Origin of the sequence: Streptomyces sp. NPDC050988 (assembly GCF_044456225.1) — a bacterium.
GTDB lineage: Bacteria > Actinomycetota > Actinomycetes > Streptomycetales > Streptomycetaceae > Streptomyces.
This window is the reverse complement of record NZ_JBITFQ010000037.1, coordinates 57672-103352: the sequence shown is the minus strand read 5'-3', so window position 1 is coordinate 103352 and position 45681 is coordinate 57672. Positions and strand designations below refer to the sequence as shown.

General features: G+C 70.7%; 32 protein-coding genes and 2 pseudogenes (1 of these 34 cut by a window edge). 18 read left to right on the top strand and 16 right to left on the bottom strand.

The window, feature by feature from the left end; all coding sequences use genetic code 11:
• Together ACIBEI_RS43460 and ACIBEI_RS43455 are read right to left on the bottom strand one after the other, a co-directional pair.
• A partial coding sequence (locus ACIBEI_RS43460; protein WP_398896497.1) for a maltotransferase domain-containing protein occupies positions 1 to 2267 on the bottom strand: 2267 nt, incomplete at its 3' end.
• Between the two features lie 238 nt (positions 2268 to 2505).
• Entirely contained in the window at positions 2506 to 3705 is a 1200-nt protein-coding gene (locus ACIBEI_RS43455) for a S8 family peptidase (RefSeq protein WP_398896496.1), read from the bottom strand.
• A 570-nt stretch (positions 3706 to 4275) separates the two neighbouring features.
• On the opposite strand from ACIBEI_RS43455, the gene ACIBEI_RS43450 reads away from it, so the two are divergent.
• Entirely contained in the window at positions 4276 to 6894 is a 2619-nt protein-coding gene (locus ACIBEI_RS43450) for a glycosyltransferase family 1 protein (RefSeq protein WP_398896494.1), read from the top strand.
• Between the two features lie 395 nt (positions 6895 to 7289).
• Here the strand turns inward: ACIBEI_RS43450 and ACIBEI_RS43445 are convergent, their stop codons facing one another.
• The 8 genes from ACIBEI_RS43445 to ACIBEI_RS43410 all read right to left on the bottom strand — a co-directional run bounded on the left by ACIBEI_RS43445 (position 7290) and on the right by ACIBEI_RS43410 (position 20313).
• A complete protein-coding gene (locus ACIBEI_RS43445) occupies positions 7290 to 7601 on the bottom strand; it encodes a hypothetical protein (protein ID WP_398896493.1) in 312 nt (103 codons plus the stop codon).
• An 85-nt stretch (positions 7602 to 7686) separates the two neighbouring features.
• Positions 7687 to 8199, bottom strand: coding sequence for a DUF1990 family protein (locus ACIBEI_RS43440; RefSeq protein ID WP_398896492.1), 513 nt, complete (start codon positions 8197 to 8199; stop codon positions 7687 to 7689).
• Positions 8200 to 8272: 73 nt separating this feature from the next.
• The gene (locus tag ACIBEI_RS43435; RefSeq protein WP_398896491.1) at positions 8273 to 9925 is read right to left on the bottom strand and encodes a M4 family metallopeptidase; all 1653 of its coding nucleotides are present in this window, start codon (positions 9923 to 9925) and stop codon (positions 8273 to 8275) included.
• 356 nt (positions 9926 to 10281) lie between these two features.
• On the bottom strand, positions 10282 to 12321 hold the full coding sequence (locus tag ACIBEI_RS43430) for a M4 family metallopeptidase (RefSeq protein WP_398896490.1): 2040 nt from the start codon (positions 12319 to 12321) through the stop codon (positions 10282 to 10284).
• Between the two features lie 399 nt (positions 12322 to 12720).
• Positions 12721 to 14493, bottom strand: a complete 1773-nt coding sequence (locus tag ACIBEI_RS43425; RefSeq protein ID WP_398896489.1) for an ABC transporter ATP-binding protein — start codon at positions 14491 to 14493, stop codon at positions 12721 to 12723.
• Complete coding sequence (locus ACIBEI_RS43420; RefSeq protein ID WP_398896487.1) at positions 14490 to 16325, bottom strand: ABC transporter transmembrane domain-containing protein; 1836 nt, start codon at positions 16323 to 16325, stop codon at positions 14490 to 14492. The genes ACIBEI_RS43425 and ACIBEI_RS43420 overlap by 4 nt, the downstream gene beginning before the upstream one ends.
• A gap of 56 nt (positions 16326 to 16381) precedes the next feature.
• On the bottom strand, positions 16382 to 18238 hold the full coding sequence (locus ACIBEI_RS43415) for an ABC transporter ATP-binding protein (protein ID WP_398896486.1): 1857 nt from the start codon (positions 18236 to 18238) through the stop codon (positions 16382 to 16384).
• Positions 18235 to 20313: an ABC transporter ATP-binding protein gene (locus tag ACIBEI_RS43410; protein ID WP_398896484.1), complete on the bottom strand. Its 2079-nt coding sequence runs from the start codon at positions 20311 to 20313 to the stop codon at positions 18235 to 18237. The genes ACIBEI_RS43415 and ACIBEI_RS43410 overlap by 4 nt, the downstream gene beginning before the upstream one ends.
• A gap of 248 nt (positions 20314 to 20561) precedes the next feature.
• Here ACIBEI_RS43410 and ACIBEI_RS43405 point away from each other — a divergent pair, with 248 nt between their 5' ends.
• The 4 genes from ACIBEI_RS43405 to ACIBEI_RS43390 all read left to right on the top strand — a co-directional run bounded on the left by ACIBEI_RS43405 (position 20562) and on the right by ACIBEI_RS43390 (position 24306).
• Positions 20562 to 21524, top strand: a complete 963-nt coding sequence (locus ACIBEI_RS43405; protein WP_398896482.1) for an ABC transporter ATP-binding protein — start codon at positions 20562 to 20564, stop codon at positions 21522 to 21524.
• Between the two features lie 86 nt (positions 21525 to 21610).
• Positions 21611 to 22345: an ABC transporter permease gene (locus ACIBEI_RS43400; protein ID WP_398896509.1), complete on the top strand. Its 735-nt coding sequence runs from the start codon at positions 21611 to 21613 to the stop codon at positions 22343 to 22345.
• A gap of 25 nt (positions 22346 to 22370) precedes the next feature.
• Entirely contained in the window at positions 22371 to 23624 is a 1254-nt protein-coding gene (locus ACIBEI_RS43395) for a sensor histidine kinase (protein ID WP_398896480.1), read from the top strand.
• A 28-nt stretch (positions 23625 to 23652) separates the two neighbouring features.
• The gene (locus tag ACIBEI_RS43390; protein ID WP_398896508.1) at positions 23653 to 24306 is read left to right on the top strand and encodes a response regulator; all 654 of its coding nucleotides are present in this window, start codon (positions 23653 to 23655) and stop codon (positions 24304 to 24306) included.
• Between the two features lie 198 nt (positions 24307 to 24504).
• On the opposite strand, the gene glgX is transcribed toward ACIBEI_RS43390, so the two are convergent.
• On the bottom strand, positions 24505 to 26811 hold the full coding sequence (gene glgX / locus ACIBEI_RS43385) for a glycogen debranching protein GlgX (RefSeq protein ID WP_398896478.1): 2307 nt from the start codon (positions 26809 to 26811) through the stop codon (positions 24505 to 24507).
• Positions 26812 to 27013: 202 nt separating this feature from the next.
• Between glgX and ACIBEI_RS43380 the strand changes: the two genes are divergently transcribed.
• From ACIBEI_RS43380 to ACIBEI_RS43350, 7 genes and pseudogenes are all read left to right on the top strand, one after another.
• On the top strand, positions 27014 to 28246 hold the full coding sequence (locus ACIBEI_RS43380; RefSeq protein WP_398896476.1) for an Ig-like domain-containing protein: 1233 nt from the start codon (positions 27014 to 27016) through the stop codon (positions 28244 to 28246).
• A gap of 235 nt (positions 28247 to 28481) precedes the next feature.
• The gene (locus ACIBEI_RS43375) at positions 28482 to 29729 is read left to right on the top strand and encodes an Ig-like domain-containing protein (protein ID WP_398896475.1); all 1248 of its coding nucleotides are present in this window, start codon (positions 28482 to 28484) and stop codon (positions 29727 to 29729) included.
• Between the two features lie 190 nt (positions 29730 to 29919).
• Positions 29920 to 30687 carry an enoyl-CoA hydratase/isomerase family protein gene (locus ACIBEI_RS43370; RefSeq protein ID WP_398896474.1) on the top strand — a complete coding sequence of 256 codons (768 nt, stop codon included), beginning with the start codon at positions 29920 to 29922 and terminating at the stop codon, positions 30685 to 30687.
• A 330-nt stretch (positions 30688 to 31017) separates the two neighbouring features.
• Entirely contained in the window at positions 31018 to 31626 is a 609-nt protein-coding gene (locus ACIBEI_RS43365; RefSeq protein WP_398896506.1) for an ATP-binding protein, read from the top strand.
• Between the two features lie 393 nt (positions 31627 to 32019).
• A pseudogene (locus tag ACIBEI_RS43360) lies at positions 32020 to 32289 on the top strand (polysaccharide deacetylase family protein); the annotation flags it as partial.
• A 26-nt stretch (positions 32290 to 32315) separates the two neighbouring features.
• Positions 32316 to 33575 (top strand): YncE family protein, encoded by a 1260-nt coding sequence (locus tag ACIBEI_RS43355; RefSeq protein WP_398896473.1) that lies wholly within the window; start codon positions 32316 to 32318, stop codon positions 33573 to 33575.
• Between the two features lie 87 nt (positions 33576 to 33662).
• Positions 33663 to 34310, top strand: a complete 648-nt coding sequence (locus ACIBEI_RS43350) for an ADP-ribosyltransferase (protein ID WP_398896471.1) — start codon at positions 33663 to 33665, stop codon at positions 34308 to 34310.
• Between the two features lie 39 nt (positions 34311 to 34349).
• Here ACIBEI_RS43350 and ACIBEI_RS43345 read toward each other — a convergent pair whose 3' ends face one another.
• Positions 34350 to 34988: a GNAT family N-acetyltransferase gene (locus tag ACIBEI_RS43345; RefSeq protein ID WP_398896504.1), complete on the bottom strand. Its 639-nt coding sequence runs from the start codon at positions 34986 to 34988 to the stop codon at positions 34350 to 34352.
• Between the two features lie 65 nt (positions 34989 to 35053).
• On the opposite strand from ACIBEI_RS43345, the pseudogene ACIBEI_RS43340 reads away from it, so the two are divergent.
• From ACIBEI_RS43340 to ACIBEI_RS43330, 3 genes and pseudogenes are all read left to right on the top strand, one after another.
• A pseudogene (locus ACIBEI_RS43340) lies at positions 35054 to 35798 on the top strand (MerR family transcriptional regulator).
• A 42-nt stretch (positions 35799 to 35840) separates the two neighbouring features.
• Entirely contained in the window at positions 35841 to 36053 is a 213-nt protein-coding gene (locus ACIBEI_RS43335) for an EF-hand domain-containing protein (RefSeq protein ID WP_362075349.1), read from the top strand.
• Positions 36054 to 36263: 210 nt separating this feature from the next.
• A complete protein-coding gene (locus tag ACIBEI_RS43330) occupies positions 36264 to 36935 on the top strand; it encodes an NADPH-dependent F420 reductase (RefSeq protein ID WP_398896502.1) in 672 nt (223 codons plus the stop codon).
• Between the two features lie 30 nt (positions 36936 to 36965).
• Here the strand turns inward: ACIBEI_RS43330 and ACIBEI_RS43325 are convergent, their stop codons facing one another.
• The 4 genes from ACIBEI_RS43325 to ACIBEI_RS43310 all read right to left on the bottom strand — a co-directional run bounded on the left by ACIBEI_RS43325 (position 36966) and on the right by ACIBEI_RS43310 (position 41784).
• The gene (locus tag ACIBEI_RS43325; protein WP_398896469.1) at positions 36966 to 37508 is read right to left on the bottom strand and encodes an MOSC domain-containing protein; all 543 of its coding nucleotides are present in this window, start codon (positions 37506 to 37508) and stop codon (positions 36966 to 36968) included.
• A 10-nt stretch (positions 37509 to 37518) separates the two neighbouring features.
• On the bottom strand, positions 37519 to 38073 hold the full coding sequence (locus ACIBEI_RS43320; RefSeq protein WP_398896467.1) for a glycoside hydrolase family 25 protein: 555 nt from the start codon (positions 38071 to 38073) through the stop codon (positions 37519 to 37521).
• A 142-nt stretch (positions 38074 to 38215) separates the two neighbouring features.
• Positions 38216 to 39112, bottom strand: a complete 897-nt coding sequence (locus ACIBEI_RS43315) for a LacI family DNA-binding transcriptional regulator (protein WP_398896465.1) — start codon at positions 39110 to 39112, stop codon at positions 38216 to 38218.
• Positions 39113 to 39120: 8 nt separating this feature from the next.
• Positions 39121 to 41784 (bottom strand): SpoIIE family protein phosphatase, encoded by a 2664-nt coding sequence (locus ACIBEI_RS43310; RefSeq protein WP_398896464.1) that lies wholly within the window; start codon positions 41782 to 41784, stop codon positions 39121 to 39123.
• 257 nt (positions 41785 to 42041) lie between these two features.
• Between ACIBEI_RS43310 and ACIBEI_RS43305 the strand changes: the two genes are divergently transcribed.
• The 3 genes in view from ACIBEI_RS43305 to ACIBEI_RS43295 are tightly spaced (at most 33 nt apart) and all read left to right on the top strand, a layout consistent with a single transcriptional unit that may run on beyond the window.
• Positions 42042 to 44129, top strand: coding sequence for a glycoside hydrolase family 127 protein (locus ACIBEI_RS43305; protein ID WP_398896462.1), 2088 nt, complete (start codon positions 42042 to 42044; stop codon positions 44127 to 44129).
• A 33-nt stretch (positions 44130 to 44162) separates the two neighbouring features.
• Positions 44163 to 45431: an ABC transporter substrate-binding protein gene (locus ACIBEI_RS43300; RefSeq protein WP_398896460.1), complete on the top strand. Its 1269-nt coding sequence runs from the start codon at positions 44163 to 44165 to the stop codon at positions 45429 to 45431.
• A protein-coding gene (locus tag ACIBEI_RS43295) for a carbohydrate ABC transporter permease (RefSeq protein ID WP_398896458.1) crosses the window boundary here: on the top strand, positions 45428 to 45681 show its start. 706 nt of this gene lie beyond the right edge of the window; only the first 254 of its 960 coding nucleotides appear in the window; it begins with the start codon at positions 45428 to 45430; its stop codon lies beyond the right edge, outside the window. The genes ACIBEI_RS43300 and ACIBEI_RS43295 overlap by 4 nt, the downstream gene beginning before the upstream one ends.

Sequence of the window (45681 nt, the reverse complement as noted above, 5' to 3'; positions counted from 1 at the left end):
TCGCGCACCGGCATCGACTCGTGCCAGTCGAGGCCGAGTCGTGGCATGTCCAACGAGACCGTGGCCTCCTGGGTGTGGTGAGGGTCGAGGTTCACGACCACCAGAACCGTGTTCGATCCGCGTGCGTCTGCGACAGATTTCGAGTACGCGATCACCGCCTCTTTGTCCGCCTGGTGGAAGTGCAGGTCGCGCAGTTGCCTCAGGGCCGGACTGCGGCGCCTGACCGCGTTGAGTTCGGCAATCAGAGGGGCGATGCTACGACCCTCGCGCTCCGCCGACTCCCAGTCTCGCGGACGCAGTTGGTACTTCTCCGAGTCCAGGTATTCTTCGCTCCCGTCCCGCACCGGGACGTTCTCGCACAGCTCGAATCCGCTGTAGACACCCCAGGCCGGCGACAGTGTCGCGGCGAGCACGGCCCGCAGTTCGAAGGCGGGCCGGCCGCCCTGCTGAAGGAATTCGTGCAGGATGTCCGGGGTGTTGGCGAAGAAGTTGGGCCGCATATAGGCGGCCGCCTCGCCCGACAGTTCGGTGAGGTACTCGGTCAGTTCTTCCTTGGTGTTGCGCCAGGTGAAATACGTGTACGACTGCTGGAAACCGATCGCGCCGAGCGTGTGCATCATCGCCGGGCGGGTGAACGCCTCGGCCAGGAAGATGACATCGGGGTCGGTGCGGTTGATGTCCGCGATCACCTGCTCCCAGAAGATGACCGGTTTTGTATGGGGGTTGTCCACGCGGAAGATCCGCACCCCGTGGCTCATCCAGAACCGCAGAACCCTGAGCGTCTCCTGGATCAGGCCGGGCATGTCCTTGTCGAAGGCGATCGGATAGATGTCCTGGTACTTCTTCGGCGGATTCTCCGCGTACGCGATCGTGCCGTCCGAGCGGTGGTGGAACCACTCCGGGTGCTTCTCCACCCACGGGTGGTCCGGTGAGCACTGGAGGGCGAAGTCCAGGGCGATCTCCATGCCCAGGCTCTCGGCCCGCCGTACGAAGGCGTCGAAGTCGTCGATCGTGCCGAGGTCGGGGTGGACGGCGTCGTGCCCGCCCTCCGGCGAGCCGATTGCCCAGGGGACCCCGACGTCGTGCAGGGACGCGTCGAGCGTGTTGTTGGGGCCCTTGCGGAAGGTCGTGCCGATGGGGTGGATCGGTGGCAGGTACACCACGTCGAAGCCCATCGCGGCGATCGCGGGCAGCCGTCGCGCGGCGGTCCGGAAGGTGCCGGAGACCGGCGGCTTGTCGGGTTCCACCACCGCGCCCTCCGAGCGCGGGAAGAACTCGTACCAGGACCCGTACAACGCCCGCTCCCGCTCCACCAGGAGGGTCAGCCGCTCGGCGGACGAGACCAGTTCGCGCAGGGGGTGGCGCGCCAGGACGTGGTCCACGTCGGGCGTGAGCGCGGCGGCGAGGCGGGCCGCGGCGGGCCGGTCGGTGTCGCGCAGGGCCTCCACGGCCGCGAGGATCGCGTCACGGCGGCCCTTGCTCTTCGGCACGCCGGTCGCGGCACGCTCGTACAGCAGCGCGCCCTCCTCCAGGACCAGCTCGGTGTCCATGCCCGCCGGGATCTTGATCTGCGCGTGGTGGCGCCAGGTGGTGATCGGGTCGCCCCAGGCCTCCACGGTGTAGGTCCAGCGGCCCGGCGTCGGTACGGAGACGGTGGCGCCCCAGCGGTCGGTGCCGGGGGCCAGTTCGCGCAGCGGGGTCCAGGGGCCCGAGCGGCCGTCAGGATCCCGCAGGACGACGTTCGCGGCGACCGCGTCGTGCCCCTCGCGGAAGACCGTCGCGGAGATCTCGAAGGGCTCGCCCACCACGGCCTTGGCGGGGCGGCGCCCGCCCTGCACGAGGGGGCGCACGTCCAGCACGGGGATGCGCCCGATCAGAGGGCCGCTTCCCGGGACGGGGGCTGGGACGGGGGCTGGGGCGGGGGTGAGGCGGGTGGTGCTCTTCCGGGTGGTCGTCGACGGCCGCGACTGCTTGGACGACTTGGACGGCTTCTTCGACTCCGACGGTTTCGCCGACTCTGCCGGGTGCGCGGATTCTGCCGGTTTCACCGACTCCTCCTGGTTCACCGGCTCCTCCTGCTTCGCAGGCTCGGCGGGTTTCGCCGACTGTGCAGGCTTGGGGGCCTTGGGAGTCTTGGCCGGTTTGGCGGCCGGCTCGACGGCCCTTGCCTTCGGCGGCTGTGGCCGGTCGGTCTTCTCTCCCTGGTCGGGGGGTTCGGTGGTGCCGGGCGTCGGGGGTGGTGACGGCTGGTGGTGCATGGCGGGCATGACCGCTCCTGTCCGCGTCAACGTGGGTGGGCGGATGAGGGTGTGGGGAGGTTGGTCCTGCTGGGCGTACCGGTGGAGCCTTCCCACTCTTTTCGGGTGGGCAATCCGGCACTTTGTTAACTACTCGCGCGTATGTCTACACACAAGACCGGCCTCGTCCGATGAGAATCCGCCAAGGATCCGTAAAGGATCGGTTGGGGATTCGCGGGACGAGGCCGGTCGGTGAATGCGCAAATACTTAGGGGTTGTCGACTTGCAGGAGCTTGTTCGGTGAGCCGAGCCCGGCGTTGGACATCTTCCCGGAAGCGGCCTGCTCGACAAGAGCCTTGCTGACATCGGCGGGTGTCGCCCAGGCGTGGTCGGCCAGATGGAGCGCGGCCGCACCTGCCGCGTGGGGCGACGCCATCGACGTACCGGAGAAGGTCGCCCTGCCCGTGTCGCTCGCGTTGGAGGCTGAGGTGACGTCCACGCCGGGGGCGAACAGATCGAGTCGCGCGCCCCAGTTGGAGAAGTCCGCCCTCGCGTCCTTCTTGTCGCTCGCGCCGACCGTGATCGCCTCCTTGACACGGGCCGGTGAGTAGAGGCTCGCGGGGAGGCCGTCGTTGCCCGCCGCGACCGCGTAGGTGACCCCGGACGCGATGGAGTTGCGGACCGCGGCGTCCAGTTGCGGGTCCGCGAGCCCGCCCAGGCTCATATTGGCGACGGCCGGCTTCTGGGCGTTCTTGGTCACCCAGTCGATGCCCGCGATGACCTGCGAGAGCGTGCCGGCTCCGTTGTCGTCGAGGACGCGGACGGCGACGACCTTCGCCTGTTTCGCGACGCCGTACGTCGTGCCCGCGATCGTGCCCGCCACGTGCGTGCCGTGGCCCTGGCCGTCCTGGGCGACGGCGTCGTTGTCGACGAAGTCCCAGCCGTTGCTCGCCCGGCCGCCGAAGTCCTTGTGGGTGATGCGTACGCCGGTGTCGATGACGTACGCCGTCACGCCCTGGCCCGCGGACTCCGGCCAGGTGTAGCTGCTGTCCAGCGGCAGGTCCTGCTGGTCGATGCGGTCGAGGCCCCACGGCGGGTCCGGCTGCCGGTGCTCGACGGCCACGGTGGCGTCCCGCGAGACCGAGGCCACACGGGAGTCGGCGGCCAGGCGCTTGGCCTGCCCCTCGTTCACCTTCACCGCATAGCCGTTGAGCGCGGTGCTGTAGGTGTGGCTTATTTTCGCTCCGTACTTGGTGGCGACGGCCTTGCCCGCCTTCGACGGAGCCCTCGTTCCCCCTTCGAGCGTCACTATGTAGCTGCCGCTGACGGAAGCCGCTCCGCCCGTGCCGGATATCTGCCCCTCGGGGGCGGCGTGTGCGGGCAGGGTGATGGCCGAAAGCACCGCGGCCGTCATGACCGCGGTCAGGCCTCCCGCCCAGTGCAGCCGCCGCTCGCGCGTCACTGCCATGGTGTGAGTTCCCCTCCTCGACTCGGCGTGCTCCGGCCGGTGGTGCGCGCGGGCCCGGTGGGGCTCTGGCAGGCCTCGCAAGTCCCTGTACGGGTCCTGCGAGGCCGTGGCCGGATCGCCACTTGGCAGCCTCTCGTGCGGTGTGAAGCGCCACAAGGTCGCCCGACGGGGCGGAATCGGCCATATCGCCCGTGGCGGACATGTAAAGGTTGCGGCGATTTCCGGCCCTTCCGCGGGGGGCGCGGGGCCGTGCCGCCGAAGGCTCCACCACGCGGGCGTGATCAGTGACGATCGGCCCCCGGTCGCAGTACCGCTCACCCCGCGGAGCACTTCGCGCCGTAGTTGCGGAGGCACCCTCGCCGCTACCGTCATGGGTGACAAAGTGCGCACAGCGACGTGCGTCCGCCAGATCGCCCTGATGCGCTGGATCTCCCTGATCCGCCGAGTCATCGAAACGCCGAGCCATCGAAACGCCGAGCCATCGCAACGTCCAGCCATCGCAACGCCTACGCCCAGCCATAGCAACGCCGATACGCCGTCCTGGTACGTCCTCCGTGAAGGTGGAAGCTCGTGAAGGCCATCCGCAGATTCACCGTGCGTCCCGTACTCCCCGAAGCCCTTCACCCCCTCAGCGATCTGGCGCGCAATCTGCGCTGGTCCTGGCACGCCGAGACCCGTGACCTCTTCCAGTCCGTGGACCCCGAGCACTGGGCCGCCTCCGAATGCGATCCCGTACGCCTCCTCGGGAGCGTCTCGCCCGAGCGGCTGGCCGAACTGGCCGAGGACCGGCGCTTCCTGCGGCGACTCGCCGCGGTCGCCGACGACCTCAAGGACTATGTGGGCGGGGACCGCTGGTACCAGTCCCAGACCTCCGAACTCCCCGCCGCCATCGCCTATTTCTCACCCGAGTTCGGCATCACGGCCGCGCTGCCGCAGTACTCCGGCGGCCTCGGCATCCTCGCCGGGGACCATCTCAAGGCGGCCAGCGACCTCGGCGTACCCCTGATCGGCGTCGGACTCCTCTACCGGCACGGCTACTTCCGGCAGTCCCTGTCCCGGGACGGCTGGCAGCAGGAGCACTATCCGGTCCTGGACCCGAACGAACTGCCCGTCTCCCTGCTGCGCGAGCCCGACGGCACCCCCTCGCAGGTGTCCCTGGCCCTCCCCGGCGGGAGGTCCCTCCACGCCCGTGTCTGGCTGGCCCAGGTCGGCCGGGTCCCGCTGCTGATGCTCGACTCGGACATAGAGGAGAACGACCTCGGCGAACGGGGCGTGACGGACCGGCTCTACGGCGGCGGCAGCGAGCACCGGCTGCTCCAGGAGATGCTGCTCGGCATCGGCGGGGTGCGTGCCGTGCGTACGTACTGTCGGCTGACGGGGCACGCGCAGCCCGAGGTGTTCCATACGAACGAGGGGCACGCGGGATTTCTTGGCCTGGAACGAATTCACGAACTGTCTTATGAGGACCTGGATTTCGACGCCTCCCTCGAAGCCGTCCGGGCCGGCACGGTCTTCACGACCCACACCCCCGTGCCCGCCGGAATCGACCGCTTCGACCGGGAACTGGTGGCCCGGCACTTCGGCCCCGACGCGGAACTCCCGCGCATTGACGTCGAACGCATTCTGCAATTGGGAATGGAGACATATCCGGGCGGCGAACCGAACCTCTTCAACATGGCGGTGATGGGCCTGAGGCTGGGCCAACGCGCCAACGGGGTCTCATTGCTGCACGGACAGGTCAGCCGGGAGATGTTCTCCGGGCTCTGGCCGGGCTTCGACCCGGACGAGGTTCCGATCACCTCCGTCACGAACGGCGTGCACGCGCCGACCTGGGTGGCCCCCGAGGTCTTCCGTCTCGGCGCCCGCCAGATCGGTGCGCAGCGCACCGAGGACGCGATGACGGTCGGCGCCTCGGACCGCTGGGACGCCGTCGCCGAGATCCCCGACCAGGACATCTACGACCTGCGCCGCGTGCTGCGCGAGCAGCTGGTGACGGAGGTACGGGAACGGCTGCACGCGTCCTGGCGGCAGCGCGGCGCGGGCACGGCCGAACTGGGCTGGATCGATGGCGTGCTGGACCCGGACGTCCTGACGATCGGCTTCGCGCGCAGGGTCCCCTCCTACAAGCGCCTGACGCTGATGCTGAGGGACCGGGACCGCCTGATGGACCTGCTGCTGCACCCCGAGCGGCCGATCCAGATCGTGGTGGCGGGCAAGGCGCACCCGGCGGACGACGGCGGCAAGCGCCTGGTTCAGGAGCTGGTCCGTTTCGCGGACGACCCGCGCGTACGCCACCGGATCGTCTTCCTCCCCGACTACGGCATGGCGATGGCGCAGAAGCTGTATCCCGGCTGCGACATCTGGCTGAACAACCCGCTCCGCCCCCTGGAGGCGTGCGGTACATCGGGGATGAAGGCGGCGCTGAACGGCTGCCTCAACCTCTCGGTCCTGGACGGCTGGTGGGACGAGTGGTTCCAGCCGGACTTCGGCTGGGCGATCCCGACGGCGGACGGCACGGCGGTGGACGACGACCGCCGGGACGAGCTGGAGGCGTCGGCGCTCTACGAGTTGCTGGAACAGCGGGTGGCCCCGCGCTTCTACGAGCGCGGCCAGGCCGGCCTGCCCGACCGCTGGATCGAGATGGTCCGCCAGACCCTGACCCACCTGGGCCCGAAGGTCCTGGCCGGCCGCATGGTCCGCGAGTACGTGGAACGCCTCTACACCCCGGCGGCCCATGCCCACCGCGCCATGTCCCCTTCCGCGGCAAGGGAGTTGGCGGTGTGGAAGTCTCGCGTCCGCGGGGCCTGGCCGCACGTCACGGTCGACCACGTGGAGACCTCGGCCGGGACTCCGACGGCCGAACTCGGCACGACACTCTCCCTGCGCGTCCGCGTCGGCCTGGGCGACCTGGCCCCCGACGACGTCGAGGTCCAGGCAGTCTCGGGCCGCGTCGACTCGGAGGACGGCATCACGGACGGCACGTCCGCCCCACTGAAACCGGCGGGCGGCCCAGACCTGGAAGGCCGCTGGCTCTACGAGGGCCCCCTGTCCCTGGACCGGACGGGTCCCTTCGGCTACACGGTCCGCATCCTGCCTACGCATCGACTGTTGGCGTCGAGTGCGGAGTTGGGGCTGGTGGTGGTTCCTTCGGAGGAGTTGGGGGAGGGGGCGGGGGTTTTGATGCGGTGAAGTCGCCTGCGCTCAGGGCCGCTTGAGGCGCGGAGGAGGGGTCGGGGGATCCTCGCGCCTCGGTGATCGGAGCTGGTCCAGGGTTGTCGCTCGGGTCCGGCGAGCCAGGGGCAGGGGTGCCGCGGACCCGGTCGGTGATCGACGGGGGTTGGGTCAGTGGTGAGCGGTGCGCGGCGTGCCATGAAGGCTGTTGTGCTGGTGATCGGCACGACAGTTGTGCTGTCGGCGTGCAGTGGGCCGGGGGACGGGGAGTCGAAGTCCTCCGCCGGTGGTCAAGGGCCGCTCACCAAGGCCTAGTTGACCGACGCGCTGCCCGAGGGCGTCGACCTGCCGGGTTTCAGCGCGGAGCGGCAGAGTCTTCCACTGTTGGAGGCCAAGGATGTTGTGACGACAGGTCAGGCGGCCTGTCGTCCCCTCGCGGACATGATGAGCGTGCGTCCCCGGCTTCCCCGGAGGGCCATGGTCTGGGCGACGATCGAGGCGGAGGGTTCCCCGGCGTCGGCCCCGCCCGGGACTCTGACTCTGACGAGCCACGACGGCGACACCGCCGCGCAGTGGATGACCGGGCTGAAGAGAGCCGTCGCCACCTGCACCCGGTTCACCGCCACGTCGAAGCGCGGCTGGGCGTACGACTTCAGCGCCGCCTCCGTTCCCCCGCCGCCTTCGAAGAACGGCGAGCCGCGGCCCGTGCCGGAATCCGTCGCCATCGCGCAGGAGAAGAGAAATCCGCACCGCGGCGGAGTAGGCAAACGCCCCTGCAGATGTCCGCTTCGGCGGAATCGGTCGCCCCCACTACCTCAGAAAGTCGCCCTTCGGGTCCTCGCACATCTTCCGCAACACCACCCCGCACCGCCGTGCGTAAGCATGCTGCAACCCCCGCGTAGCCGCCCCGCCCGCCTTCGCGTACCACTTCGCCGGGCGGCTGAAGGCCGTTATCGTCAGCCAGACCGTGCCGTCGCCCGTGCGGTCGACGATGAAGGCTTCCTCGCCGGATTCGGGGTGGCCGGGGAGGGTGCCGTAGGCCCAGCCGGCTCGGCGGGGTTCGTCGATTGTCCAGACGATGCGGCAGGGGGCCTGGAGCAGGCCCAGGCCGACCGTGACGTCCACGCCGGGGGCCGCCTGCGGGGCGTCCGTTGTGATCTTGACGCCCACCGCTCTGTGGAGGTCCCAGGTCAGGACCGCCTGGGACGCGGATTTGAAGACCTCCTGGCCCTCGCCGACGCGGCTGCGGACGTGCAGGGGATGGAAGCCGGGTGGGCACCGGCCGTCGCGGGTCGCGCCCACGTCCTCGTACGTGTAGGGCATGGGAACCAAGAGTAGGGCGGTACCCGGGAATGCCTTCGTTCCGGGTACCGCCCACGCCTCAACTATTGGACAGTCAGGCCACGTTCACCGCGGACCAGGCCGCCGCGACCGCCTTGTACTCCGCGCTGGCCGTGCCGCCGTACAGCGCCGACGCCGCGCTCAGTGTCGCCGTACGGGCGCCCGCGTACTTCGTCGTGGACGTCATGTACTCGGTGAGCGCCTTGTACCAGATCTTGACCGCCTTGTCGCGGCCGATGCCGGTGACCGTCGAGCCGTTGGAGGTCGGGGAGTTGTAGCTGACGCCGTTGATGGTCTTGGCGCCGCTGCCCTCCGAGAGGAGGTAGAAGAAGTGGTTCGCCGGGCCCGAGGAGTAGTGGACGTCGATGCCGCCCAGGCTGGACGACCAGCTGTCCTTGGACGCGCCGTCCTTGCTCGGCTGGTCCATGTAGCGCAGCGGGGTGCCGTTGCCCCTGATGTCGATCTTCTCGCCGACGAGGTAGTCGCCGACGTCGGACGCGTTGGCCGCGTAGAACTCGACCGCCGTGCCGAAGATGTCGGAGGTCGCCTCGTTCAGGCCGCCGGACTCGCCGCTGTAGACCAGGCCCGCCGTGTTGGAGGTGACGCCGTGCGTCATCTCGTGGCCCGCCACGTCGATCGAGGTCAGCGGCTTGGCGTTGCCCGAGCCGTCGCCGTACGTCATGCAGAAGCAGCTGTCGCTCCAGAAGGCGTTGACGTACGCGTTCCCGTAGTGGACGCGGGAGTAGGCGGCGACGCCGTTGTTCTTGATGCCGTTGCGGCCGAGCACGTTCTTGTAGAAGTCCCAGGTGACCTGGGCGCCGTAGTGCGCGTCCACGGCGGCGGTCTGGGTGTTCGAGGCCGCGCCCGTGCCCCAGGTGTCGTCCGCGTCGGTGAAGAGGGTGCCGGTGCCGGACGTACCCCGGTTGAGGTTGTACGTCTTGTGGGCGCCGCGGCCGGTGTCGTTCAGCTGGTACGTCGAGCCCGAGAGCGAGGTGCCGATGGTGACCTTGCCGGCGTACTGGCTGTTGCCGGTGCCGGTCTGGATCGCCTCCCACTCGTACAGCTTCTTGCCCGTCTGCGCGTCGGTGATGACGTGCAGCTGCTGCGGGGTGCCGTCGTGCTGGAAGCCGCCGACGACCGTCTCGTAGGCCAGGGCCGGCTTGCCGTCGGCCGCCCAGACGACCTTGCGGGGCGCCTTGTCGGCCGCGGACTTCGTGCTGCCCTCGGCCTTCGCCGCCTTCAACGCCTGCTTCTCGGCGGTGGACTTGGCGATGTCCGGGGTGACGTCGGAGACCTTGATGGCGGCCTTGGTCGCCTTGGTCACGCCCTGGGTCTTGCCGGCCTTGGTCTCGTGGATCACCAAGTCGCCGCCGAGGACCGGGAGTCCGTCGTACGTGCGCTCGTACCGGGTGTGCGTCGTGCCGTCGGCGTCCTTGACGACGTCTCTGACGACCAGCTTCTCCTTGGCGCCGAGACCTATCTCGTCGGCCGTGTCCGCCGTGGCGGCGTCGGCCTTCTGGATGAGGCTCGTACGGGCTGCCGCGGTCAGCTGGACCGGGGCCGCGGCGAGGGTCGTCCCGCCGGACTGCTCGGCCGGGGACTGGGCGGAGGCACCGGTGGTCAGACCGGTGGTGAGCAGGGCTCCGGCCGCCACTGCGGTGGCGATGGCCAGAGTGGTGCGCTTGTGACGCGCGTAGAGGGGGGTCACACAAGCTCCTTCGTGGGGGGTGTCCGACTGGCATGGGGGACCGGTCGGGCGGTTGTGAAGTTGCGGTGCGGGTGTGCCGTAAGCGGTGATGCGAGGTGAACGTTGCCAGTTGAGTCGCGTACATGTCAGCGGGGCGAATAAAGGTTGGCCGGAAATCGTCCGCTGCCCGAAGATCCGCGTACGGATTGCGGACTTGAACGCCAGCAAAGGCCTGGTAAAGGGCGGGGAAGGCCGTCGCAAGGCGGTGGTAATGGCGTGGCAAAGAAGGTGCCGCCCCGGGGAGCCGGATCCCCGGGGCAGCGCCCTGTGCGTGTGGGCCTGGGTGAGCTTGTGTGGCCGGTGCTCACCCGGATCGGTTACGCCTGCGGGAAGGTGATCTTCCAGCCATTGATCCTGCCGGTGTCCTGCGCCGCCTGGTCCTGGACCCTCAACTGCCAGGTGCCGTTGGCGAGTTCGGAGGACGCGTTCACCGTGTACGGCTCGGTGACGTTGTCCGCCGAGTCCGAGGAGCTGAAGGGCTTGAGGCGGTAGCTCGTGCCGTCCGGTGCCACCAGGTCGACCACCAGGTCACCGCGCCACGTGTGCGTGATGTTCGGGGTGACGACCAGGTTGGTGGGAGCGTTTCCGGCCTGGCCGGTGACCGCGATCGACGACGTCACCGCCGCTCCGTTGTCCGGAATCGCTACGGCCGTCGTGCTCTCGAACGACGTGCCGCCGCCCCCGCCGCCACCGGGCCGGGCGCCGACGTTGATGCCGGCCCACGCGTTCTGCACCGCCGTGTACTCGGCGCTCGTGGTGCCGTACAGCTCACCCGCGACCGCGAGCGTGCCGGTGCGGGCCGCCGCGTAGTTGGTCGTCGAGGTGAACTTCGTGGTGAGCGCCTTGAACCAGATCAGCGCGGCCTTCTCCCGGCCGATCCCGGTCACCGGCAGACCGTCGGAGGTCGGCGAGTCGTACGCGACGCCGTTGACGGTCTTGGCGCCGCTGCCCTCCGAGAGGAGGTAGAAGAAGTGGTTCGCCGGGCCCGAGGAGTAGTGGACGTCGATCGAGCCGATGCCCGAGTACCAACTGTCCTTGGACGCGCCGTCCTTGCTCGGCTTGTCCATGTAACGCAGCGGCGTCCCGTTGCCGTTGATGTCGATCTTCTCGCCGACCAGGTAGTCGCCGACGTCCTGGGTGTTGCCGGCGTAGAACTCGACGGCCGCCGCGAAGATGTCGGAGGTCGCCTCGTTCAGGCCGCCCGACTCACCGCTGTAGACCAGGCCGGCCGTGTTGGAGGTGACGCCGTGCGTCATCTCGTGCGCGGCCACGTCGATCGACGTGAGCGGCTTGGCGTTGCCCGAGCCGTCGCCGTACGTCATGCAGAAGCAGGAGTCCTGCCAGAAGGCGTTGACGTAGTTGTTGCCGTAGTGGACGCGGGAGTACGCGCCGACCCCGTCACCGCGGATACCGCTGCGGCCCTGCACGTTCTTGTAGTAGTCCCACGTCAGCGCGGCCCCGTAGTGGGCGTCCGCGCCCGCCGTCTCCAGGTTCGACGCCGCTCCGTTGCCCCACACGTCGTCGGCGCCCGAGAAGAGCGTGCCCGTGCCCGACGTACCGCGGTTGAGGTTGTTCGTCCTGTGGTTGCCGCGCGTCGTGTCCGTGAGGTTGTACGTCGACCCGGACTGGGCGCTGCCGAGGGTCACCGAACCGCTGTACTGGGTGTTGCCCGTGCCGGTCTCGACGGCCTGGTACTCGTAGAGCTTCTTGCCGGTGGCCGCGTCCGTGATGACGTGCAGTTCGTTCGGGGTGCCGTCGTGCTGCAGACCGCCCACGACCGTCTCGTACGCGAGGCTCGGCGTGCCGTCGGCCGCCCAGATCACCTTGCGCGCGCCGTCCGCCTCGGTCTTCTTCGAGCCCTCCGCCGAGGCGGCCTTCAGGGCCTGCTTCTCGGCCACGGCGGGCTTCACCGCCGCGCTGGTGGTGATGCCCTTGAGCTGGGCCTTCACCGCGCGCGTAACGCCTTCGGTCTTCCCCGACTTGGCGGTGTCGACCACCAAGTCGCCGCCGAGGACCGGGAGTCCGGCGTACGTGCGCTCGTAGCGCGTGTGGACCGTACCGTCCGCGTCCTTGACGACGTCACGGACGACGAGCTTCTCCTGGGCGCCCAGGCCGAGTTCCTTCGCGGTGTCCGCCTTCGCCGAGTCGGCGTCACGGATCAGCGCCGCGCGCTGGGCGGGGGAGAGCTTGACGGACAGGGACCCCTTGTCGAGCTTGCCCGGGGCGGGTTCGGTGTCGGCGGTGGCGGCGCCCGTCTGGACGGCCGCGGCGAGCAGGGCGGCGACGGCGACGAGCGCGCCGGCGGCGGCCTTGCGCCGGGTGGAACGGGAGGCGAACGCGGAACGGGAGTTACCCACGGTCTGAGAAGTGCCTGCGGTGTGGGAGGTGCGTCTGTGGGAGGTGCGTCTCAACACGGACTCCTTCTGCGTGGCCGCGGATCGCGGATCGCGCGGCCAGGGGGGACCGGACGGTTGGGATCCGTCCGGGCAGAACAAGGCGGAACGCGGAACCACTTGCATGGGCACGTGCGGGCGTGCGTGGGGGTCCACCACGGCACAGCGGTTCTTGTGGGGTTGCTGTGGAGTGGTCGTGGGAAGAGTGGCAGCAGATGGCGCTCTCTGTCAGGTGCGCATCAAGAAGTTGGCTGGAAAAGGTCCGTTGTCCGGGTGGTCATGTTCGGTATACGGACTCTTTGCCGGGCGGACGGCCCAGGCGGGCTAGGGCTCACGCGGGCTCAGGCCCCCGCAGGACCAGGCTCATGAAGGCCGTTGGTCGGGAAGCCCCGGGCGCTCCCCGTGCCACGAGTGCCACAGGGACGCGTACGCGCCGTCGGCGGCCACCAGGCTGTCGTGGGTGCCCAGTTCGGTCAGGCGGCCGACCTCCATCACGGCGACCCGGTCCGCGTCGTGGGCGGTGTGCAGGCGGTGGGCGATGGCGATGACGGTGCGGCCTTCGAGGACGGCGGCGAGCGCGCGCTCGGTGTGGCGTGCGGTCGCCGGATCCAGGAGTGCCGTGGCCTCGTCGAGGATCAGGGTGTGGGGGTCTGCCAACACGACTCGGGCCAGGGCCAGTTGCTGGGCCCGGGAGCCGTCCGCCCGGTGGGGGCTGTCGGGTCCCAGCTCCGTGTCGAGGCCGTCCGGCAGCTCCTGGACCCAGTCGTCGGCGCCGACCGCCGCGAGGGCCGCCCACAACTCGGGGTCACCGGCGGACGGTTCGGCGATGAGGAGGTTGTCGCGGACCGTGCCGAGGAAGATGTGGTGCTCCTGGGTGACGAGCACGACCTGCCGCCGCAGCTGCTCCGGGTCGAGGTCGACGATCGGCACCCCGCCCACCGTCACCGAGCCGGAGCGCGGCGCGTCGATGCCCGCCAGCAGCCGGCTCAGGGTGGTCTTCCCGGCGCCGGAGGGCCCGACCACGGCCAGCCGCTCCCCGGGCCGAACGGTCAGGTCCACCCCGCGCAGGACCTCGCCCCCGCGGTCGTACGAGTAGCGCACGTCCGTCACGTCGATCCGGTCGTCCGCCGGGGCCGGGGATCCGGACGGCACGGCCCGCGGCGCCCGGCCGAGGCCCTCCACGCGGGCGAACGAGGCGCTGCTGGCCTGCAGTTGCTCGACCCGCATCAGGACCTGGTCCAGCGGTGATTCCAGCTGGCGCAGATACAGGGTCGCAGCGACCACCGCGCCCAGGCTCACCGTGCCCCGCTCGTGCAGGGCTCCACCGACCAGCAGCACGACCGCCACGGGGAGCACGAACGAGATCTCCACCGTCACGAAGAACACGGTCCGCAGATACAGCGTGTACAACCGGGTGCGCCGGGACGTCTCCAGGGCGTCCCGGCTCGCGGCGATCCGCCGCCGCTGGAGTCCGAACGCCTCGACCGTGCGCCCGCCGGACGCGGTCGCCGTGAGGATCTCGGCGACCTCCGACGTGGCGGCCCCCTCGGCGAGATAGCCGGTGCGCGCCCGGCGCAGATACCAGCGCAGCGCCAGCCAGATGCCCGCCTGGGCGAGCACCGCGCAGGCGCCGAGCAGCGGGTCGAGCGCGAAGACCGCGCCGAGGAGGAACAGACACTGGACCGACGAGATCAGCAGCTCGGGACCTGCGTCGCGCAGGGTCGTGCCCACCGCCGAGACGTCCGCGGTGCCCCGGGCCGTCAGATCGCCCGTGCCCGCCCGCTCCACGACCGAGGCGGGCAGGGTCAGCGTCCGCTCGACGAACTCCTCGCGCACCCGCGCCAGCGTCCGCTCCCCGAACCGGTACCCCACGTACCGGGCGCCGCGCGCCAGCAGCAACTGCCCCAGCGCGCACACCAGGATGACCAGTGCGAGGCGGTCCACGACGGCCACGCCGCCACCGGCCCGGACCTCGTCGATGATGCGGCCGAGCAGCCACGGACCGACCAGACCGGCAGCGGCGGCCAGCGCGTTCAGCACGAGCACGACGGCGAAGGCGCGGCCGTCCGCGCGGATCAGCCGGCCCGCGGCCCTGCGTACGTCGGCCGGTTCGGCGACCGGCAGCTGCGCGGTCATCGCACGGCCTCCTCTGCGTCCAGATCCGATGCCGTGGCCGGACCCGATGCCGCATCCAGGTCCGACTCGTCGGCGTCCGTGTGGTCCACGCCGCCCACGCAGCCCACACCGTCCGTGTCATCCGTGTCATCCGTGTCGTCCGCGTCGCGGGCCACCAGCGCGCGGTATCCCGGCTCCCCGTCGAGGAGCTCCTGATGGCCGCCGACGGCCGCGACCTTGCCGTCGACCAGGTAGTACACGGTGTCCACCTGGTCGAGGACGAGCGGCGAGGTGCTGGTCACCACGGTCGTACGGCCCGAGCGCGCCGCGCGCAGCCGGGCGGCGACGGCCGCCTCGGTGTGCGCGTCCAGCGCCGAGGTGGGCTCGACCGCGAGCAGCACCTCGGGGTCGGCGAGCAGCGCCCGCACCAGACGTACGCGCTGCCGCTGCCCTCCGGAAAGACTGCGGCCCTGCGCGTCGACGGCCGAGTCGAGCCCGTCCGGGAGCCCGAGCACGACGTCGTCCGCCACGGCCGCACGCACCGCCCCGGCGACGGTCTCCTCGTCGGGGTCCCCGCGGCCGGAGACCAGGTCGCGCAGGGTGCCCGCGAACAGGTCGGCCTCGTTGTCCGCGACCAGGATGCGCGCCCGGACCTGTGGCAGGGCGATCGCGTCGAGGCGTACGCCGCCCCAGGTCGCCGCCGACGCGGTGTACCTCCCGAGCCGGTCGACCACGGCGGCGGACTCCGCCGGACGGGCGCCGACCAGCGCGGTCAGCCTGCCGGGCGCCACCCGCACACCGGACCGCGGATCGTGCAGCACGGAGGGCTCGGCCAGCGCGTCCAGGGAGGCGCGGCCCGTCTCCATCGGCTCCAGGGACAGGAACCGTACGACGCGCCGGGCGGCCACCACGCCCCGGCTGAGCTGGTAGCCGCACTCGACGAAGAAGGCCACCGGCGCCACCAGGACCGCGACATAGCCGTACACGGACACCAACTCGCCGATCGTGATGGACCCTTGAGCGGCGAGCCGGGCCGCCAGCCACGTCACGACGGCCAGGAACACCGTCGGCAGCCCGACGCCGAGCGCCTGGATCCAGCTCGTGACCGACCCGACCCGGTACCCCTGCACCCGCAGCCGCTGCGAGTCACGGCGGAAGGCGTCGGCGAACAGCCCTTTGCCACCAAGGCCGTTGAGGACCCGCAGCCCGCCCGCGAGGTCGCCGATCCGCGCCGTCAGCACACTCTGCCGCTCGCGGTACTCCGTCTCCACGCCCCGCAGCCGCCCCATCAGCGGACCGACGAGTACGACTGTCACCGGCACCCCGAGCAGCACCACCGCGGCCAGCGGCAGCGAGATCGACAGCAGCAGTCCGGCCACGACGGCGTAGGCGACGGCCGCGCCGACACCCGGGCCGACCACTGTCAGGGACTGGCTGATCGTCTGCACGTCACCGACGCCGATGGTGACGACCTCCCCGGCCGCCGTCCGGCGCGACAGCGTGGCACCCAGCCTGGTCGCCTGACCGACCACGAGCTTGACCGACCGGAAGTTGGCGTCCATCCGGAGCCTGGTCATCGTGCGGTGCCGCATGATGCTCAGCCAGGAGTTGAACACCTCAAGGCACAGCAGCGCGGCGGACCAGCCGGCCAGCGCCGCCCGGTCGCCCGGTTCGAGGCCGTCGTCGATCGCGCGCGATAGCAGATACGGCGCCAGCGCCCTGAGCACCATCCAGACGGTGCCAAGCAGCGCCCCCGCTGCGGCCCGGCCCGGCTGCCTGGCGACCAGCCACCAGAGATACCGCGCGCCACCGCGACAGTCGGGTGTCCCGGGATCCTCGTACGCGTCGACCATTCGGCCCCTCTTTTGTTGTGCTCGGTCTGCCTCCGGGGCGCCAAAGCCCGTGTCCGCTAGACCAGGCTGTCCCGCCACGCCTGATGCAGGTCCGCGAACCTGCCCGTGTCCGCGACGAGTTGGGCGGGGCTGCCGTCCTCGACGATGCGGCCGTGCTCCATGACCAGCACCCGGTCGGCGATCTCGACGGTCGACAGCCGGTGGGCGATGACGACCGCCGTCCGGCCGCGCAGGACCGTGTCCATCGCGCGCTGGACCGCCCGCTCGCCCGGCACGTCCAGCGAACTGGTGGCCTCGTCCAGGATCAGGACCGCCGGATCGGCGAGCAACGCCCGCGCGAACGCCACTAGTTGACGCTGACCGGCCGAGATACGGCCGCCCCTCTTGCGTACGTCCGTGTCGTAGCCGTCCGGCAGGGCGCTGATGAAGTCGTGGGCGCCGATGGCCTTCGCGGCGCGCTCGATGTCCTCGCGGGAGGCGTCCGGCCGGCCAATGGCGATGTTCTCGGCGACCGTGCCGGAGAAGAGGAAGGCCTCCTGCGTCACCATCACCACCCCGCGGCGCAGTTCGGGCACCGACAGCTCACGCAGGTCGACGCCGTCGAGAAGGACCCGGCCGTCCGTGGGGTCGTAGAAGCGCGCCAGGAGCTTCGCGAGCGTCGACTTGCCCGCGCCCGTGGAGCCGACCACGGCGACGGTCTGGCCCGCCGGGAGGGTCAGCGAGAAGGCCGGGAGCACCTCGCCGCCGGTGCGGTACGCGAAGCGGACGTCGGCGAACTCGACCTGGCGGCCCGGGTGTTCGGAGGCCAGCTCCGGAAGCGCACGTGCCCGTACGGGCTCCGGCACCGAGGGGACCTGGGCCAGCAGTCCCGCGATCTTCTCCAGTGACGCGGCTGCCGACTGGTACGAGTTGAGGAACATGCCGAGCCGGTCTATCGGGTCGTACAGCCGGCGCAGATACAGCACCGCGGCGGCCAGCACGCCCAGCGCCAGCGAGCCCGACGCCACCCGGTAGGCGCCCCACAGCACGATCCCCGCGACCGCCGTGTTGGCGACGAGCCGGGAGCCGATGACATAGCGGGCCATCTCCAGGATGGCGTCGCCGTTGACGCGCTCGTGGCGGCTGTTGAGTACGTGGAAGTCGGCGTCGTTGACGGCCTCGCGGCGGAACGCGCGCACCGGCCGGATGCCGTTCATCGTCTCCGCGAACTTCACGATGACGGCGGCGATGGCGGTCGAGCGGACGCTGTAGATCCGTCCGGCGCGGCGTCGGTAGAGCCGGATGAGGAGGTACAGCGGCACGAACGAGGCCACGGCGACCGCCCCGAGGCCCAGGTCGAGCCAGAGCAGCAGCGCCGAGATGTAGACGAACGACAGGATGACGGTGATGAGTTCCTGGAGGCCCTCGCTGAGCAGCTCGCGCAGGGACTCGACGTCCGTCGTGGAGCGCGAGATGAGCCGGCCCGAGGTGTAGCGCTCGTGGAAGTCGACGCTGAGCGCCTGCGCGTGCCGGAAGATCCTGCCGCGCAGGTCGAGCAGGACGTCCTGGTTGACGCGGGCGGAGGTCAGGACGAAGCCGTACTGGAGCGTGCCGGCCGCCACCGACGCCAGGACGTAGGCGACCGCCACGGCGATCAGCGGACCGTGGTCGTCGCCGCGGAAGGCCGGTACGGCACGGTCGATGGCGTACGCCACGAGCAGCGGGCCCGCCTGCACGGCCGCCTGCTGGAGCAGCAGCAGGACCGAGGCGAGGACGACGCGGGCCTTCATAGGCGCGAGCAGGGAGCGCAGGAGGGCGGCCGTCGCGCGCGGGGGAGCGGGCAGGGAGTCGCGGTCGAAGGGGTCACCGTGCTTGGGCGGAGGTGCCGGCCGGTCCTCTTCGTCGGTCGGCGCGGTGGTCGTGGGCGCCGTCATCGCTTGTCTCCCTCGAACGTCGCTGTCGTCGCTGTCGTCGCTGTCGTCGTCGCTGTCGCCGTCTCTTGTGTCGTCTCTCTCGTCTCTGCCGTCCCGGACATCAGCCAGGCGTACTCCGCGCTCGTACGCAGCAGTTCGTGGTGCGTGCCGACGGCGGTGATGCGGCCCTCGGAGAGCAGGGCCACCCGGTCGGCGAGCATGACCGTGGACGGGCGGTGGGCCACGACGAGGGCGGTCGTATCGGCGAGGACGCGGCGCAGGGCCGCCTCGACCAGGGCCTCCGTGTGCACGTCCAGGGCCGACAGGGGGTCGTCCAGGACGAGGAAGCGGGGTCTGCCGACCACGGCCCGGGCCAGGGCGAGGCGTTGGCGCTGGCCGCCGGAGAGGCTGAGGCCCTGCTCGCCGACCTGGGTGTCCGTGTCCTGGGGGAGCGCGTGGACGAAGTCCGCCTGCGCGACGGCCAGGGCGCGGTTCAGCTCGGTCTCGCCGGCGTGGGCGTCGGCGCCCATGAGGACGTTCTCCCCGACGCTCGCCGAGAAGAGGGTCGGCTCCTCGAAGGCGACCGCCACGAGTGCGCGCAGCGTTTCCCGGGGCATCTCGGTGATGTCCTGGCCGTCCAGGGTGATCCGGCCCGCCGTGACCTCGTGCAGCCGGGGGACGAGCGCGGTGAGCGTCGTCTTCCCGGTGCCGGTGCCGCCGACGAGGGCCATGGTCTCGCCGGGGCGGATGTGGAGGTCGATGCGGTCGAGTACGGGAGCGGAGCCGGCCGGGGCGTCCGGGTAACGGAACTGGACGGCGTGGAAACGGAGTCCGCCGGTGGCGGAGCCCGTGGCTGAGCCGGAGCCGATGCCGGAGCCCGTGGCTGAGCTGGTGCCGGTGCCGGAGCCTGTGGCTGAGCCGGAGCCGGAGCCCGTGGCTGAGCCGGTGCCCGCGGCCGCGCCCTTCTTCGCCTCCGCCTCCGCCTCCGCCTCCGCCCCCGCCCCCGCCTCCGCCTTCGCGGCCACGGCGTGCCGAGGCGGGACGGCCGGGCCGGACCCGGACTCCGGTTCCGCGTCCATCACCTCGAAGTACCGCTCCGTCGCGGTCGCCGCCTCCTGGCTCATCGCCAGCAGGAAGCCGATCGACTCGATGGGCCAGCGCAGCGCGAGAGCCGTGGACAGGAAGGCGACCAGCGTGCCGGTGGACAGCTCGCCGTCGGCCACCTGCACCGTCCCGAGAACGAGCGCCGCACCGATGGCGAGTTCGGGCAGGATCGTGATCGCGGCGAAGATCCAGGCGAGCAGCCGCGCCTTGGCCAGCTCCGTGCCGCGCAGGGTGCGGGAGAGGTCCCGGAAGGCGAGGGCCTGACTGCGGTGGCGTCCGAAGCCCTTGATGATCCGGATGCCGAGGACGCTCTCCTCGACGAGCGTCGTCAGATCACCGACCTGGTCCTGGGCCCGCCGCGCCACCTTCGAGTACCGCTTCTCGAAGAGCCAGCAGACGATCATCACGGGCACGGCGGGCGCGAGCAGCACCAGTCCGAGCGTCCAGTCCTGGGCCAGCATGATGATGAAGCCCACCAGAATCGTCACGCCGTTGACCAGCAGGAACGTCAGCGGGAAGGCGAGGAACATGCGCAGCAGCATCAGATCCGTCGTGCCGCGCGACAGCAACTGCCCCGAGGGCCAACGGTCGTGGAACGCCACCGGCAGCCGCTGCAGATGCCGGTACAGATCCGCGCGCATCGACGCCTCGACCCCGGCGAGCGGCCGGGCCACCAGCCACCGCCGCAGCCCGAACAGCGCCGCCTCGGCGAGCCCGAGCAGCAGCAGGTACAGCGCCCCGAGCCACACCCCGCCCGTGTCCCGGTCGGCCACCGGACCGTCCACGATCCACTTCAGAACGAGCGGAATCACCAGCCCCGTACACGAGGCGAGGACGGCGACGACGGCCGCGGTGAAGAGCCGGACGCGCACGGGCCGCACGTACGGCCACAGGCGCAGCAGGCTTCGTACGGCGGAACGGCTCCTGGCCGGTTCGGTTTCTGTGGCTTCCTCGGCAGGGGTGACGGCGGCGGGCGCGGGTGTAGTGGGCATCAACGCGAGCCTACGGACCGGCACTGACAACGCCCACCGAGTTTTGGCCGGTCCCGGATCCGCCGCTGGTCCTACGACCTGCGTGTCCGACGGGTCGTACGCGCGGGGCGGGCAGGCGGTGCGCGTCGGGAGGCCGCGTCGTACGCACGATGCAAGCCGGGTCGTACGACGGCATCAACCGATCGGTTGATGCGCTTCGAGCGCGACGGCCGATGTGGCGGACCCCGCCCCGGCGGGACGCTCGGAGCATGTCATCCACATCCATGATCGAAGTCACCGATCTGCGCAAGTCCTACGGCGGCAGGCCCGCCGTCGACCGCGTCTCCTTCACCGTCGAGGAGGGCGAGATCTTCGGCGTCCTAGGCCCGAACGGCGCCGGCAAGACCACCACCGTCGAATGCGTCGAAGGCCTGCGCGTGCCCGACGCGGGCCGCGTCCGGGTGACCGGCCTCGACCCCGTCACCGAGCACGCGGCCACCCGCCAAGTGCTCGGCGCACAGCTCCAGGAGAGCGAACTGCAGACCAAACTCACCGTCCGTGAGGCCCTGGAGCTGTATGCCGCCTTCTACACCGGCCCGCTCGACTGGCGGCCCCTCGCCGAACGCCTCGGGCTCACCGACAAGCTCACCACCCGGTTCGCCAAGCTCTCCGGCGGCCAGAAACAGCGCCTGTTCATCGCGCTCGCCCTCATCGGCAATCCCCGGATCGTCGTCCTCGACGAGCTGACCACCGGCCTCGATCCGCGGGCCCGCCGCGACACCTGGGAACTCATCGAGGACATCCGCGCGAACGGCGTCACCGTCCTGCTCGTCACGCACTTCATGGAGGAGGCCCAACGGCTCTGCGACCGGATCGCCGTGATCGACAAGGGCCGGGTGGCCGCGCTCGACACCCCGGCCGGTCTGATCCGCCGCTCGGCGGGCGCCACCGTCATCAGCTTCACCCCGTCCGCCCAGCTCGACGACCGTGACCTGAACGCGCTCCCGGGGCTCGCGTCGGTCGAGTACAAGGAAGGCCGCGTCACGCTGTCCGGCACCGACGAGACCGTCAACGCCGTCGTCACCCTCCTCGCCCGCACCCACGTCACGGCCCACCAACTCCGCGTCACCGACGCCACGCTGGACGACGCGTTCCTCGACCTCACGAAGGACGCCACCACGGACGCGTCCAAGGACGCGACCAAGGACGCCACGAAGGAGGCAGCGGCATGAGCACGGCCCCCGGCACCACCGCCCCCGGCCCCACCGCCCCCGGCCCCACCGCCCCGGGCACCACCACCCTCGGCACCACCACCCTCATCCACCCCGCCGTACTGAAGAGCGAGGTCCGCCTCTTCCGCAGGGAACCCGGCAGCCTCTTCTGGATCCTCGGGTTCCCGACCCTGCTGCTGGTGATCCTCGGCTCGATCCCCGCCTTCCGGGACGCCGACCCGGACTTCGGCGGACTGCGCCCGGTCGACGCCTACGTCCCGGTGAGCGTGCTGCTCGGCCTGACTGTCGGCGGTCTGCAGGCGATGCCGCAGACCCTCACCGGCTACCGCGAGCGCGGCATCCTGCGCCGGATGTCCACCACCCCGGTCCGGCCCGCCGCCCTGCTGTCCGCGCAGATGCTGCTGTACGGCGGGGCCGCCCTGACGTCGTCCCTGCTCGCCCTCGCGGTCGGCCGCCTCGCTTTCGACGTACGACTGCCCGAGCAGCCCCTCGGATACGCGCTGGCCCTGGTCCTGGCCGTCCTTGCGGCCCTCGCCCTGGGCGCGGTGATCTCCGCCCTGTCCCGGACGACGAAGATCGCGGGTGCCATTGGGTCCGCCGTGTTCTTCCCGGCGATGTTCTGCGCGGGTGTGTGGATGCCGGTGCAGACCATGCCCGACGTACTGGCCAGGGTCGTCGGCTACACGCCGTTCGGCGCGGCCGCCGAGGCGCTGAACCAGGCGGCGGCGGGCGACTGGCCCGGCTGGGGTCACCTGGGTGTGCTCGTGGCCTGGACGGTGCTGCTGACGGCCGCGGCGTCCCGCTGGTTCCGGTGGGAGTAGGAGAGGGCCCGTGCAGACTGGGGAGATGACCGAGGCGGATCAGCGGATCGAGCACCGTTGGGACCAGCTCCACACCTGGGGTCCCTACGGGCTGCTTCTTGTCTCCACCGTCCTCGCGGTCCTCGCCGGCGAGCTGATGGAGGGTCCCGCCGAGTGGTACGCGGCCGGGGTGCTGGTGGTCGCCGCGGTGGCGCTCCAGCTGTGGCACGGGCCCCGCCGTGGCCGCCGGACCCCGTCCCGCGGCGGGACCGTCTACTACGTCCTGCGCTGGGTGATCTCCTTCGCCCTCACCTGGCTGAACCCCTTCTTCGCCTTCTACGCGTCCACCGGCTACTTCGACACCGACGAACTGATGTCCGGAACGCGCCGGCAGCGGCTCGGCCTCTTCGCCACCGTCGTCGTGGTGGCGGGCGCGCAGGCCGGCGGGCTGCCGTTCCGCAGCCCGGTCCAGTGGGTGCTGTTCGGCGTGATGCTGGTCGCGAACAGCGCCCTGCTGATGGCGGTCGGCCATCTCAACCAGCAGGAGGAGCAGCGCTCCCGCGAACGGGCCGGGACCATCGCCGAACTCGAACGCACCAACACCGCCCTGCAACAGGCCCTCGACGAGAACGCAGCCCTGCACGCCCAACTCCTCGTCCAGGCGAGGGAGGCCGGGGTCGCCGACGAACGCCGGCGCCTCGCCGCCGAGCTCCACGACACCATCGCCCAGGGCCTGACCGGCATCATCGCCCAGCTCCAGGTGGTCGGGAGCGCCCCCGACCTGCCCACCGCCCGCACCCATCTCGACCGCGCCTCCGCCCTGGCGCGCCACAGCCTCGGCGAGGCCCGCCGCTCCGTGCAGAACCTCGCCCCGGTCGCCCTGGAGAACGACGGACTGCCCGAGGCCCTCAAGAAGACGGTCGCCGAGTGGGGCGAACGGACGGGCGTACGCGCCGAGTTCACTGTCACCGGTACCGCCGAGCAGCTCCACGAGGAGATCTCGGCGACCCTCCTGCGCATCGCCCAGGAGGGCCTGTCCAACGCCTCCCGGCACGCCCACGCCACCCGCCTGGGCCTCACCCTGACCTTCCTCGGCGACGAGGTGATCCTGGACATCCGCGACGACGGCCGAGGCTTCGACCCGCTCGCCGTCCCCGCCCGCTCCACCGCCGCCGGTTTCGGCCTCGACGGCATGCGAGCCCGTGCCGAACGCGTCGCGGGCTCCCTCACCGTCGAGTCCGAGCCGGGCCACGGTACGGCCCTCTCCGCTCGCGTACCGTTGGTACGCCATGACAGATGACGCGACAGACGACGGCACGGAAGAAGCCATGGAAGAGGCCACGGAAGAGGAGACGATCTCCCTCCTCGTCGTGGACGACCACCCCGTCGTACGGGACGGGCTGCGCGGCATGTTCGAGTCCGAGCCCGGTTTCCGCGTACTGGGAGAGGCCTCGAACGGTGTCGAGGCGGTTGCGAAGGCCGCCGCGCTCGACCCCGACGTGATCCTCATGGACCTGCGCATGCCGGGCGGCGGCGGTGTCGAGGCGATCGCCCACCTCACCCGCGCGGGCGCCCGCGCCAAGGTCCTCGTCCTGACGACGTACGACACCGACTCCGACACGATCCCCGCGATCGAGGCGGGCGCGACGGGCTATCTCCTCAAGGACGCGCCCCGCGACGAGCTGTTCACCGCCGTGCGGGCGGCCGCCCAGGGCCGTACGGTCCTCTCCCCGGCCGTGGCCTCCCGCCTGGTCTCCGCGGTCCGCACCCCCCGGTCCCCCGGCAACGAGCCCCTCTCCGCCCGCGAACGCGAAGTCCTGGCCTTGGTCGCCAAAGGCACGTCCAACCGCGAGATCGCCCGCGAACTCTTCATCAGCGAGGCGACGGTGAAGACCCACCTCACCCACCTGTACGCCAAGTTGGGCGTCAAGGACCGGGCTGCGGCGGTGGCCACGGCGTACGACCGGGGGATCCTCGGGTAGGGCTTTCCTCGCCCCCGCCGCCCCTACCCATTCCCGTCACTACTCGGGGGCCAGCCCCCGAACCTCCGCTCCTCAAACGCCGGAGAGGCTGAGATACCTAAGGGGCGCGGGGAACTGCGCAATCTTTTGGGGGTTCGGGGGCGGAGCCCCTGAGTAAGTGACGGGAATGGGTAGGGGCGGCGGGGGCGAAAAAAGGTCCTACCCCGCCACCCGCAGCAGCAGAACCGCCCGTGCCGGCACAGTGATCGTGGCCCCCGCCCGGTGCACCACCCCGGGCACCTCCCCCTGCTCCTCCCGCGACGTGTCGACGACGACCTCGTACCGCTCCGCCCACGGCGCCCCCGGCAGGACGAAGCTCGCGGGCCGGTCCCCCGCGTGCAGGACGGCCAGGAAGCTGTCGTCGGTCACCGGCACACCCCGCGCGTCCCGGCCGGGAATGTCCCGCCCGGACAGGTACATGCCGAGCGTCGCCGCGGGCGCGTACCAGTCCCGTTCCGTCATCTCCGCGCCGCGCGCCGTGAACCAGGCCAGGTCGCGCAGCCCGTCGGCGGAGTGGGCGCGGCCGGAGAAGAAGGCCCGGCGCCGCAGGACGGGATGGGCGTGACGGAGGGCGATCAGACGGGCGGTCAGGTCGAAGAGGGCCCGCCAGTCGGGATCGTCGAGCAGGGTCCAGTCGATCCAGCTGATCTCGTTGTCCTGGCAGTACGCGTTGTTGTTGCCCCCCTGGGTCCGCCCCAGCTCGTCCCCCGCGACCAGCATCGGCACACCCGTGGACAGCAGCAGGGTGGTGAGAAGGTTGCGCAACTGACGGCGCCGCAGGCCCCGTACGCGGGCGTCCTCCGTCTCGCCCTCCGTGCCGCAGTTCCAGGCACGGTTGTCGTCCGTGCCGTCCCGGTTGCCCTCGCCGTTGGCCTCGTTGTGCTTGCGCTCGTACGACACCAGGTCCCGCAGGGTGAAGCCGTCGTGGGCCGTCACGAAGTTCACCGAGGCGTACGGCCGCCGCCCGCCCCACGCGTACAGGTCGCTGGAGCCCGACAGGCGGTACCCGAGATCCCGTACGTCCGGCAGCGCGCCCCGCCAGAAGTCCCGTACGGCATTGCGGTAGCGGTCGTTCCACTCTGTCCACAGGGGCGGGAAGGCGCCCACCTGATAGCCGCCGGAGCCGACATCCCATGGTTCCGCGATCAGCTTCACCCTTCGCAGCACCGGGTCCTGCGCGATCACCGCCAGGAACGGGGACAGCATGTCGACGTCGTGCATGGAGCGGGCCAGCGCGGCCGCCAGGTCGAACCGGAAGCCGTCCACCCCCATCTCCGTCACCCAGTAGCGCAGCGAGTCCGTGATCAGGCGCAGTACGTGCGGCTGGACCACGTGGAGCGTGTTTCCGCAGCCCGTGTAGTCCGTGTAGCGGCGCGCGTCGCTCTGCAGGCGGTAGTAGCCCCTGTTGTCGATGCCGCGCAGCGACAGCGTGGGGCCCAGCTCGCCCGCCTCCGCCGTGTGGTTGTAGACCACGTCGAGGATGACCTCGATACCGGCGGCGTGCAGCGCGCGCACCATGCTCTTGAACTCGCCGACCTGCTGTCCTGTCGTCCCCGAGGCCGCGTACCCGGCGTGCGGCGCGAAGTAGCCGATCGAGTTGTAGCCCCAGTAGTTCTTCATGCCCCGGCGCAGCAGGTGGTCCTCGTGCGCGAACTGGTGCACAGGCAGCAGCTCCACTGCCGTCACACCCAGCTTGGTCAGGTGCTCGATCGCCGCCGGGTGCGCCAACCCCGCGTACGTGCCCCGCAGTTCCTCCGGAATGTCCGGGTGCAGCTTCGTGAAGCCGCGCACGTGCAGCTCGTAGATGACCGAGTCCGCCCAGGGCGTCTTCGGGCGGCGGTCGTCCGTCCACTCGTCGTCGGGCGCGTCGTCGTGGACGACGACCCCCTTGGGGACGTACGGAGCGGAGTCCCGGTCGTCGCGCACGGTGTCCGCGACCTGCTGCTGGGGCCAGTCGCGCACATGCCCGTACACCTCCGGCGGCAGCGTGAAGTCGCCGTCCACGGCACGGGCGTACGGATCGAGGAGCAGCTTCGCCGGGTTCCAGCGGGCGCCCGTCCACGGGTCCCAGCGGCCGTGCACCCGGAAGCCGTACCGCTGCCCGGGCCGCACGCCGGGCACGAAGCCGTGCCAGATCTCGTGGGTCAGCTCGGTGAGGGGCACCCGGATCTCGGTGCCCGCTCCCGTGCCGTCCACGGCACCCGCGTCACCCGCGTCGCCGTCGTAGTCGAACAGGCACAGCTCGACGGACTCCGCACCGCCCGCCCACAGCGCGAAGTTGGTGCCCGAGACACCGTCGGGACCGGTCCGGAAGCGCGCCCCGAGCGGGGTCGGCGCACCGGGCCACACGGGGACGGCCGGCGCGACGCGCGGACTGCCGTTCAGCACGGGGGCGGGCTGCGCGGGCAGCCCGAGATCCGGGGCGGGCCCCTCCTGCACTGCCTCCTGCTCGGCTGCGCTCGACACCTCACGGCCTCCTGCGGCTCGATGGGAGCGACGCGCGGAGATGCCCATGGCGTCCCTGCCACGGCTCCCCGTCGCGTCGTCCTTCCCACTGTTCTGCCCAGCGCCGGGCTCGCACTCACGTTTCCCCAGGAGAGGGCTGACCGGCCCCGGGCGGATGAGGCGTCCCCCACTTCCCCGGAGCCGGTCGGTCGTTGGGCCCCACGTGATGCACGCACAGACGCGCGCGGCGCGCGCAGGGGCCGCGCTGGCCGCCGTACTGACATGGGCCGGGCTGCTGGCCGGAGCCGCGGGATGCACCTCGCACGGCGTGGACAAGGTGCTCGGCAAGCCCCGTTCGCCCGAGAACACCATCCGCGTCTCACCGGACGACGGCAGCAAGGCCGTACGCCCCGAGGACACCTTGCGGGTACGGGTGCCGGCCGGGCGCCTGGAGTCGGTGAAGGTCGTCAGGTCCCAGGACGCGCAGGACTTCCCGGTGCCCGGCCGGATCGCCGAGGACGGCATGACCTGGCGCCCCGACGACCCGAAACTCGCCCTGGCCGCCAAGTACTCGGTCGACGCGGTCGCGCTCGACGGCCACGGCCGGCGGGTTGCCCGGCACGCCACGTTCACGACGTACGTCCCCGACGAACGCTTCATCGGATACGTCATGCCCGAGAACCGCTCCACGGTCGGCACCGGAATGATCGTCTCGCTGGACTTCAACCGTGTGATCGAGAACCGCGCGGCGGTCGAGCGCGCCGTCCGGGTGACCTCCGTGCCGGAGGTGGAGATCGCCCCGCACTGGTTCGGCGAGAAGCGCCTGGACTTCCGGCCCGAGGAGTACTGGAAGCCGGGCACGAAGGTCACCGTCGCGCTGCGGCTGCGTGACGTCGAGGCGGCCCCGGGCGTGTACGGACTGCAGTACAAGACCTTCTCGTTCACGGTCGGCCGCAGCCAGGTCAGCCTCGTCGACGCAGCCGCCCACACCATGGAGGTGCGCCGCGACGGCGAGGTCCTCTCCACCGTGCCGATCACCGCGGGCGCCCCCAAGAGCACGACGTACAACGGGAAGATGGTGGTCACCGAGATGCTGGAGGTGACCCGGATGAACGGCGCGACGGTCGGCTTCACCGACGCCGACGGCAAGGGCGAGTACGACATCCCCGACGTGCCGCACGCGCTGCGCCTCACCACCTCCGGAACCTTCCTGCACGGCAACTACTGGGCGCAGGGCGTCTTCGGCACCGCCAATGTCAGCCATGGCTGCGTGGGCCTGCGCGATGTGAAGGGCGGCAGCTCCGCGACCCCGGCGGGCTGGTTCTTCGACCGCAGCCTCATCGGTGACGTGGTGGAAGTCGTCAACAGCAATGACAAGAAGGTCGCTCCTGACAACGGCCTCGGCGGGTGGAACATGGGATGGAAGGCCTGGAAAGCGGGCTCCGCGGTGAAGTAGCCGGACATAGGGGTACGGACAAGACGTACGCCCTTGGTGCCGCGGGCTGTTGAAGTTGGGACTGAACAGTGACAATCCCGGGAGGTCAACGCTCCTGGCGGTGTGATTAATTAGCGCGATACACGCGTGGGACGTGGCTGTGAGCTGCGGGCTCCCGCCATGGGCCCAGGCGTCACGGGGCGACCAACGATGGGCAGTGCGGGCCTTGATCAGGCCGTGCGAGGGGAGAACGAACTTGAACGGGCGACCGATATCGGGGGCGTCGGTTGGCGCGCGGACACGGCGTGGGAAGGGGGCCTTGGCGCTGGCGCTGGGGACCTTGATGCTCGTCGTGACCGCATGCGGCGGGGGAGGGGACTCGGACTCCGGGTCCGGCTCGGGGAAGGGCGGGGACAAGGATTCCGGCCAGGCGGACACCAAGGTCTCGCAGGCGGTCGTGACGGTGGCACCGAAGGACGGCGCCGACGGAGTGAAGACCAGCGGCGCGCTCAAGGTGACGGCGGCCAAGGGGAAGTTGACCGAGGTCGAGGTCGAGGACACCAAGGGCAACCCGGTCGAGGGGAAGATCACCGACGGGGGCGCGACCTGGACGCCCGACACGCATCTCGCCGCGTCCACCAAGTACAAGGTCCACGCGGTGGCCAAGGACTCCAAGGGCCGTGAGGCGGCGGAGGAGTCCGCGTTCACCACGCTGACCCCGAAGAACACGTTCGTCGGCATCTTCACGCCCGAGGACGGCTCGAAGGTCGGCGTCGGGACGACCTTCTCGGTCAACTTCACGCGGGGCATCACGCACCCCGAGGACGTCGAGAAGGCGATCGACATCAAGACCGAGCCGGCGGTCGACGTCGAGGGCCACTGGTTCGGCAACGACCGCCTCGACTTCCGTCCGGAGAAGTACTGGAAGCCCGGTACGAAGGTCACCGTGAAGCTCAACCTCGACGGCGTCGAGGGCCGGCCCGGTGTCTACGGCGAGCAGGCCAAGACCGTGAAGTTCACGATCGGCCGCAGCCAGGTCTCCACCGTCGACGTCAAGACCAAGAAGATGACCGTCAGGCGCGACGGCAAGGTCATCAAGACCATCCCGGTCACGACGGGCAAGCCCGGCTACGAGACCTGGAACGGCCAGATGGTCATCACCGAGCGCCTCCGGGTGACCCGGATGAACGGCGAGACGGTCGGCTACGGCGGCGAGTACGACATCAAGGACGTGCCGGACGCCATGCGGCTGACCACGTCGGGCACCTTCATCCACGGCAACTACTGGGGCGGCGACGCCTTCGGCAACTACAACGCCAGCCACGGCTGCATAGGCCTGCGCGACCAGCGCGGCGGCGGCGACCGCGGCGCGCCCGCCGCGTGGTTCTTCGACCGCTCCATCGTCGGTGACGTGGTGGTCGTGAAGAACTCCAACGACCGGATCGTGGACCCCGACAACGGGCTCAACGGCTGGAACATGTCGTGGGAGAAGTGGAAGGCATGACGCCCCGGGCGCGGGAGCGGCACTGACCACGCTGCTCCCCGCCCGCCCTGTCGCGGCCTGTACGGCCCCGGTGTGCCGCTCCTCTGTGAGGCGGCGCACCGGGGCCGTTGCGTGTGACGGCCTACGTCGGCCGACGCCTGTGACGCAGCACACCGGGGCCGTCGCCGTTAGCCCCCGTTAACCTGCCTTCATGACTGTGCATCTCGAAGTCGCCGAAGGTGTCGGCACGATCCGTCTCGACCGCCCGCCCATGAACGCGCTGGACGTCGCCACGCAGGACCGCCTCAAGGAGCTGGCCGAGGAGGCCGCGCGCCGCGAGGACGTGCGCGCGGTGATCCTCTACGGCGGCGAGAAGGTGTTCGCGGCGGGCGCGGACATCAAGGAGATGCAGGCGATGGACCACGCGGCGATGGTCGTACGGTCCCGTGCCCTGCAGGACTCCTTCACCGCCGTGACCCGCATCCCCAAGCCGGTCGTCGCCGCGGTCACGGGTTACGCGCTGGGCGGGGGCTGCGAGTTGGCGCTCTGCGCCGACTTCCGCATCGCCGCGGACAACGCCAAGCTGGGCCAGCCGGAGATCCTTCTCGGGCTGATCCCGGGCGCGGGCGGCACCCAGCGCCTGTCCCGCCTGATCGGCCCCTCCAAGGCCAAGGACCTCATCTTCACCGGCCGTATGGTCAAGGCCGACGAGGCCCTGTCGCTCGGCCTGGTCGACCGGGTCGTACCCGCCGACGAGGTGTACGCCGAGGCGCACGCGTGGGCCGCGAAACTGGCGCAGGGCCCGGCGCTCGCGCTGCGCGCCGCCAAGGAGTCCATCGACGCGGGTCTGGAGACGGACATCGAGACCGGGCTCGCCATCGAACGCAACTGGTTCGCGGGGCTGTTCGCCACCGAGGACCGGGAGCGGGGGATGAAGAGCTTCGTGGAGGAGGGGCCGGGCAAGGCGAAGTTTCTCTGACAGGGTCTGCGGCGAGAAGTTGCGGGTGTCTGCGGCGAGGAGCTGTGGGCGCCTGCGGCGATGAGCTGTGGGCGTCCGCGCCGATGGGCCGTGGGCGTCCGTGGCAAGGGGCTGTGCGCGTCCGTGGCAAGGGGTTGCGGGTGCCGTGAAAGTCACCCGCCGAATTCCGCTGATCCACTTGCAGTTGACGCGATGTCTTACCCGTGTCCCTCGAAGGGGCGGTTTATCCGAGCCTTAAGGCAACCTTAAGCCTTCCTTGTGGGGAGCGGCGGGCGATTGCCCCGGACGGGGCTTTTCCCGCAGGCCAGACGGGCTGTGGGGGCCGCCGAACTGCCGATGGCATATGCCGATCGAATCGTGCGGAATGGGGGGTTCCGGGGGGCGTATTCCTCCGGAACGCCCCCAACGGGGCCTCTGGGCGGCCATGATGGGGGCATGGCGGGGCTGGAGGGTATCGAACAGCCGCGGCGGCACGGGAGTGCGACCGCGGCGCGCTGGTCGCCCGCGGTCGAGGACGAACACGCGCTCAAGGCGCTGGAGTTGTTCGGCAATCCGACCGAGGGGGAGGTGCCGTTGCCCTCCCGGCCCGAGTCCGCGGCCACCGCGCGTCGGCTGACCCAGGTCGTGGTTCTGCGTCACTGGGGGCTCTCGCCGAAGATGACCGAGGACGCGGTCTTACTTGTCTCGGAGTTGGTGGGCAATGCCGTGCGGCACACGGGTGCGCGGGTGTTCGGCCTCCGTATGCGGCGCCGCCGGGGGTGGATCCGGGTCGAGGTCCGGGACCCTTCCCGTGGCCTTCCCTGCCTCATGCCGGTCCAGGAAATGGACGTGAGCGGCCGGGGCCTGTTCCTCGTCGACAAACTCTCCGACCGCTGGGGCGTGGACCTCTTGCCTCGCGGCAAGACGACCTGGTTCGAAATGAGAGTGGCGGACCGCTAGGTTTCTCGCCCCCGCCGCCCCTACCCGTCCCATCCCTGGGGGCTGCCGCCCCCAGACCCCCGCCATCGGCCTGAACGGCCTCGTCCTCAAACGCCGGACGGGCTGGTTGTGCCTGGACTGGGCTATTGAGATTCGGCCCGGCCGCGAATTCTTCAGCCCCTCCGGCGTTTGAGGAGCGGGGGTTCGGGGGCGGAGCCCCTGAGTAGTGACGGGAATGGGTAGGGGCGGAGGGGGCGAAATCCGCCCCACAGCGACCCGCCCTCCCACCGATCGGACCAATCGCCACTTTTCCCCGCAAGTCATCCTTAAATGGTGCGCGTGACCCCGTCCGATCGTCGCGCCGCCCTCAGAACAACCGCCGGCCTGGCCGCCGCAGGCGCGCTCGCCGGCTGCTCACGAGCCGCCCGCGCCTCCCCCCTCGTGGAAACCCTGGCCCGCCGCGCCGGCTACCCGCACATCCTCTCGTACGACGTCGACTCGCTCGACTTCACCTCGCCCGGCGCCCCCGCCGTCACCCGCAACGTCACCACCGGGATCCGCAACGGCCCGGTCGTGAGCCTGCACTTCGGATACGCGGACACGGTCGCCGCGTTCCCCGCCCTCCTCGACGAACCGGACCGCCGCGGCCTGCGCGCGGTGACCACAACGGAGTTGCTGAGCTGATGCCGACGCCCCGCACGATGCCCCGGATGACGCACCACACGACGCCCCGGACACCTCGTACGCACCGGAGCCGCGCCGGCCGCGCCCTCGGCACCGGCGCCGTACTCACGGCCCTCGCCCTCGCCCTGGCCCTCGCCGGCTGCGGCGCCGATGCCAAGGACGAGGCGAACAGGACATCCGGCACGGCCGGACCCGACAGACCCGCCGATCCTGCCGCACCCGCCAACCCCGTCGAGCCCGCGAAACCGGTCGTCAAGGGCCTGCCCGGGATGCCGCCCGTCCTCGACAGGACGGACGTCTACGCCGCCGACCGCCCGAACAAACTCTCCCCGGTGGTCAAGGACTTCCCGTCCCGCGTCTACGTCCCCAACACCGAGTCCGACACCGTCACCGTCATCGACCCGAAGACGTACGAGGTCGTCGAGACGATCCCGGTCGGCGTGCAGCCCCAGCACGTCGTCCCCTCCTGGGACCTGAAGACCCTCTGGGTCAACAACAACCGCGGCCACACCCTCACCCCCATCAACCCCAGGACGGGCAAGGCGGGAAAGCCGGTCGAGGTGCACGACCCGTACAACCTCTACTTCACCCCGAACGGCAAGTACGCCGTCGTCATGGCCTCCCTCGACCGCGAACTGGTCTTCCGCGACCCGCACACCATGAAGCGGCTGAAGACCGAACCGGTCAGCTGCTACGGCGTCAACCACGCCGACTTCTCCCTCGACGGCCGGTACTTCATCGTCTCCTGCGAGTTCAGCGGCGAACTGCTGAAGGTCGACACGGAGAGGATGAAGGTCGTCGGGAAGCAGAAGCTGCCCTTCGAGGGCGCGATGCCGCAGGACGTGAAGATCTCGCCCGACGGCAAGAGGTTCTACATCGCCGACATGATGGCCGACGGCATGTGGGTCCTGGACGGCGAGAAGTTCGACGAACCCACGCTCCTGCCCACCGGCAAGGGCACCCACGGCCTCTACGTCAGCCGCGACTCCCGGGAGATGTTCGTCTCCAACCGTGGCGAGGGCACCATCTCCGTCTTCGACTTCACCCAGGACCGGCTCACCAAGAAGTGGCACCTCCCGGATGGCGGCAGCCCCGACATGGGCGGCGTCTCGGCGGACGGCAAGGTCCTGTGGCTGTCGGGCCGTTACGACTCCGAGGTGTACGCCATCGACACCGGCACCGGCGCCCAGCTCGCCCGTATCCCGGTGGGCAACGGCCCGCACGGCCTCGCCGTCTACCCCCAGCCGGGCCGCTACTCCCTCGGCCACACGGGCATCTTCCGCTGAGACGGCCGAGGCAACGCCCGTCGCGGCACGCCGCCGTACGAGTGAAGATCCACGGCCCGCCCCCGCGGAACCGAGATCGTGCTCCCCATGATCACAACTCGCCTGCGGCGGCGGGCCGCTGCCGTCGTCCTGTCCCTGACGGCCGTCCTCGCCACGTCCGCCGCGACACTCCCGGCCCCCGCTCCCGCTCTCGCCCCGGCTCTCGCTTCCACTCCCGCGAAGGCACCCTTCGCCGCGAAGGCCGCCGCCCCCACCTGTCCCCAGTTCGCCGACCCCGTCCACGCCGCCGCGGACCGCCGAGTGGACGTCGGCCGCATCACGCCTGAGCCCGTCTGGCGCAAGACCTGCGGCACGCTCTACCGCAGCGACGGCCGCGGCCCCTCGGTCGTCTTCGAGCAGGGCTTGCACCCGCGGGACGTCATCAACGGCCAGTACGACATCGAGCAGTACGTCCTGGTCAACCAGCCCTCCCCGTACGTCTCCACGACGTACGACCACGACCTCTACAAGACGTGGTGGAAGAGCGGCTTCAACTACTACATCGACGCCCCCGGCGGCGTGGACGTCAACAAGACCATCGGCGACACCCACAAGTGGGCCGACCAGGTCGAGGTCGCCTTCCCCGGCGGTATCGAGCGGAAGTACATCATCGGCGTCTGCCCGGTCGACAAGAAGACCAAGACCGAGATCATGAGCGACTGCGAGAGCAACCCGCACTACGAGCCCTGGCACTGAGCCCCGGCCTCCGACCTGACACCGGCTCGCCCCTGCGCCCTAGCGGGCGATCAGCAGTGCCTCCGCCCCGACCGGACGGAACCCGGCCGCCTGGAAGGCCCGTACGCTGCGGGCGTTCCCGGCGGCCTGCTGCGCCCAGACCGGCTCGGCCCCGCCCAGGTGCCGGGCGGTCACGGCGAGCGCCCGCCCCAGCCCCCGATGCCGCACCTCCTCGGCCACCTCGACCGCGGCCTCCAGCCGTCCCGCGACCCCGCGCCCCAGGACGAGCACGCCTCCGTCGGCGGCCCACACCCGCACGTCGTCCCGCCGCTCGCGGGCCCGGGCGACCCGGGGATGGCCGGGATCGTCGAGTTCCGTCAGCCTCAGCGGCGGCGGGCCGGTCAGCGGCGCGGCGACCGTCAGCAGGTCGATCGTGTCCGTCGTACGCCCCGTACGCTCCATGAACGCCGCCAGGAACCGCGGGTTCATGGTCGCGGCGAGCGGATCGCAGTCGGCCCCGGCCAGCGTTTCGCGGACCCAGCCCTCCCCCTCGTCGGTGAAGACGACGGAGTGCGCGGTGAAGGCGATGACCCCGGCGTCCCGGCGGGCGTGCTGCGGCACGATCGTCGTACCGCCGTCCGGCGGAGGGAAGACTCCTCGCGCCGCCGCGTCGAGAATGTCCCGCAGAGTGCCGGCCACCGCGCCGCCCCTTCCCTCGCCCGTCACTTGAGTCTCCACCCACTGGAAGGCCCAGACTCCGCCCCATGATCGACGACGGCACCGGGCTGCTCACCATCGGGCAGCTCTCCCGGAGCACCGGACTGCCGGTGCTCACCATCCGCTACTGGTCGGACGCGGGCGCCTGCCGCCCGTGATCCGCTCCGGGGGCGGCTACCGGCTGTACGACGCCGGGTCCGTGGCCCGCCTCGAACTCATCCGTACGCTGCGGGAGCTGGGCCTCGGCCTGGACGACGTACGCCGGGTGGCGGCCGGCGAGACGACGGTCGCGGAGGTGGCGGCCACGCATGTGGCGGCCCTGGACGCGCAGATCCGGGCCTGAAGGTGACCCGGGCGGTGCTGTCGACCGTGGCGCGACGCGGTTCGACCGCGGAGGAGACGACCCTGATGCTGTGTTTCGGGGGGCAGACCCCCGAACTGGCGCGGCTGTCGGCCGCGGAGCGCAAGCACATCGTCGACGACTTCATGGCGGAGACCTTCGACGGCCTCGACACCGCGGACCCCGACATCCGCACCCGGCTGCGCTTCGGCGTGCCCGACCTGCCCGACGACCCCACGACCGAGCAGATGGACGCCTGGGTCGAGCTGGCCGAGCTGCTAGGCGACGCCGACCGGTCCGCCGTACGGGAACGCATGGTGTCGGCGAGCCGGGCGGAGCTCGCCCGCTTCCGGGAACTGCTGGCGCTGGTACGGGGGACCGAGCCGCTGCCGACGCACCGGGAGGAGTTCGCGTGGGTGGTCGCCGCGTTGAGTGCCCGACCGGCCAGTTAATCTGACCTCGGCAAGTACGGCACATCAGAAGGGGCGGGTCCGGTGGCGGACATCGAGGAAGCACGCAAGGCGTTCGAGCGTATCGACGTGGACGGGGACGGCTACGTCACCGCCGCCGAGTTCAAGAAGGCCCTGGCCCAGGGCGGCGACTGGAACGTCACCGAGTCGGTGGCCGAGGCCGTGATCGGCTCCCAGGACCTCAACGGCGACAAGCTGCTGTCGTTCGACGAGTTCTGGTCGCACCTGAACAAGTAGACGAACGCGAGGATCGCGAGGGGGCGCTCCCGCCGGACGGGCGGGGGCGCCCCCTCGTCGTACGGTGCGTGCCCCGGCTCCGTGCGATGGACGCGACGGCGGTTTCCGGACGTTCGAAACGCTGTGCGATCTTTCGGGTGATGGCCCGGAATAGCCCGCTTGCCCCGGAGGTTGGTGCCCCACATCGGAGTCATCGACCCCCGGAAGGACGTGCGAGTCATGAAGATCGGCATCATCGGAGCGGGCAACATCGGCGGCAACCTCACCCGGCGGCTCACGGCCCTCGGTCATGACGTCTCCGTCGCCAACTCCCGAGGCCCGGCGACCCTCACCGCCCTGGCCGAGGAGACCGGCGCGACGCCCGTCCCGGTCGAGGAGGCGGCACGCGGCGCCGAACTCGTCGTCGTCACGGTCCCCCTCAAGGCGGTCCCGAACCTGCCGTCCGGGCTCTTCGACGAGGCCGCCGACGGAGCCGTCGTCGTCGACACCGGCAACTACTACCCGCGGCACCGGGACGGCAGGATCGCCGGGATCGAGGACGAGGGCCTGACGGAGAGCCGCTGGACGGCCCAGCAGCTCGGCCACACGGTCGTCAAGGCCTTCAACGGCACGTACGCCCAGGACCTCCTCGACCGGCACCGGCCGGCCGGCGCCCCGGACCGCCTCGCCCTCCCGGTCGCCGCCGACGACGAGTCCGCCAAGCAGGTCGTCCGCGACCTCATCGACGAACTCGGCTTCGACACGGTCGACGCGGGCTCCCTCGACGACTCCTGGCGCCAGCAGCCCGGCACCCCGGTCTACGGCCTCCAGGAAGGCGTGGACGCGGTGACGAAGGCCCTGGCCGAGGCCCCGCGGGAGCGCCCGGCGGACTTCCGGTCGTAGGGATACGGCGGCAGCGCTCCGGCGCCCCGCTCAGACGATCTGCAGGGGCAGGTGCGGTCCGTCCGGCAACTCGACCTCGACCGGGTCACCGGGCCGCACCACGCCACCCGTGACGACGACGCTCATGATCCCGGCCCGGAACCGGACGGTTCCGTCCTCGTCCCGCCCCACGACCTGCTTCATGAGCCCCTTTTGGAAGCCGTCGATCTGCGCGCAGGGATTCCGCAGCCCGGTGACCTCCACGACGGCCTCGTCCCCGAACCGCAGCAGCGTCCCGGTCGGCAGCCCCAGCAGATCGATCCCCCGGGTGGTGACGTTCTCGCCGAGCTGCCCGGCCGCGACCTCGAACCCGGCCTCCCGCACCTCGTCGAACAACTCCTCGTGAATGAGGTGCACCTGCCGCAGATTCACCTGAGTCGGATCCTTCTCCATCCGGAACCGATGCTTCACCGTCACCCCGGCATGCACGTCCCCCTCCACCCCGAGCCCGGCAAGCAACGTAATGCCGTCCCGATTCGGCTTGGAGAACGAATACCTACCGCTGCTGCTGACCGCAGTCACTGTCCCGCCCATGCCCGGCAGCCTACGGTGTTGCCCATTCCCGCAGGTCGGCGAGGGTGTCGAACTGCGCCACGTTCTTGTCCAGCGGGTCGTCCGTGTACTGGTGGAAGCGCCACTTCGCCTGGATGCGGGGCTTGCCCGCGGTCACGTAGTCGGCGATCCAGAGACCGTCACCGGCATACGAGGTCGTGTCGACGGTCAGCCAATAATTCCGGTTGCAATAGAGCACGACCCGGTTGTTCGGCCGGAGTTCCTTCACCTTGCGGATGAAGCGGTCCTTTTCCGCGTTGGACGCGTGGGTGCCGTTGCCCGTTGTCTCCCAGTCGACGGCGAGGATGTCGCCGGCCTTTTCGGGGGCCTTGCCGACGAAGTACTCGGCCTGGGCCGTGAGGTTGCCCGGCCAGAGGAAGTGGTAGAAGCCGACGACGCAGCCGGCGTCACGGGCCCGCTTCGTCTGCGCGCTCAGCTTCGGATTGACGTACGTGCGGCCCTCGGTGGCCTTGACGAAGACGAAGGACACGCCTTCGGTGCTGTACGAGGACGACTGATAGGCGCTGACATCGATGCCGCGCAGCATGTGGTTCCTCCGTGCGGTGGGGGGACGGGTGCAGATGGTGCCTGTGGGGGGCAACTTCCTTTGCTCTTCCCCCACTTCGCCCGTCCCACCCCATGCACTCGACGATGTTCACCGTCGGCCCGTCCCCGAGCGGAGAGCCCGCTCAGAAATCGTCACCCGGTTCCGAGGGGCGCGGGCCGGTACTGGAGCGGATGGAGATCAGCGGTCTCAGCAGGACGTGCCGGGGAGAGGCGCCCGGCTCGTCAAGCCGCTCCAGCAACAGCTCGACGGCGACCCGGCTGATCTCGCCGATCGGCTCGTCGGCCGCGGTGAGCGGCGGAGTCACCGTCTCCGCCCAGGGCCCGGACACCAGGCCGACGACCGAGAAGTCACGCGGCACGACACGACCCGCACGGGTCAGTCCTCGGTAGACGCCCCCCAGCGACGCCTCGTTCATGGTCACCAGCGCGGTGGTGGCCGGGTCCTCCAGCAGGATCCGTCCGAGACATGCCTCGCCCGCGGTGTCGTCGTCCCCGCAGAGATACCCGCGTCCGGTGAGCCCCAGCTCCGCCACGCCCTGGTTGAACCCTTCGAGCCCGCGGTGCGCGGACTCGTACCCGGCCTCGAAGAGCTCTTCCGACCGGTTGACGAAGGCGATCGTGCGGTGGCCCAGGTCGGCCAGGTGCCGCACACAGGCACGGCCGAGGGCCACCCAGTCGACGTCCACCCACCAGGTCTTCTCCAGACCGGACTGCCCGATGGTGACGAACGGTCGGCCCAACTCGATGAGGTGCCTGGCCCGGGCGTCGTCCAGCCGGATCTCCATCAGGATCAGGCCGTCCACCCGGTGCCCGGACAGGATCCGCTGGAACGGCCGGTCGCCGATCTCTCTGCCGGTGGTGAGCAGCACGTCGTAGTCGTACGCCTGGGCCGTCTCGGCCACGCGGCCGACGAAGTCCAGCTGCATCGCCGTGTAGTTGTCACCGGCCGGCGGGAAGACGAGGCCGAGCGTGCGGGTCCGGCCGTTCGGCGTTGTCCCGGCGGCGGAGTCGTTGTTCACGGGATTCCTCATGCGTGGCCCGTCGGTAGCAACTGCTCGGCCCAGATGGTCTTGCCGCTGGTGGTCTGCCGGGTGCCCCAGCCCTGGGTGAGCTGGGAGACCAGGAGGAGGCCGCGGCCGCCCTCGTCGAAGGTGCGGGCGCGGCGCAGGTGGGGGGCGGCGCTGTTGCCGTCGGAGACCTCGCAGATCAGGGTGCGGTCGCGGATCAGCCTCAGCTGGATGGGGGCCGCGCCGTATCGGATGGCGTTGGTGACCAGCTCGCTGACCACCAGCTCGGTGACGAACCCCACTTCCTCCAGTCCCCAGGCCTGGAGCTGGCGGGATGCCTGGAGCCGGGTGTCGGCGACGATCTCGGGGTCGGCGGGCAGGCCCCAGGTGGCGACCTGGTCGGCGTGCAGGGCCCGGGTGCGCGCGACGAGCAGGGCGACATCGTCGGCGGGGCGGGCGAAGCGAGAGGGGGAACCCCCCGGCCGAAGGCCCGGAGCGGAGGAGGACGCGGCCCCACCTGACTGAGTGGACTCACCCGCTTGAGCGGCCCCACCGGCTTGAGCGGCCCCACCGGCTTGAGCGGGCTCACCCGCTGGAGCGGACGCACCGGCTTGAGTGGACGCACCTGGTTGAACGGCGGCGGAGGGCAGCAACGCGTCGATCAGCCTGTCGCAGGTGACCTCCAGCGAAGGGGACGGGCAGGCCAGGGCCTGGCACAGCCGGTCGAGGCCCGCGTCGATGTCGCGGTCGCGCGCCTCGACGAGGCCGTCGGTGTAGAGGACGATCAGGCTGCCTTCGGCCAGTTCCAGTTCGGTGGCCTCGAAGGGCAGGCCGCCCACGCCCAGCGGGGGCCCTGGGGAGAGGTCGACGAGGGCGACCGTGCCGTCGGGGGAGAGGACGCCCGGCGGGGGGTGGCCGGCGCTGGCCAGGGTGCAGAGGCGCGAGACGGGGTCGTAGACGGCGTACAGGCAGGTGGCGCTGATCCCGTCGGCGTCCTGGGCGTCGGAGGCGGCCGTGCCGTCATCGCGGTCCGTCGTGTCGTCGTCGGCGGTGAGGTGGGTGACCAGGTCGTCGAGGTGGGTGAGGAGTTCGTCGGGCGGCAGATCGACGTCGGCGAGGGTCCGGACGGCCGTACGGAGGCTTCCCATGGTGGCGGAGGCACGGACGCCGTGGCCCGCCACATCGCCGACGACCAGGGCGACCCGGGTTCCGGACAGCGGGATCACATCGAACCAGTCGCCTCCCGCACCGGCCTCGGAGCCGGCCGGCAGGTAGCGGAAGGCGGCCTCGACGGCCGCCTGACCGGGGAGCCCCCTCGGCAGCAGACTGCGCTGCAGCGTCAGCGCGGCGGTGTACTCGCGGGTGTAACGCCGTGCGTTGTCCACGCAGACCGCCGCCCTGCCGGCGAGTTCCTCGGCGAGGACCAGATCGTCCGGCTGGAAGGGTTCCGGACGCAGCCGTCGCCAGAAGACGGCCACACCGAGCGTGATCCCGCGGGCCCGCAGCGGCACCGCCATGCCCGAGTGGACGCCGGCGTGGTGGACACCCGCGCTCCGGACGTCGTCGCCCGCGATCCACCGGACGAAGCCGGGATCCTCCAGCCCGCTCAGGAAGGGGCGGCCGGCGGCCAGACAGCGGGCCGCCGGTGAGTACGCCGGGTAGGTGTCGACCGCGCCCAGGGCGACGGCGGCCTCGGGGACGCCCGCCACGGCGGACCGGTGCGCGACCCGGCGCAGTACGACGGCGGCGTCAATGGGCTCCCGGGTCGGTTCCTCGCCCTTGAGGACCGAGTCGAGCAGGTCCACGCTGACGAAGTCGGCGAGCCGCGGCACCACCAGCTCGGTCAGTTCCTCGGCGGTGCGCACCACGTCCAGGGTCGTGCCGATGCGTGTGCCGGCCTCGTTCAGCAGAGCCAGCCGCTGCTGGGCCCAGTGCTGTGCGCTGCTGTCGAACGACGCCGTGCTGACGCCGCACACCCGGCCCGAAGGGTCCTTGACCGGCCACATCTCGATGTTCCAGGCACGTCCGCCGAAGTGGCTGTCGTAGCTGGTCGGTGTCCCGGTCTCGGCCACCTGGCGCAGGTGCCGCAGGAACCCCCGGGTGGCGACATTCTCGGAGACGGTGTCCGGATACCGCCGTCCGCGCAGCTGCGCCGCCGTGGTCCCCAGCATCTCGCACGCGATGTCGTTGAGCCGCTGGTACCGCAGCTCGGCGTCGAAAGTGGCCAGAGCGACCGGGGCCTGGGTGAACGACCGCTCCAGCATCCCCCGGTCGTCCGCCTCCCCTTCCCCGTACTCGTCCCGGTTTTCGTCCCGGTCCCCGAGCCCGGCCGGTTCCGGTGCGAAGGTCACGACGAACCCGTTGGCCTTGCCCTCGCCGTCCAGTGACGGACAGGCGCCCAGGCCGAGATCGAGCCGGCTGCCGTCCCGATGGCGGACGGCGGCTGCCCCGCTCCAGGCCCCCGCCCCGGCCAGCGCCGCCCAGGCCTCGTCCGAGGGGTCCGCGGCGAGCAGCTCGGTGACATCGCGCCCCACGATGTCCGTGGCGGGATGACCCAGCAGGCGCTGTGCGCCCACGCTCCAACCCGTCACGATGCCCTGTCGGCTCACCGTTGCCGTGGCCGGACCGGTCACGGGTTCGTGATCATGGGGCGACTCGAGCACAGCTTTGTCACGGCGTGCCATCGTTGCTCACCTCGCAGCCGTCGAGTCGCGCTCCGTAAGCACCACCCACCATATCCGGCCAAAGGCCACCCGGCACCGAGAGACGGAGACCTGCGGATTCCGTCGCCCCGCACCTTCCGGGCCGCCTCCGTCGACGTCCCTGTCCCGGATCCCCGCACATCGGATGTCCGCCCTCGCACGGCGCGGCGATGCGGAGCAGTCTGTAGGTGAATGTAGATAAATAGCCTGGATCTTCCCGTTGTGCAGGGAGCACCTCCATGTCTCTTACTCCGCCCCCGGGCCCGCCCCCCGCCCCCACTCCCGCTCGCACCCCCGTGCCGGGCCCCGTCCGGCTCGGTGAGCGGGCACAGGTCGCGCTGCGTCCGGCCGGATCCGCCCGCGTCACCGGCGGTTTCTGGTACGAGCGCCGACGCGTCAACGCCGAGGTGAGCATCCCCCAGGGCCCGGCCCTGCTGGACTCCGTGGGCAATCTGCACAACCTCCGGCTGGCCGCCGGAACGGCGACCGGCGAGTACCGGGGTGAGCTGCCCTTCCTCGACACCGACGTGACCAAGTGGCTGGAGGCCGCCTCCTGGCAGCTGGCGGAGACGGACCGGAAGGAGGAGTTCGCGCAGGCCGAGGACATGGACCGGATGATCCGCCTGCTGGCCGAGGCCCAGCAGGACGACGGCTACCTGCAGAGCTACTACCAGGTGGTCAAGCCCGGACTCCGCTTCGTCGAGCTGCGCTGGGGCCACGAGCTGTACTGCGCGGGCCACCTCATCCAGGCCGCCGTCGCCCACCACCGGGCCACCGGACGCGAGGATCTGCTCACCGTCGCCCGCCGCTGCGCCGACCACATCGACGACACCTTCGGCCCCGGCAAGCCCGTCGACGGCATCCCCGGGCACCCCGAGATCGAGACGGCCCTGGTGGAGCTCTACCGGGAGACCGGCGAGCGGCGCTATCTGGACCTGGCCGGGTACTTCGTCGACCGGCGCGGACACGGCCTGCTGAGCGACGGGCGCCCCATGCTGGGCGACGCACACGCCGTCCCGCCGGGCCCCGCGTACTGCCAGGACCATGTCCCGGTGCGGGAGGCCGAGACCGTGACCGGCCACGTCGTACGCCAGCTCTATCTGCTGGCCGGCGTCGCCGACGTGGCCGCCGAGACCGGCGATCCGCAGCTGCGCACCGCGATGGAGCGGCTGTGGGAGGCGATGACCACCACCAAGACGCATCTCACCGGTGGCCTCGGTGCCCACCACGAGTCGGAGGACTTCGGCGACCCGTACGAACTGCCCAACGAGCGTGCCTACTGCGAGACCTGCGCGGCCGTCGCCTCGATCCAGTGGAACTGGCGGATGGCCCTGCTCACCGGCGAGACCCGCTACTCGGACCTGATCGAGCGGACGCTCTTCAACGGTTTCCTTTCCGGAGTCTCCCTGGACGGGCTGCGCTGGCTGTACGTCAACCCGCTCCAGGTGCGCGACGGTTACGAGTACCGGGGCGGGGACATCGGATCGCGCCGCACCCCGTGGTTCACGTGCGCCTGCTGCCCGCCCAATGTCATGCGGATGCTCGCGAGCCTGCCCCACTACCTGGCCAGTACCGACACCGACGGTCTGCAACTGCACCAGTACGCCACCGGCTCGTACAGCGGCCTCACCGGCGGCGGGCTGGTCGCGGTCCGGGTCGACACCGACTACCCCTGGCAGGGCCGGATCGCGGTGACCGTCGAGGAGGCGGGCCCGGGGGAGTGGACCCTGTCGATGCGGGTGCCGCAGTGGTGCGAGCAGTACACGCTGGTGATCGGCGGCACGCCCGCCCAGCAGGAGCAGGAGCAGGAGCAGCAGCAGGAGCAGGCGCCGGAGGACGGCTGGCTGCGGATCCGCCGCACCTGGCAGCCCGGCGACACGGTCGTGCTGAACCTCGGCATGGAGCCGCGGCTCACCGAAGCCGACCCCAGGGTCGACGCGGTGCGGGGCTGTGTGGCCGTCGAACGCGGCCCGCTCGTCCACTGCCTGGAGCAGGTGGACCAGCCAGGCGCCCCCGGCCTGGACGACATCGTGCTCGACCCCACCGCGGGACTGACCGTCCGGCACCGCCCCGACCTGCTGGGCGGGGTCACGACCGTGATCGGCACCGGCCGGCTGCGGGCGCGGCCCGCCGGACAGGGCTGGTGGCCGTACCGCGTGGCCCGGGCCACCGGTGACGCCGCACAGGCCCGGGACGGAGTGAACACCTCCACGGAAGCTCCCATGAACACCCCCACGGACGCACCTCTCGAACTGACCGCCATCCCCTACTACGCCTGGGCCAACCGCGAGGACGGCAGCATGCGCGTCTGGCTGCCCACCAGCTGAAGGCGACCCACCGCCTCTTAAGGACCGCTAGTCATGAGAACCAGAAGAGCAAGGGCAGCGGGTGTGCTGCTGACGTCCGTGGCGCTGCTCGCCACCGCGTGCGGTGGCTCGGGCCCGGACTCGGGTTCCGACTCGGGAACCATCACCCTGTGGGCCCGCGACAGCCAGAAGGGCTTCATCAACCTCGTCGCGGACGCCTGGAACAAGGACCACGCCACGAAGGTGAAGGTGACCGTCGTCCCCCAGGCCAACTTCGTCCAGAAGTTCGGCACCGCGGCCGCGGGCGGCTCCGGACCCGACGTCGCCTCCATCGACCTCGTGTATCTGCCGTACTTCGCCTCCACCGGGGTACTGGACGACATCACGGAGCTGGAGAACGAACTGCCGTACAAGGACGACCTGAGCGCGGCCCACCGCAGGCTCGCCGAGTACAACGGCCGTACGTACGCGCTGCCGTTCACCGCCGAGGCGTCCGTCCTCTTCTACAACAAAGGTCTGTTCAGGAAGGCCGGTCTCGACCCGGACAAGCCCCCGACGAACTACGCGGAGATCATCTCCGCCGCGAAGAAGATCCGCGCGCTGGGCAACGGCACCTACGGGTACGCCATCGCCGGACAGTGCGGCGGCTGCCAGGTCTTCGAGTTCACGCCGCACATCTGGGCCAGCGGCGGCGATGTGCTCACCGCCGACGGAAAGAAGGCACTGTTCGACACAGCCGAGGTGACCGACGCCCTCACCTTCTACCGGACGCTGTACACCGACGGCACGATGCCGGCCCAGTCCAGGACCGATGCGGGAACCAACCAGCCCGCCGCGTTCCAGAGCGGCAAGCTGGGCATGACCCCGCTCGGAGCCTTCTTCGTGCAGGTCCTCAAGCAGGACGAAAAGGTCGACTTCGGTGTCGCTCCGCTGCCCGGCAGGAACGGCGGCTCGTCCTCCTTCGCGGGCGGTGACGAGATCGCCGTCACCAAGAGCGCGAAGAACAAGGCGCAGGCACAGGAGTTCGTCCGGTGGGCGACAGGCGAGCAGGCCCAGACGGTCCTCGCGGACAACGGCATCGTTCCGGTACGCACCGATCTGATCGACAAGATCTACACTCCGCTCGATCCCCGGTACAAGGTGCTGGGCGAGGCGATGGAGAAGGGCCGTACGCCGTACAGCACGGTCGAGAACGCGCTGTTCAACGACAGCAACGGGCCCTGGGTCAAGATGATCAACCGGGCCGTCTTCGACGGCGACATCGCCCAGGCACAGGAGGAAGGGCAGAAGGCCGCCCAGTCCATCATCGACGACGCGCCATGAGCGGAGACCGCCACCGCGGGCGCCGTCAACTCCCTTCCCCGGGACCGGCGGCCGCGGCGAACGCCGTCCGCCGGCGGACACTGTCCCGGGCCGGGCGGCGTCGGCTGGCCGGTGTCGCGATGACCGCGCCCGCCCTGGCGATGATCACGCTCTTCTTCTTCGTCCCGCTCGTCATGATGCTGTGGATGTCGCTCCACGACTGGCCGCTGCTGGGAGAACGCCGCTTCACGGGTCTGGAGAACTATCGCGA

Coding starts and splice junctions, on each gene's coding strand:
- ACIBEI_RS43455 (WP_398896496.1), bottom strand. CDS start 3,705: ATGGCAGTGACGCGCGAGCGGCGGCTGCACTGGGCGGGAGGCCTGACC.
- ACIBEI_RS43445 (WP_398896493.1), bottom strand. CDS start 7,601: ATGGCGACGGATTCCGGCACGGGCCGCGGCTCGCCGTTCTTCGAAGGC.
- ACIBEI_RS43440 (WP_398896492.1), bottom strand. CDS start 8,199: ATGCCCTACACGTACGAGGACGTGGGCGCGACCCGCGACGGCCGGTGC.
- ACIBEI_RS43425 (WP_398896489.1), bottom strand. CDS start 14,493: ATGACCGCGCAGCTGCCGGTCGCCGAACCGGCCGACGTACGCAGGGCC.
- ACIBEI_RS43420 (WP_398896487.1), bottom strand. CDS start 16,325: ATGGTCGACGCGTACGAGGATCCCGGGACACCCGACTGTCGCGGTGGC.
- ACIBEI_RS43415 (WP_398896486.1), bottom strand. CDS start 18,238: ATGACGGCGCCCACGACCACCGCGCCGACCGACGAAGAGGACCGGCCG.
- ACIBEI_RS43410 (WP_398896484.1), bottom strand. CDS start 20,313: ATGCCCACTACACCCGCGCCCGCCGCCGTCACCCCTGCCGAGGAAGCC.
- ACIBEI_RS43405 (WP_398896482.1), top strand. CDS start 20,562: ATGTCATCCACATCCATGATCGAAGTCACCGATCTGCGCAAGTCCTAC.
- ACIBEI_RS43395 (WP_398896480.1), top strand. CDS start 22,371: ATGACCGAGGCGGATCAGCGGATCGAGCACCGTTGGGACCAGCTCCAC.
- ACIBEI_RS43390 (WP_398896508.1), top strand. CDS start 23,653: ATGGAAGAGGCCACGGAAGAGGAGACGATCTCCCTCCTCGTCGTGGAC.
- ACIBEI_RS43370 (WP_398896474.1), top strand. CDS start 29,920: ATGACTGTGCATCTCGAAGTCGCCGAAGGTGTCGGCACGATCCGTCTC.
- ACIBEI_RS43355 (WP_398896473.1), top strand. CDS start 32,316: ATGACGCACCACACGACGCCCCGGACACCTCGTACGCACCGGAGCCGC.
- ACIBEI_RS43350 (WP_398896471.1), top strand. CDS start 33,663: ATGATCACAACTCGCCTGCGGCGGCGGGCCGCTGCCGTCGTCCTGTCC.
- ACIBEI_RS43325 (WP_398896469.1), bottom strand. CDS start 37,508: ATGGGCGGGACAGTGACTGCGGTCAGCAGCAGCGGTAGGTATTCGTTC.
- ACIBEI_RS43320 (WP_398896467.1), bottom strand. CDS start 38,073: ATGCTGCGCGGCATCGATGTCAGCGCCTATCAGTCGTCCTCGTACAGC.
- ACIBEI_RS43310 (WP_398896464.1), bottom strand. CDS start 41,784: ATGGCACGCCGTGACAAAGCTGTGCTCGAGTCGCCCCATGATCACGAA.
- ACIBEI_RS43305 (WP_398896462.1), top strand. CDS start 42,042: ATGTCTCTTACTCCGCCCCCGGGCCCGCCCCCCGCCCCCACTCCCGCT.
- ACIBEI_RS43300 (WP_398896460.1), top strand. CDS start 44,163: ATGAGAACCAGAAGAGCAAGGGCAGCGGGTGTGCTGCTGACGTCCGTG.